Here is a 56,630-nt window from a genome sequence, read left to right as displayed (position 1 = left end):
TGCCCACGTTGATTCCGCCAGGATGTCGCAGGTGCTGGACAACCTGGTTTCCAACGCCATCAAATACTCGCCCGACGGGGGCGAAGTGGTGGTTTCGCTGGGGGCAGAGGGCAGCGACGTGGTGTGTCAGGTGCGCGACACAGGTATGGGGATGACGGCGAGGGACCAGGCCGACGCGTTCACAAAATTCTTCCGGTCCGACAACGTGCGGAACACCGCCATCCCGGGAGTCGGGCTGGGGCTCTCCATCAGCAAGGCGATTGTGGAGGCCTACGGAGGCGACATCCAGGTGCAGAGCGCGCTCGGCCAGGGAACCACCTTCACCTTCCGGCTGCCGGCTTAAGAGCCGGCCAAGGGTGGCGTAGGAGCTGATCCGTCACCGGTGCTCCTCGATCAGGCACTTGGCCATTCGCTGCGCCCGCTTGGACGCGTCCAGATCCCCTTCGGCGGCGGAAATAATGCAGCCCTTCATCAAAATGTGCCAGGATCGGGCAAAGTTCTCGGTGTCCCGCAGCCCCGCTTCCTCGGCGAGCTGCCTGACATGCCCGCGAATCTTGGCCAGGTAGTCGATGCTGGCGTGCCCCAGCCGATGCTTTGGACCCATTTCCAGCAGGATATTGATAAAGGAGCAGGCCTCAAAGTCGTCGCGGCGGAACCAATCGCCAAAGACGTCGAAGATGGCCAGCAACTGGTCGACCGGCGTCTCGCCACGTCGCCGCGCCTCTCCGACAACAAAGTCCACAGTCCACACCCGGTCGCGTTGTTCGAGGAAGGCCAGGACCAGCTCATCCTTCGAAGCGAAGTGCCGGTAGAACGTGGCTTTGGCTACGCCGGCCGCGGTTATGAGCTCATTTACGCCCACGTCCCTGATACCCCGGCGGGCGAACAATTCGTAGGCCGTATCAACAATCCGCTGCCTCGGGTCCGCAGCGCTGACGGCCAGCCCGTTCGGGGCTGGCCGGACGGCAAGGCGATCTGGCGGCGCAGTCATTAGACCACAAGTTTACTCCAAAGGGGAGACAGACCAGTCTGTCTGAGCTAAAATCGATTATTCGGGTCGTAATATTTCCCGGGCGCTTGTCGAGGGGAACGTGTTCCGCGGTTTCGGGTAATACCGGCCAGACGATTCCAAGGTGCATGCACATGCGCCACAGGAGGCTAAGCAGATGCCGCAGAATACGATGCTGGACGCATTCCCACACCAAGCTCAATCCATGCCCGGAAGTCCGGGCGCCCCTCCCCCTCAGGTCAATCTTGAGCCCATCCGCCGACAATCCAGGGACATCATCAATGCGATCCTGATGGGAACCGACCCGGAGAGCTCGTTGATCCGCGAGCAACTCCGGCGTTGCCTTTACAAGTACCGGGGCAATCCGGAGCGGGCCTTGCTGATGCACCTCATGTCAATGCCCGGGCGCGGCGCGCCACCAGTCATTGATTAAGTCGGGCCTGCCGCACCACTTCGCCCCAGGACTGTTGTGCCAGGTCCGCGACGGCTGCCAGGATTCCGGACGGCGGCAGGGACAAATCAAGCGGGAACTCCACCACGTCGATGTCGGTGTTAAGGATTCGGCGAAGCTTCATCTCCCCCGAACCTGCATACACCAGCCACGCCGTGGGAACCCTTAGCGCGGTGCAGAAGGCAAGCATTTGGAAGTGATCCGCGGACAATGACGCGCCCAGGTCAGAGGCCGCCCTGTACTTCGTGTCATAAACCACCACGGGGCGGCCGCCTAGAAGGTGCACGGCGTCCGGACGCACTGTGAGCCTGTCCGAGTCGCGGACAGCCTCGTTCAACAGGGCGTTGTACTGCAGGCGCGTCTCACCCGGATGGGCTGACATTGCCTCCCGGAGCGCGGTCCCCACGAAGTCCTCGAAGACCTGGGCCATGTCCACCACAAACGACGCCGTCTGCTGCTTGCCGTCGCCCGCTTCGGCGGAGGCGTTGCGGAGGATCACCTCGGACAGGCGGAGCACTGCGTGATACCGGATGTTCATCCGACTGGCCTGCCACGCGGGAATCGGCGCCCCCGGCCGGAGCCGCGTGACGGCGTCGAGCTTTCCTTTAAGCTGCCGAAGCCGGCTTTGCACTTCGGGGCGGACCCGCGGCACCTGGGCCATGCGTTCCAGTGCCGCCTTCAGAATGCGGTTCTCCGGGATGTCCTCGGTGAACTCGTCATACGAGACTTCCAGGGGCACCAGCATTCCGGGCCGCCGTGAGATCTGGTCGGATATGCGGATCCGGCCCTTGACCGTCCGCAGCGATTCGTCGACCGTGAGATATCCCTGCAAGACCCCCCGGCTCAGTGCCCGTTCGGCCAGCTGGGCCAGCGACTCGGCGAGGGCGCTCCAGAGGTCGGAATCCTCGACGGCAGCCACGGCATCGTCACGGAAGCCCTGGCTGCCTGCATAGCTCAGGAGGAAGAGCAGCCTCTTCAGCCCGAGGCGGCCCTTCGGGCGCACTTCGAGCTGAACCGTGGGGGTGCGGACGGACCCCACTTTGCCCACCGGCTCAATCCTGAACAGGCCCATGCCCATCGGCGATGCCTTCGCGAGGCCGCTGGCGTTCAGGAAAGCTGCGCTGGCGGCATCGAGCTTGTCCACCACTCCGCCGGACAACTCGTCCAGCACGATGTGGCGCAGTCCCTCCGGCTTGGACGGCCGCTTCCCCGTGGACGGGGCGCCCGGAAGCGTGCCCACAGCGCTAGCGGGACGCAAGCCGGCCCATCAGCTGCTCCAGCCCGAAGCGCTCCTGGAGCTGTGCCCGGTTGAGCTGCCCGTGGTAGTGCTCCTCCATCAGCGGCATCAGCTCATACTTCCAGATCCGGCGCAGGCCCTTCGGGGTCTGGGCGGACTTCTTCATAAAGTACGACGGGCCGATCATGAGATCACGGTCCCACTCGTCGATTGCGTCGTTGAGGGCGTCCAGGAGCAGGGCGGGGGTGGTGTCCAGCTGCCGCGCCTCGAGGAACCGCAGCAGCGAGCCCTTGACCGGCTCGGTTTTCGGGTGCAGTTCGATGAAGGAGAAGCGGCGGCGGATGGCGGCATCCATCATGGCGATGGAACGGTCCGCGGTGTTCATGGTGCCGATGATGTACAGGTTGTCCGGGAGCGTGAACGGCTCATTGGGGCTGTATTGGAGGTAGATCCGGTCATCCCGGTACTCCAGCAGGAAGTACAGCTCGCCGAAAACCTTGGCCAGGTTGGCCCGGTTCATCTCGTCGATGATCAGGAAGTACGGCTTCTTTTCGTTGCCGGGCTTGGCCGCTTCCTCGGCAAGCCTCCGCAAGGGTCCAGCCACCAGCTTGAAGGACACCTGGCCTTCATCGGTCTTGTCCGGCCGGAAACCTTCAAAGAAGTCCTCATAGGCATATGAGGGATGGAACTGCACCAGCTTCACGCGCTCGTCCGTGGCATCACCGGCCAGTTCCGCGGCGAGGTGCTTGGCAAGGTACGTCTTACCGGTTCCGGGCGGACCATAGAGCACCAGCTGCCGGTTCTCCTCCAACAGTTCGGCGATTTCCTGCAGTGGCTCCAGATCCATGTGCAGGGACTGCGCGAATTCCTCGGTCAGCGGCCGGAACCCCTCTGCAAGGGGTTCGACAGCGGCATCCGGCGTCGCGGCGTCGTCGGCCTCTGCCTCCGCTTCCGCCTCGGCGGGAAGCAGCGCCTGCAACGCCTGGGCTACGCGGGTGACATCCACGATGATCCCGGGAGTGGCCAGCTGGCGCTGGACATGGCGGGGAAGATCGGTGACGGGGTGGGCTTCGTCGAACCAGCGGACCTTGCGGCGCATCCTGCGGTTGTCCTCGTTGTGCTCCGGTTCCCCGAGCACCACTCCCAACCGGACGGCGCCCGAGTGCTGGTACAGCGCTAGATCGCCCGGTTTCATGACGGTCAGGAAGGCAAAGACGGCGGTTTTGGTGTCCTCGCGTTCCACGTAGCCGAGGTGCTTGTAGTCCTCATCCACGGCGTGCTGGACCAGCCCGGCGGTGACCCCGGGGTCCAAAAGGCGGAGATGTTCGACGGCGAGGGTCACCTTCTCCTGGTCGTGCCACGCGGCGAGCAGATCCGAGGCGTCCTGGTGGGTGCGCAACAGCCATGCCCGGCGGCCCGGATCCCCTACCTTGCGCCACTGGCTGACCAGTTGGCGGGCGTACCAGTCGATGCGCTGGCCCGCCTGCTGGTCCAGGTAGAGACGGATCCGGTGGATGTCGGCGGTGATTTCCTCGTCGCTGTCGCCCTTGGCGCCGCCCACCAGGGACGCGAACGCATCCCGGATTTCCTGCCGCTCCACGTCTGCCACCACTGGTTCGAAGTAGCCGGGCCAGACCAGGTACTCGACGCTGCGGCGGATGGCGGGCTGATCATCCGGGGTCCCCGCGGCGAGCTGGTGGAATGCCAGCGGGTCCTTCAGGGATTTGTTAAGGACGCTGGACGGCTGCTGATCCACGTGCTGCACAAAACGGCACAACCACTTCAGGTGGTCCCAGATGGTCCAGTTGAATTCCGCGGTCCGGTCCCGGATGACGCCGTGATCGGTCATGCCCTTATACAGTTCTTCCGGCAGTTCGAGCGGGGGCTCAAGCCAGGAGGCGGCCTCGGCGACGCGTGCGCGTTTGACCTTGAGCGATTTGACCTCATGCGCCAGCGGAAGGGACTGCAGGAAGAGAAGCTCCACAGCCAGCTGCTTGGCACCCCGGGAGGCGTCTTCGAGGTTCTGCCGCAGGTTGGTCATCATCGGCGCCTTGGAATCCGGGACACCACGTTCCAGGCGCTCCAGCAGCTCCCCCGCGACCTCGGCCGTCCATGTCAGCGTCCGTCCGTCCAAGGCCGAGGGCTTTCCCTGCAAGCCTGCCCCCAGTACAAACCAGGCCGCATCCTCAATCTCCTTGGAGATACCGGGGGCGCGGGTCATTGCGGGCTTTGTGGCTGGGGTCATACCTCAAATTTACAGGCTAAAGCTGAACGTCCCCACCATGGGCCCAGCCGCCGGCACGCGTTGTCGGCCGGTGTGGTTCACGGCAGGACCCAAGGCTTTTGGCCCTTGAATGCCGTCCTGCGGCGCACCTATGCTGACGACAGAAAGCCCACTACGGCATGGGAGACCTGCCATGAACAACCCAGATCTCACTAACAAGCTGTTCAGCGCCATCCGGAGCGCCGGGGTGACCCGCGGACCCGACCGTTGGATTGGCGGAGTATGCGGCGGCATCGCGGCAAAGCTCGGCGTGCCGCCCAACGCTGCCAGGATCGTCCTTCTGGTGCTCGCCCTCCTGCCGGGACCCGCCGTCGTGTTCTACCTGGCGGCGTGGATTCTCCTCCCGGACAGCGCCACGAACCGCATCCTCCTCGAGTCCTGGCTTAACAATCGCCCGCTCACCTGAGCCGGTCCGGACGCGCATACCTGAGGCGCCGGGCCGGTTTGGCGCGGGGCCCCCGGTGGGCCCTGGCTAGCTCACCCGGCCAACGGGCAGGTTCTTCCGACCGAACGCGAAATAACTGCCCGGCCCGATGAAGTTTATGAGTGTGACCATCCGCCACAGCGCCTTGCTGCCACGGATCTGCTCAGCCGGGCGGCGTGAAATATCGCGTTGGGCGGCGATCAGCAACGAAAGCTGGACAGCGGCGGCCATCACCGTGCCGAACCGCGCCATGGGAGAAAGCTCTTTCCAGGTCTTTTTCTTGTGGTGGTGCATGATCACAACTCCTAGCCTCGGCGTGGTTCATTGTAGTGACGGTTTCGAGCCCGGAAGTAGGGGCTTTTGGCTCAGGCGCTTCGGGCGCGGCTGTCTATTGCACGAATGGTGCCAGGCGCAGTTTCTGCTCGGGAGTCAGCCGCAGCACCCGGCCCGTCTCCTCGTCCACGAACGCTAGGTGCGTGCTCGCCTTCACGCAGTCCTCCCCGGTCACGGGATCCTGCACCAGATAGTGGATGTCGAAGCTGGCGCCCTTGACTGCCCCGATCCACAGCTGGACCACGGCAGGGATGTTGCGGTACTCCAGCGTCTTGACGTAGCGGATCCTGTGCTCCACCACCAAGGCCATGGTGCCCTCCTCAACATCGTTGAAGAGTGACACCTCAGGTTCGGCTCCGGGCAGCCCCGCTCCCCGCGGCGGCCCGAAGGCCCCGATGCGTGCCTCTTCCAGCATCCTGACGATTTGCACGTTGTTGACGTGACCGTAGGCGTCCATGTCGCCCCAGCGCATGGGCACCAGAACCTCAATACGCCGGTGCTCCCGCGCGCTCAACTGTGCACCGCCGTCGTGTCCCCAGCGAGCGGTTCTCCGGCGTTCTCGCCAGCGAACTGCGACATGTAAAGCCGGTGATAGGCGCCCTTGACCTCCAGCAGCTCCTGGTGGTTGCCTTGCTCCACAATGCGGCCGGCCTCCATCACCAGGATGGTATCGGCATCCCGGATGGTGGAAAGGCGGTGGGCAATCACAAAGCTGGTGCGGTCAGTGCGCAATGCAGCCATGGCCTTCTGGACCAGGACTTCGGTCCTGGTGTCCACCGAGCTGGTGGCTTCGTCCAGGATGAGCAGTGACGGGTTGGCTACAAACGCCCTCGCGATGGTGATGAGCTGCTTTTCACCGGCGCTGACGTTGTTTCCTTCCTCGTCAATGACCGTGCTGTAGCCCTCCGGCAGCGCGCGGACGAAGCGGTCCACGAAGGTGGCCTTCGCCGCCTCCATGATCTGCCCCTCCGTGGCGCCCAGGTTCCCGTACTTGATGTTGTCGTAGATGGTTCCGCCGAACAGCCACGCGTCCTGGAGCACCATGCCCACTTTGGACCGCAATTCCGAACGGCCCAGGTGGGTGATGTCCACCCCGTCCAGGGTGATGCTGCCGGAATTGAGCTCGTAGAACCGCATGACGAGATTCACGAGGGTGGTTTTCCCTGCGCCAGTGGGGCCCACGATCGCCACGGTGTGCCCTGGCTCGGCGGTGAAGGAGAGGTCTTCGATGAGTGGCTTGTCGGGCGAGTAGCTGAAAGTGACGTGCTTGAACTCGACGTGGCCATCCGTCTTCGCCGGCAGGTGCTCCGTGGCGGTCTCGGCGTCCTGCTCTTCGGCGTCCAGGAATTCAAAGACGCGCTCCGCGGAGGCGATCCCGGACTGCAGCATGTTGGCCATGCCCGCCATCTGGCCCAGCGGCTGGGTGAACTCGCGGGAGTACTGGATGAACGCTGTGGCATCGCCCAGGCTCATGCCGCCCGAAGCGACGCGCAGTCCGCCGACCACAGCGATTCCCACGTAGCTGAGATAGGACACAAACTGCATCACGGGCATGATCATGCCGGACACGAACTGCGCCCCGAAGCTGGCCTGGTACAGGGCCTCGTTCCGCTCGTCAAAGCGGGCCAGCATGTCGGCGTCGCGGCCGAAGACGCGCACCAGATCGTGCCCGGAAAAAGACTCCTCAATCTGGCCATTGAGCTCGCCGGTGTTCTTCCATTGGGAGGCAAAGAGCTTCTGGCTGCGGGCTCCGATGATGCCCGCGGCCACCCCGGAGAGGGGCAGCGCGATGAGCGCGATCAGGGCCAACTGCCACGAGACGATGAACATCATGATCACGATGCCGAGAACCGTCAGGGCCGAGTTCACCAGCTGGGCGAACGCCTGTTGCAGCGCCTGTTGGATGTTGTCGACGTCGTTGGTGACACGCGACAGGATGTCGCCGCGCTGCCGCGTGTCGAAGTAGTTCAGCGGGAGCTTGTTGAGTTTCTTCTCGGTGTTGTCGCGCAGGGTGCGGACCACGCGCATGACGAGCACGTTCAGGACGTAGCCCTGCAGCCACAGGAAGATATTGGCTACGAAGTACATCACCAGCACCACGCTGATCAGGAACGCCAGCTTCTGGAAATCGATGCCCGTTCCCGGCACGAGGTCCATCCTGGCCAGCATGTCCGCGAAGTTGTCCTGGCCCTGTGAGCGAAGCCCGGCGATGAACTGGTCCTTGGTGGCCCCGGCCGGGAGCTGTTTGCCCACCACCCCGCCGAAGATGACGTCCATTGCCTGGCCCAGGATCCGCGGGGCGATGACGTTGAGGACAACGGCCACGGTGACCATAGCGAGAACCAGGACAATTCCGGCGGACTCCGGCTTCAGCAGGCCCATGAGCCGCTTCGCCGAGGGCCAGAAATGCTGGGCCTTCTTGGCCGGTATCGCGCCGAACATGCCGCCATCGGCTTCCCCGGGAACGAACTCCTCCTCGTGGAAGTCGTCCCCGGTCGCCTCGGCCGGTGGTGTGGAGTTTTCGGGGACCTTCTGGTTCTGGCTCATGCGAGGGCCTCCGCGCTTAGCTGCGATTCAACAATTTCCTGGTAGGTGGGGGAGGTTTCCAGCAGTTCCTCGTGCGTGCCCCGATCCACGATCCGTCCGTTGTCCAGGACCAGGATCTGATCGGCGTCGGCAATGGTTGAGACGCGTTGACCGACGATAATCACTGTGGCGTCGGCCGTCGTGGCCTTGAGCGCCTTCCGCAGCCGGGCGTCGGTCGCCACGTCCAGTGCCGAGAAGGAATCATCAAACAGGAACACCTTGGGTTCGGTGACGAGGGCGCGGGCGATGCAGAGGCGCTGCCGCTGGCCGCCGGAGACGTTGGTGCCGCCCTGCGCGATCCGGGAACCGAGGCCGTCCTTCTTTTCGCGGACGAAGTCGGCGGCCTGCGCCACGGTGAGTGCGTCCCATAGTTCGGTGTCGGTGGCTTCGGGCTTGCCGAATCGGAGATTATGCTCGATGGTTCCGGAGAACAAGTAGGGGCGCTGCGGCACCATGGCCACCCGCTGGGTGATGCTGTCCCGGTCGAGGTTCGTGACCGGGACGCCGTCGAGCAGTACCTCCCCCGATTGGGCGTCGTAGAGCCGGGGCAGCAGCGAGAGCAGGCTGGTCTTGCCGGCGCCGGTGGACCCGATGATGGCAACCGTCTGGCCGGGCTCGGCCGTGAAACTGATTCCGGAGAGCACGGGGGCCTCGGCCCCGGGATAGGCGAAGGAGACGTTGCGGAACTCCACGCGGCCGGCCCTCGCTGCGGGGGCCACCGGGGCGAGGGGCTCGTGGATGGAGGGCTCGACGTCGAGCACCTCGCCAATGCGGTCAGCGCAGACCGAGGCCCGGGGAATCATCATGGCCATAAACGTTCCCATCATCACGGCCATCAGGATCTGGAGCAGGTATTGAAGGAAAGCCGTCAGCGAGCCGACCTGCATTTCCCCGGCGTCGACGCGCTGGCCGCCGAACCACAACACGGCTGCGGTGGAGACGTGCAGGATCATGCCGATGGCGGGGAACATCAGCACGAACAGTGCGCCGATCTTCAGCGAAACGTCGGTGAGTTCCTTGTTTGCGGCCCCGAACCGTTCCGCCTCGTGCGGCTCGCGAACGAAGGCGCGGACCACCCTGATGCCGATGATCTGTTCGCGCAGGATGGCATTGAGCCGGTCGATCTTCTTCTGCATGGAGCGGAAGAGCGGCATCAGCCGGACCACGAGGTAGCCCACCACAACCACCAGCAGGGGAACCGAAACCCACACCAGCCAGGACAGGTTCAGGTCCTCGCGCAAGGCCATGAAAATTCCGCCCACGCACATGATGGGCGTGGCCACCATAAAGTTCAGCGCCATCAGCATCAGCATCTGGACCTGCTGGACGTCGTTGGTTCCCCGCGTGATCAGGGTCGGCGCGCCAAAGACGTTGACGTCCTTGGCCGAGAAGCTGCTGACTTTACGGAAGACTCCCCTTCGCAGGTCGCGGCCGAACGCCATGGCCGCCTTGGAGCCGAAATAGACCCCGGCGATGGCCGTGACTACCTGGATCAGCGCTACGCCCAGCATCAGTGCCCCGGTTCGCCAGATGAAATCCGTATCGCCGCGGGACACGCCCTCGTCAATGATCCGGGCGTTCAGGCTGGGAAGGTAAAGCGCCGAGATGGTGGACGCCAGTTGGAAGGCGATGACGGCCGCAATGTACGGCAGATACGGTTTGGAATAGCGCCGTATGAGGGTGACGAGCATGCCCGGGAGTCCTTAGGAGAGAGCGCGAGGTGAGATGGGGACAGTTATACCCCTTGGGGCTGACAGTCCTCGCTTCCCCACTGTACGAAACAGCGTGCCCGCACGGAACAAGGCGCGGCGACATTTCCTCCGAATGGACTTTCCCCAGTGGGGATGGATGGACACAGCCGCGGTTCTGTGACGGCTGAAACCGGTGCTACTCGATGCCACCGCAGGAACGGCTGTGAAAAGCGGGTGCCAAGTCAGGTACTGAGCACTCGCGATTACTCCAGTGAGGAGCCATAGCGTGAAGTGGTCAGTTAGTGACAACTCTGCAGGAGAGCAGCAGGTGATCTGGGCACCTATGGAATACGGTCGGCCCCTCCACGGGGGCTCCCTCTTCCGCAGTCTGGTCAAGCGAAATGATCCGGATGGAGAATCCCATGAAAAGAATCCTTGCAACGGCCGGGGTCGCGGCCCTGGCGTTTGTCGGCGTAAGCGCTCCCGCAAACGCCGGCTCTACGGACAAGATCAGCCTGTGCCACGCCACAGGCTCCGAGTCGAACCCCTATGTGCACATCACCGTTAGCGACAATGCCGTCAACGGAGCCAACGGTCACGCCTCGCATGAAGGTGACATCATTCCGGCGCCCGCCTCTGGCTGTCCCGCAGCGGCACATGACGCGGCACACGGGGCGGCCGACGAATCGAAGAAGGTCACGATTTGCCATGCGACGGGCTCCGAGACGAACCCGTACGTCGTGATCACGGTCGCCGAACAAGCCTGGCTCAACGGCCACAAGGATGGACACAACGGCAAAGCGGACTTCCTCGCTACGGCAGGCGGTTGCGGCGAAAAGGACCACGAAAACCCCGGCGACGAGCCTTCTGACGTGACCCCTCCAGCCGTCACTCCCTCTGACGTGACCCCTCCAGCCGTCACTCCTCCGGGCGGGACGCCCCCGGCCGAGACACCGGTAGAAAATCCGGTGGAAAATCCTGCCGGTGCAGCCATTGGGGCGCCGGTGGGAGCAGCAGCAGTTCCGGTAATCAACCGCGGGTTCAATGCCCAGACGGCGGCAGGCAGCCCGGCCGGTGGCGGCATACCGGGGTGGTTCGGCGGGTTGGTGGCGCTTCTGGCCGCGACGGCGGCAGTTGCACTGAGGCGGAGGGCACGCACAAACGTGGCCGCCAACTCCCGCTAGACGCGGACCCGGCGGCGGGGACGGGCATGGGCTGTCGCGGCCGTGCCCGTCACCGCCGATCATCTCGGAGGAGTTCCCATGCCCTTCCCCCGCCCTCTTCGAGGCCGGAGCCTCACAAAGCGACAGGCACAAGGCCGGGCGCCCCTCAAGGGCCTGCGGCTCAACCGTGGCGACCTGCTGCTGTTGCTTTGCGGGGTCTTGGCATTTTTTGTGCTGACATTCATGCCCGGCATCCTGACCCCGGCAAATGTGCCCGCGGCATCGGGGACGCGCGCGTCTGCGGCTCCCCATCCAGGTTCCCCTGCACCCACGCAGCTGCCGGGCGCGCCAGCCGACACTTTTCCCTGGGGTGTCCGGCCGCCTGTCCCGACTGGGGCCCGAGGGTTGTCCACCTCCGCGCCACCGGCTGCAAAACCGCTGCCAACCTTGCCCGCCAATTTTCCGCCGGCCGCGGCCCCTACGCGCATCCTGTACCCGGGCGCCGGAATAGATGTCACGATCCATCCGCTCACTCCGAGCGCCGACCAACTCGAGTCCCAGGCAATCGTGCCGCCCATCACCGAGGACGGCTACTGGGTGGAGAACTTCGGCATGCCCGGCGTCGGGTCCACCAATACGACGTACATCCTCGGCCACAGTTGGGAGGACCGGGTGGCACCTTTCAACCGGCTCAGTTCGAGCGCCCCCGGCGACACCTTCGAAGCAATATCAACAGCGGGAACCATGCAATACAGGGTGGACTCAGTGGACACCTATGAGAAGGCGGCCCTGAAGGACAGCCCCATCTGGGCCGGCGTTCCCAACCGTATTGTCCTTATCAGCTGCTACACGGAGGATCTTTGGGGCAAGAACGTGGTGGTTGTGGCTTCGCCGGTCCTGGAACCCTGAGCCGCAGGATTACATTTCCGGACTACTCGCTCCGGTGCTTGCCATGGGTGGCAATGTAATCGGCCGCCGCGCGCTGCAGCTTCCGTTCCTTTGCGAGCCGGCGGCGCATTCCCGTAAGCTCGGCCGAAATCCTCGCCTGCTCCGCGGCAATGGCGCGCTGCACGTCAGTCTGTTCCTGGACGGCGCGAAGCGCCTCGGCAAGTCGGAGCTGCTGTTCGGCCAGCAATCGCTGGGTGTGCTGGAGCAGGGGCACGACGTCGGCGGCCGGGACGGCGCCGTAAGCCCCGCCGTCGGGGGTTCCCGGCTCCCCGCTCCGTGCGGCAGAGCGCGCCCGGGTTTCGGCCAGGAGGGTGCGTGCGCGTGCCGGCGGCTCATTCCTAGCTGCGTAGCTGCCATAACGGCCGGCCGCAAGGCGTTCGGCCTCCGTGGACCCGCCAGCGGACTGCCGACTCAGCACTTCCACAAATTCCCGGTCTATGTCCGAGTCCTGAAAATCGAAGGCACGTTGCGTCTCCCCCGCACTGTCCTCGGCCCCACCGTCCGCGGCAGCACCGCTCGCCGTCGCGGGCCCGATCGGAAGGGTGTTTGCCGTGACGTCCCCGGCGGAGTTACCCGGCCTGTCGGGCTGGATGTCCACCGTGCGTCGAAGCGGGCGTTCCTTGATGAACATGATGGCCACGAAGGCAACAACTCCGATAATCGCCGAAATCAGGAAAATCTGGGCGGTGGCATCACCGTAGGCCGCCCGCATGATCCCGCGGACGGGCTCCGGCAGATCCTTCAGGTCCATGCTGGCCGCGGCGGAATCTCCCTGGACCGGGATGTGCGCGGCCGAGAGGCCCTCCACGGCGAGATCCTTGACCCGGTTACCCAAGACCGCGCCAAGCACGGAGACGCCGATGGCGCCGCCGACGGAGCGGAAGAACGCCACGGAGGCGCTGGCGGTACCGATGTCGGCGGCCTTGACGGTGTTTTGCACGGCAAGGACGAGGTTTTGCATCAGCAGCCCAAGGCCAAGGCCAAGGATGGCGGTGTAGATGCCGGTGAGCCACAGCTCGGTGGTGTGGTCCATGGTTCCGGCCAGGCCCAGGCCGCCAATGAGCAGCACGGAGCCGGCAACCAGGTAGCGCTTCCACTTTCCGGTGCGGCTGATCAGCTGCCCTGAGAGGACGGAGCCGATCAGGTTGCCGGCGATCATGGGGAGGGTCAGGAGCCCGGCCTCGGTGGGCGTGGCGCCGCGGGCAACCTGGTAGTACTGGCCCAGGAAGGTGGATGAGCCGAACATGGCGACCCCCACGGCAACTGACGCGAGGATGGCCAGGGCCGTGGTGCGCTCGGAGATGATCCTGAGCGGGATGATGGGCTGGGCCACGCGGGTTTCAACCAGCACCAGCAGGGCCAGGAGCAGCACGCCGCCGCCCACCATGGCCGCGGTCTGCCAGGACCACCAGTCGTAGTAGTCGGGGTTGCCGGCGAAGGATACCCAGATCAGCAGGAGGCTGACGCCGGAGGTCAACAGGATGGAGCCGAGCCAGTCGATCTTGGCCGGGCGCTTGACGTGCTGGATTTTCAAGGTGATTTGAAGCAGGATGAGCGCCACGACGGCCAGCGGCACGCAGACGAAGAAGGTCCAGCGCCATCCGAGGGGGCTGTCCACGATGAAGCCGCCCAGCAACGGGCCGCCGGCGGTGCCCACGGCCATAACCCCACCCATGTACCCGGAGTATTTTCCGCGGTCGCGGGGTGGGATCATGGAGCCGATGATGGCCTGCGCCAGCGCAGTGAGGCCGCCCATGGCGATGCCTTGGATGACCCGGGCGGTCAGCAGCAGGGGGATGGTTTCGGACAGGCCTGCCATGACTGACCCGGCCACGAAGATCACGATGCTCAGCTGGACGAGGACCTTCTTGTTGAAGAGGTCAGCCAGCTTGCCCCAGATCGGCGTCGTCGCGGCATTGGCCAGCAGCGCGGCCGTGATCACCCAGGCGAAATCGGTCTGGGTGCCCTTGAGTTCGGACATGATGGTGGGCAACGCGTTTGCCACGATGGTGCTGCTGAGGATGGCGGTGAAGAATGCCGCGAGGAGGCCGGTGAGGGCCTCCATGATCTGGCGGTGGGTCATCGCCGCCTGCGGTGCGGGTGGCGGGGCGGGTTGCGATGATGGGGCCCGGGACGGACCGGTGGCTGCAGCGTGGCTTGCCATGTTCAGCTCCTAAACGGTGTGAGTGGTTTCGGTGGGTCCGGCCGTCTTTGCCCGGGCTGAATCCCTGAGGGATTCAGCGAGTCTTCTGAGGATCTTCGCCGTTTCTTTGGCGTCGTTCTGGCTCCAGTCCTTCAGGTAGCTCTGGAGGGTTGCTGTTCGTTGGAGCTCGATTTCGCGGAGTTTATCCACGCCGGCGGCCGATAGCGCCACGAGCTGGGCGCGTCCGTCCTCGGGGTCGGGGCGGCGCGTCACCAGTCCGAGCTCTTCGAGATCGGTGATGTGCCTGCTGAGCACGGGAGCACTAACGCCAAGGCGTGCTGCCAGTTGCGTCGCCCGGGTCTCCCCTTCTCCCACAAAGCGCAGAACGCCCTGCAGCGCGACGCCAGTTTCCTGTCCCCTGATGTTTGCGACCGTCACACATCGGAGGGCCCGTTGCAGGTCGAAGATCTGGTACACGAGTTCGGACGCGGTATCTGGTTCAACTGCCATGCTGGAAAAACCCCTTTTTTGTTTGCCCTAGGCAACTATACCTAAATATGATTGCTTTGGGAAACTAATAAGAGCGCGAACGGACATTTGAGGCCGCTTGGGAGGGGCCTCAAATGTCCGTTCGCGCTCTGTGGGGTGGGGTTAGGGGTGGGTTAGTGGTCCAGGTGGGTGGGGCCGAACATCTTGAGGAGGGTTTCGACGACGACGACGTTGGGGCCGTCCGCGGCAAAGCCGGCCTTCAGCGCGTCCCCGACGCCGTCCGGGGCCACCCGGACCGCCGGCACCCCGAAGGCCTCGGCCAGCTTGACGAAGTCGGGCCGGGCGAGTTCGGTTGCTGTGGCTTTTCCGAAGGCGCCCACCATGTATTCGCGCAGGATGCCATAGCCGCCGTCGTCCACAATCAGCCAGGTAACCGGGACATTGTGCTGCCTGGCCGTGGCCAGCTCGGCGATCGAGTACATTGCCGAACCGTCGCCGGAGACCGCAAGAACGCGGGCTGCCCGCCCCGATTTGCCAATCGTTTCAAGGCCCACGGCGCCGCCGATCGCGGCGGGAAACCCGAACCCGAGGCCGCCCGCGCCCTGCGCGGAGTGGAACTGGCCCTCGCGGGCATCCCAGCAGCTCCAGGCCCAATAGGCCGAAATCGTCATGTCCCAGAAGGTCTGCATGTCCGCGGGCACGGCCTCGCGGATGTCTGCCATGAACTTCAGTTCCTTGCCCAGATCCTGCGATTCCAGCCGGGCCTTGACCTTGGCCAAGGCTTCGCGGACCAGAGCTTCCGGGGACACGCCGTGCCAGTTGGCGCGTTCCCCATCCGGCTCCGTCAGGGCGGCGTCGAGGGCCGAGTCCAGGGCTGCGAGCGCCTGTCCGGCGTCGGCCCGGATACCCAGGCCGGGGCGGTTCGATTCGAGCACGCGGGGCTCGGCGTCGATCTGGATGATCCGTCCACGCGGCTCGAAGGTGAAGTAGTTGGACGTGACCTCACCCAGCGATGAGCCGATGACGATCAGGACGTCGGCGTCCTCCAGCAGCTCGGTCATGTACCGGTCTTCGATCCACGCCTGGAGGGAGAGCTCATGGTTCCACGGAAACGCGCCGTTGCCGCCGGGCGTGCAGATCACGGGCGCCCGCAGCTTCTCCGCGATGGAGAGCAGAGACTTCTCGGCCCGGCCCCGGCGCGTGCCGCCGCCGGCGATGATGGCGGGACGTTCCGCCGTCGAAAGCCATCTCACCGCCTCGCGGATCAGTTCCACCCGGGGCGGGTTGTCTGCGGCTTCGGCGAGGGCGTCCTCCACCGGCGGCACCATGATGGGGTCCAGCAGGACGTTCTGCGGGATTTCCAGCCACACCGGACCCTGCGGGGAGGAAATGGCCTCGGTCCACGCGTCCTGAATGGCCGAGGGGATCCCGGAGGCGTGCTGGATGAGCCGCTGGCTCTTGGTGACGTTCGCGGCTGATGCTTTTTGGTCATCAAGCTGGTGCAGCATGCCCTTGCGGCGCGCGCCGAGCCCGTCCAGCGGGATCTGGCTGGCCACCACCACCATGGGCACGCCGGTGGCGTAGGCCTCCTGCAGCCCGGCCAGTGATGTCAGGGCTCCCGGGCCGGTGGAGAGAAACAGCACGCCCACCTCGCCGGTGGCGCGGGAGTAGCCGTCCGCGGCGAAAGCCGAGTTGTTCTCCACCCGGGAGGACACGAAACGCAGGTTTCCGCGGCCCATCGCATCGAACAGGCCCAGGGCGTGCTGCCCGGGGATGCCGAACACGGTTTTGGCGCCAAGCGCTTCAAGGGTCTCGACGACGAGATCCCCTCCGTTGCGCACGCCCTTGGCCGGGCCGGCATCCGGAAGGACCGGCGCGATGCCCGGATCGGATTCGATCATTTGGAGTACTCCTCAACAACCGGCTCGCTGACGCCGGGCTGTGTGGATGCCGGGGCCGCGAATCCGGCCTGGCGCCGGCGCTCCTGCCCCAGGGCCTGGGCGGCGTACCCGTTTGCAGTTCCGAACCGGCTGCCCTCCTCCGCGGCGTCGGCCATGAGGGTGACAAGCTCGTAAGCGACGTGGCTGGCGGCTATGCCGGTGATCTCCGCGTGGTCATAAGCTGGGGCCACCTCCACCACGTCGGCGCCCACCAGGTTCATGCCGCGGAAGCCGCGGATGATTTCCAGCAGTTCGCGGCTGGTGATGCCCCCCGCCTCGGGGGTGCCGGTGCCCGGCGCGTGTGCCGGATCCAGGACGTCGATGTCGACGGAGATGTACAGCGGGCGGTTGCCGATTCGGTCCCGGACCTTGGCGACTGTTTCCAGGACGCCCTGATAGTACACATCGGCGGAGGTGACGATGCCGAAGCCGAACCGGTGGTCGTCGTCGAGATCCTTCTTGCCGTAGAGCGGCCCGCGGGTGCCGATGTGGCTGATGGCCTCGGTGTCCAGGATGCCTTCCTCGACGGCGCGGCGGAAGGGTGTGCCGTGGGTGTATTCGGCGCCGAAATAGGTGTCCCAGGTGTCCAGGTGGGCATCGAAATGCAGCATGGCCACGGGGCCGCCGGCCCGCTCCGCGGCGGCACGAAGCAGCGGCAGCGCGATGGTGTGGTCCCCGCCGAGAGTGAGCAGCTTGCTGCCGCCGGCCGTCAGGTCCAGGGCGTTCTGCTGGATGGTCTCGATCGCTTCGTTGATGTTGAACGGATTGACCGCCATGTCTCCGGCGTCGGCCACCTGGACGCTTTCGAAGGGGCTGATATCCCAGGCCGGGTTGTAAGGGCGCAGCAGGCGGCTGGCTTCGCGGACGTGGTTGGCGCCGAAGCGGGCGCCGGGTCGGTAGGAGACGCCCGAGTCGAACGGCACGCCCACCACCGTGATGTCCGCCTTCGGCACCTGGTCCAGCCGCGGCAGGCGGGCATAGGTGGCGGCTCCCGCATAGCGGGGAATACGGGATGAATCGACGGGGCCAAGGTTGCCGTTGGCCTCGATGCGCAGCTCTTCCAAAGGAAAGCCTCTCCTTCGAGGATGGATCAGTAGGTGTGACACCCATCATACACTTCAAGTTGCCCATTGTGCATCAGGTGTTTACTAAAGATCTATGCCCCGAAGGAGAGCGAATGACGTCTCCGGGGACCCCTGCGTTAGTCGATGGCGGACGGACCACGCTCCCCGGTCCGTACACGGACGGTGTCGGCGAGGGTAACGGCCCAGATCTTGCCGTCACCGAACCGGCCGGTGCTGGCTCCCGCTTCGATGGCGGCCACCACCCCGTCCATGGTGTCTTCCGTGACGAGGACCTCCACGCGGACCTTGGGCAGCAGGTCGGAGCTGTATTCGGCTCCGCGGTAGACCTCCACGTGGCCGCGCTGTTGACCGTACCCGCTCGCCGGGCTCACAGTCATGCCGTTGACACCGAATCCCTCCAGCGCTGCGCGGACGTTCTCGATCCTTTCGGGGCGAACGATCGCGGTCACGAGTTTCACGTGCGCACCTTGCCACGCTCCGGCATGCTTTCCTCGGTGACCACCGCAGCCACCTCCACGGCAACGGCGGACGGGTGCGGCTCTCCGGGGTTGAAGCTGCCGCCCACCATCAACAGCTCGTAGGCGGTTTCCGCGTGCTCGGTGACGTCGATGCCGTTCAGTTCATCAGCCTCGGAAACCCGCATGCCGATGGTCTTATGGATGGCGAACCCGATCAGTGTGGTCATCACGCAGCTCCAGACCGTGACGATGAGCGCGGTGAGCAACTGCGGCCAGAACTGGGTGAGACCTCCGCCGAAAAACAGGCCGCCCTGGGTCTTGGCGGAGGGCAGGGCAAAGAATCCCAGCGACAACGTTCCCCAGAGGCCGCCAACAAAGTGCACGGCCACCACATCAAGGGAGTCATCCAGGCCGATCTTGAACTTAAGGCCCACGGCCAGGGCACAGACCGCACCCGCCACCACCCCGATCGCGATCGCGCCGATAGGGTCCACGAATCCACAGGCGGGAGTCACGGCAACCAGTCCCGCCACCGCGCCTGAGGCTGCACCCAGCGAGGTGGCGTGACCGTCACGGATGCGCTCGATGAGGAGCCAGCCCAGGAGCGCGGCACTTGTGGCAAGCAGCGTGTTGGTCCAGGCCAGCCCCGCGGTGGCATCGGCTGCAAGTTCAGAGCCCGCATTGAACCCGAACCAGCCGAACCACAGCAGGCCCGCGCCCAGCATCACGAATGGAAGGTTGTGCGGGCGGATGTTCGGGTCCTTCATAAATCCGAGCCGCTTGCCAAGGACCACGGCCAGCATCAGCCCGGCGATACCGGCGTTCATATGGACCACCGTTCCGCCGGCGAAGTCCAAAGCGGAAATCTTGCTTCCCACGATGCCGGTGGCACCGAAGATGCCGCCGCCCCAGACCCAGTGGGCGATCGGGGCGTAGACCAGGGTCACCCACAGTGCGGCAAAAAGAAGCCAGGGGCCGAATCTGACGCGTTCGGCCACGGCCCCGCTGATGAGGGCGACGGTGATGATGGCAAAAGTGGCCTGGAAGCCAATGAACACCATGTCCGGAAGACCGGGGGCCTTGCCGCCAATGCTGCTGGTCAGGCCGCTGAGTCCAAGGTTGGCAAAGGGGTCACCAATGAAGCCGGACAGGGTGTCGGGCCCAAAAGCGAGGCCGTACCCCCAGAGCGCCCACACCACGGCAACCACACCCATGGCGCCGAAGCTCATCATCATGATGTTCAGGACGGACTTCATCCGGACGAGGCCACCGTAGAAGAATGCCAGGCCGGGGGTCATCAGCAGGACGAGCGCGGAGGCTGCAAGCATCCAGGCCGTGGCGCCGGGATCGAGCGCCAGCGGATCCACTTCCATTCCCACATTGAGTAGAGAGACGTTCATTTCGGGAGCCTTCCTCAAAGTTGTGGCGCTCCGGGCGCCGCTACGGCGAGACCATGCAAAACGACGAGAGTGTGGTGCGTTCCCCGGTTCCGACGCTACAAGGGGTGTGTTTCTGCCACCCGCACGCATTTTTTCCGGCGTGTTAAACCCGGGCCCCGGAGAATAAGTCGGTGTTTCCGACAGGTTTCCAGAATGTGACGTAAATCTCACCACGAGCCCGTGAGGGAAATTGGCAGCGGCCCTTGGCCGCGGGAGCATCCGTCCCGCGGCGCTCGCGGGGAAGCCCGGGTGGGCGCGGGTGGGCGCGGGTGGGGCCCGGTGTTGGGAGGGTCCTTAGCGGCTGGCGGCCGGGACCAACACCCAGAGCACTTCCACGGCCTGATCCGTGGGGTTGACCCATGTGTGGGGCTCCCGGCCCGGGAATGTCACGGTATCCCCGCTGTTGAGCTCAAACTCCTCGTTGGTCAGGATCAGGCGGATACTGCCCTTAACCACGTGCAGGACATCGACGTCGCAATCCACTGCATAGAGTTCGGACTCGCCCCGACCCCGGGGTTCGATCACGGCTTGGATGATCTGGACGCGACGCTCGGATCTGGCCGTGAGGAGCCGTTCCACGATTCCTTCGCCGCCCAGGGAGATCCGCGGGCCCTCGTCCTTCTTAGTCAGATGGGTCTCCGGCGCGGCAAACAAGTCGCCAATGGAGATGGAGAGCACCTGGCAGAGCGTCACGAGGGATGCCACCGACGGTGACGTCAGGTCACGTTCAACGCGGCTCAGGAATCCCTTGGTGAGGCCCGTGGCGTCGGCCACCTGCTCAATGGTGAGGCGCTGGGACTGGCGGGCGGCGCGTATGCGGGAGCCGATGGCAACCGGGATGTTGCTCGGTTCAACTGGTAGAGCCTTCATAAACGAACCTTTCACAGCCGGCCGCTCGGCCCCATCGTTGGAGCCATCCTAACCGGATACCCGCCCTGTGACGCGGGATCCACCGCCGGGCAGCACTGTGCCGTGGCGGTAACGGCCACCGTGGGTCCCCTGGGGGCGGCTCCGCCGCAGGGGACAGCGCAGCTCTGGACGCCCCGCACGACGGCGGCATCCCGCACGGCGCCGGGGCGCCGCCGTCGCGGTTTGACTGACTCAGGCACCGGCGGCCTCGCGGCCCGCTTAGTCCTCTTTCTCCGGCTCGCGGAATTCGTCCCCGTCCACGGGCACCACCGGTTGGTCCTCGCCCAGGAAATCGTCCTTGTCCAGTGGAACGATGCGTTCCGCCTCCTCAAGCAGTTCCTCATCCTCTGTCTCCGAATCAGCGACGGGCGCGTCCTCGGCGTAGTCGTAGGCGGGATCTGACTCAAGGGTGTTCCGGGACGGCGGCGCGGGGTGTGATCCGGTGGTGTTCATAGTGCCCTCCGTGACTAGGTGTGCGGCCGGGAACAGGCCAACACAAGCGCCTGCCCCGACCCTCATCAGAGCACCGGCACCCGCCGCGGTCAAGTGCCTCGGCAGCCGGCACGGGCCTCCGGTTTTGAGGCCCGCCTAAACCTCCCACTGAGGAATACCGGCCGAAAATCCGCGTAAATACGGGGTAGGCTGGAGGCTGCAATGGGGCGGAACCATGCCCTATCCAGCCCAGGAGTGTTCGTGTCTCAGCACGCTAAATCTGACCAAAACCTTTCGCATCCCGGCGTCGACCACACGGGAGGAAATCCCGAAATGACCGCCAGTCCCGCAGACATCAAACGCTGGCGCCAGTACCTGGCGGACGAACGCGCCGAGGCAGCCGTCTACCGTGATCTTGCCCAGAATCGGGAAGGCGAGGAGCGGGACATCCTGCTTGCCCTGGCCGAGGCCGAGGGACGCCACGAGGCTCACTGGCTCCAGCTCCTCGGGGGACACGCCGGAAAGCCCAGGCCGGCTTCGCTCCGGAGTCAGTTGCTGGGCTTCCTGGCCCGTCACTTCGGGTCCGTCTTCGTCCTGGCCCTGGCCCAGCGGGCAGAGGGCCGCTCCCCCTACGCGTCGGATCCCTCCGCCACCCCGGCCATGGTGGCGGATGAGCAGATCCATGAAGAAGTGGTCCGCGGCCTCGCCACCCGCGGGCGCAACCGGCTGGCCGGCACGTTCAGGGCCGCGGTTTTTGGCGCCAATGACGGACTCGTCAGCAACCTCTCCCTCGTTATGGGCATGGCGGCCTCCGGCGTCGGCAGCCACGTGGTCCTCCTCAGCGGTGTGGCGGGCCTCCTCGCCGGAGCCCTGTCCATGGGCGCCGGCGAATTCATCTCCGTCCGTTCACAGCGTGAACTCCTCGCCGCCACACAGCCCACGCAGATCACGCTCTCCGCCGCCCCGCTATTGGACATTGAACACAACGAACTCCTTCTGGTGTACCTGGCACGGGGGATGTCGCGGGTGGCCGCGGAGCACCGGGTGGCAGAGCGCATGGGCCTGTTAAGCTGCGACTGCGATCCGAGCCTGTCCCTGCGGCCGGAACTGCACGAGACCCACGACAAGCACGAGGCGGTGGGAACGGCTTGGGGCGCCGCGGCGTCGAGCTTCTGCTTCTTTGCATCCGGCGCCGTGGTGCCCATCCTGCCGTTCCTGATCGGAATGACCGGTGTGCTCGCGCTGACCGTATCCGCCGTCCTGGTGGGTCTGGCTCTGCTGGTGACTGGCGGAGTGGTGGGCCTGCTCTCCGGCACCTCCCCCACAACGCGCGGCTTCCGGCAGTTGGCCATCGGCATGACTGCCGCTGCGGTCACCTACCTTCTCGGCATGGCCTTCGGCGCGGTGGTCGGTTAGTGGATGGTCCCTCGGGGCGGAACCGTGGGCCACGGCATTCCGGTTCAACGGGGACAACGGCCAGGATCCTTCGCGCCCTCGCCGTCACGGTCGCTCTCGCCGTGGGCGCGTTCCTCGTGGCCGGGCTGTTTTACGGCGACCCCCGCTTTGGGGGGCTGTTCGAATTCCGCAAGGACACCGGCATGGCCGGTCAATCCCCTGGGCCGCAGCCGGGAACCCTGGCCGAAGGCCGACGCGCCGACGCCGGGGGTGGAAGAGTCCGACTCTCCGCTGGGGACGCCGCAGCCGCCGCCCTTTCCCAGCGATGCCTTCAAATTCCTCGCGACGAACGACGACGGCACACCCGTAGGATATTCGCCGTGCCGGCCACTGCACTACGTGGTGAACGCCAAGCTTGCACCGCCGGGCGCCGAACACCTTGTCGAGGACGCAATCGGCACCATGTCCCGGGCCACGGGAATCCGCTTTGTCAACGACGGAGCGACCTCTGAGGCTCCATCCGAGGAGCGGGCGCCATACCAGCCGGCCGCCTATGGTGAACGGTGGGCGCCCCTCCTCATCTCCTGGACCACGCCGGCGGAATCCCCCAAGCTGAAGGGGCCGGTCATCGGCACGGGCGGCAGCACGCACTACAGTTTCAACGACGGCCCAAAGAGCTTTGTCACCGGCAGCTTGGATCTGGACTCCCCGCAGATCACCTCCGAGCTCGCACAGCACGAAGGGTCCGCCTACGCCACGGCCGTGATCCTCCACGAATTGGCCCACGTCATGGGGCTCGAGCACGTGAACGACCCCGAGCAGCTGATGTATCCGGAAATCGGGGCTCCGGACGGTCTCGCCGCCGGCGACCTGAATGGCCTCTACCAGCTGGGCCACGCGAAATGCCGCAAGGACCTCTAAGACCTCCGCCCTAGCTGCCCTGCTGGGCGTCCAACACGGTCAGCGCCTCGGCCACCGTGTCCACCAGGAAGATCCGGTTTTCCATCCTCCGGCCCGAGGCGAGGCTTTGCAGGAGTGGCCATGCGGGGAACCGCCGCAGCCAGTGCTCCTCCCCCACCAGCACCATGGGCGTAATGGTCTCCGGCACGCCGTAGTAGTTCTCGCAGGCGTCCTGGAAGATCTCCTGCACTGTCCCGCCCGAGCCCGGCAGGAAGATGATGCCGCCGTTGCACAGCTCGAGCAGAATGGCCTCCCGGATGGCGTTGGCGAAGTACTTCGCCACATGCGTAGCAAAGAAGTTCGGCGGCTCATGACCGTAAAACCAGGTGGGTATCCCCAGCGACGGGGTGCCGTCCGGATGGCGTTCGACGACCTCGGCGGCCGCGCGCGCCCACTCGGACACCGAGGGCCGGAAGGCGGGGACGGCGGCAAGATCTTCAAGCGCACGCCGGAAATCAGAGTCCGGGGCCTCGCTGAGGTAGGCGCCCAGGTTGGCCGCCTCCATGGTTCCCGGGCCGCCTCCGGTGGCAACCACCCGGTTGTTCCGCGCCAGCAGCCGCCCCAGCAGGGCGGCCTCCTCGAAGCGCGCAGTGCCCCGGCGCGCAGCATGGGCGCCCATAACGCCCACCATGGTCCGGCCTGCGCAGATCCCGCTGCGCGTGAGCTCGTCGAGGGCGTCCCCGATTGAGTGGTCGTGCAGCGCCGCGGCGAGCGTGGCATCGAGGCGGTGGCGCTGGCCGGGACGGATGCTCCACTGGTACACCCTGGCGTCCAGGGTTTCTTCATACCGTGAGGTCTGGATTCCCGCGTACAGCTCCTTCGGGCTGTAAAGCTGCCCGCGGTAGGGGTTGAACGGCACGGCTTCGAGTTTGGGAAAGATGAGGGCGCCACGGCTGCGCAGCGAATCCTCCACGCCGTCATCAAAGGTGCAGCCGAGGAAGATCGCGCCTTGGACTTCCATGGCCTGCAGCGGCCCGCGGCGCCCCCGCAGGTCCAGTGATTGGGCATGCCAGCCTTGCATGCTCCGCGCTCCGGCCGCGACCAGCCGGTCGAATGCGGCAACACTCTCAACGTCAAAAGTGCGCGGGCTGGGGTGCAGGCTGCGGGCGGCGCTCATGAGGCCAGCCTAGACCGTGGCCGGGCCGCCTTCCCCCCGTTGCGCTATCACTTGTGGCGGCCATTAGAGAGGCAAAAGGCCCACAAGTGATAGCGCAAGGGTGGTGTGGGGGGAGGGGTCAGGAGACTTGGAGGCCGCCGTTGATGTCGTACGTGGCGGCGGTGATGTATCCGGAGTCCTCGCCGAGCAGGAAGGCGATCAATGCGGCCACTTCATCCCGGGTGCCGACCCGTCCCATCATGATGCCTTCGGACATCTGGGCCTTGCGCTCCTCGGACAGGGTCCCGCCCATGATGTCGGTGTCGATGGGGCCCGGGGCGATCGCATTGACGGTGACGCCGAACTCTCCCACCTCGCGGGCCAGGGCGCGGGTGAATCCAATGATCCCGGCCTTCGAGGCGCTGTAGGCGACCTTGGAGTAGGTGCCTCCCCCGCGCTGGGCGGAGATGGAGGAAATGCTCACGATGCGTCCGAGGTTGCGCTCGATCATGCCCTTGAGGACGCGCTGGGAAACAATGAAGGTTCCGCGCATGTTGATGGCGAACACCTTGTCCCATTCCTCGACGGTGGTCTCCATGAACGTCGTCGGGGAACTAATGCCCGCAAGGTTGGCCAAGGCGACGATCGGCGGCAGCGCTTCCTCGATCTCCGTGATGGCACGGTCCACGGAGGCTGAATCCGAGACGTCTGCGCCGACGCCGATTGCGTTCACGGCGCGGTTGGATCCGATCTCAGCGGCCGCGGCCTTGGCGTCCTCGGCATTGATGTCGAGGATGGCCACGGACCAGCCGTCGCGTGCCATGCGGTCAGCGGCGGCGCGTCCGATGCCTCGGGCCGATGCTGCGCCGGTCAGGACGACGGTGCGCTCGGCGGGGAAGGCGGTTACTTCAGTCATGGGGATTCTTCCTAGTGGGTCTTGGTCGGGGAAACGATGGCGGCTGCCGGAGCGGAGACGCCTTCCGGACGGTTGCGGGCGTAGAGGTAGGTGGCCACGCCGGTGACTGCCAGGCAGGCGGCCAGGAACACGAGGCCGCTCTGGCTGTTACCGGTGGCGTCCTTGAGCAGGCCAACAATGTAGGGGGCAACGAAGCCGCCGAGGTTACCGAGCGAGTTCACCATCGCCAGGCCGGCGGCGGCGGCCGCCCCGGTCAATGCAGCAGAGGGCATGGCAAGGAACGGCGCGATGGCCGAGTAGATGCCCATGGCCGCGAGGGTCAGGAAGACCATGGCCAGAACGGCGTTGACGGGCAGGAGGTAGCCGGCGCCGAGGAGGCCGACCGCGGCCAGGAACATGCTCATGCTGGCGTGCCAGGCGGGGTTGCCGCTACGGTCAGAGCGCTTGCTCCAGAAGTAGACGAAGACGGCGGCGATGGCGTACGGGATGAAGACGATGAAGCCGACTTCGGTGGTGTTGAACTTGCCGAGCGCCTTGACGATCGTGGGCAGCCACAGGCCGAGGCCGTAGATTCCGCAGACCAGGCCAAAGTACAGCGCCGAGTAGGCGATGGTGCGGGGGTCCTTCAGGCCGGCAAGGAAGTTGTGGTTGCCGGACCTCTGCTTGTCGGCCAGTTCGCGGTCCATGGTGGTGGTAAGCCATTCGCGCTCGTCCGGAGCGAGCCACTTCGCGTGGGACGGACGGTCGGTCATGACCAGCGGGGTGATGAGGCCCAGGATGATGGCGGGGATGCCCTCGAGGATGTACAACCACTGCCAGCCGTGCAGGCCTGCCACGCCTTCGAGGCCCAGCAGCATGCCGGAGACCGGGGCGCCGAGGGCGTTGGAGATCGGCTGGGCCAGGATGAAGATACCCAGCACGGTGACGCGCTGCGCGGCCGGGAACCACAGGGTGAGGTAGAAAAGGACGGCCGGGAAGAAGCCGGCCTCGGCGGCGCCGAGCAGGAACCGGACGATGTAGAAGGTTGCCTCGCCGTTGACCAGGAACATCGCGGTGGCGAAGATGCCCCAGGTGATCAGGATCCGGGCGATCCACTTGCGCGCACCGAACTTGTACATGCCGCCGTTGCTCGGGATCTCCAGCAGGGCGTAGCCAAGGAAGAAGATACCCGCGCCGAGGCCATATGCCGCCTCGGTGAGTCCGATGTCGCCCTGCATGCCAAGCTTGGCAAAGCCGACGTTGTTGCGGTCCAAGTAGGCAACGAAGTAGAGCAGGACGATCAGCGGCATGATACGGCGGCGGACCTTACGCAGCGTGCGGTCGCCAAGTTCGCCGAGGCCGGAGGCCTTGGGTGCTAATAGAGTCATCATCGACCTTCTTGGGGTTGTTCCCGTCCGGCGACCATGCCGGCGGGGAATGCGGTGGGTATTGGGGGACGTCCTGTTCGCGGAAGTGCCAGGATTCAGGATCAACGGTTGAGTCAGATGTCAGACATCTGACTCAGGAACTAGGCACGATCTTAGAACAGTGATCTGCGTTACGTCAAGACCCCGGGCTGGGCGTCAGGAGCGTGCGCCGCGGACATACCGTTCGTAGTCCTCGTTGGTCTGGTCCATATGCGCGTCCATGGCCTGGCGGGCGCGTTCGGGGTCCCCGCTCAGGATGCTGTCCATGACGCGCTGGTGGTAGTCAATGGCGTGCTGCTGGATCTCGTTGACGGCGGAGGTTTCACGTCGGGTCAGGTAGAGCAGCTGGCCCAACTGTCCGAACAGTGCCCGGACGAACGGATTGCCGGAGGCCCTGAGCACAGCGTCGTGGAAGGCGATGTCCGCTTCGACGAAACGGTCCAGGTCCCCTGCCGCATGGGAACTCTTCATGTCCGCAATGGACTCCCGCATCTGCTCTGCCTGCTCGGGCGTGTGGCGTTTGGCTGCGAGCGCCGCGGCCCCCGTTTCCACCATTCGCCGCATTTCAATGAGGCCCACCGAGACCTGCTCGGCCCCGTTGCCGTGGGACGCGGCTTTGATGATGGCGTCAAGGCCCGTCCAGTTCTCCGCAGGGTTGACGAACGTTCCCCTGCCGGCCTTGACGTACAGGATGTTCTGCGCCCGGAGGGCTTTGAGGGCCTCACGCACGGTCAGCCGGCTGACCTCATAGGCCTTCGCGATATCTGCTTCGCGGGGAATGGCGTCGTGGGCTTTCAGCTTTCCGTCAAGGATGTCGTCGAGGAGGCCGTCGACGAGGTCGTCAACGAGTGTCCTGCGGCCCATGGCGGTTCCCACCTTTAGTCTTTCCCAGCGCTCCCAACGCCTCCAACATTACCCAAGCCGCGGGAGCCGCCGGACACGTATGCGTCTAATTTCGCGAGGGTGGCCTCCAGGTTGGCGGGGTGGCGTCGGAGATATCCGGCCAGCCGGAGGAAGACCTTGCCGCGGACGGTCCGGGCGTCCCACTGTTCCGTCACCAGGGTGCCTGGATTTCCGGCGGCATCCTTGGATGGTTCCAGAATGTAGCGCCACACGTGGCCGTAAAAATGCCGCCAGGCGATCCGGCGCCCCTCGTCGAACTCGCAGACGGTGTTCAGGATCCGGTAATCGACCTTCATGTTCATGTCCATGCCGAACTTCGCACCCGGGCCCAGCCGTTGGGGACCGCTGGGCTGGGCACCTTTTACGGTAGCTGAGCCGTCAATCACGCTGTGCAGGGCGGGCGAGGCAAGCACCTCGAAAATCTCCTCCGGGGATGCCTCGATGAAACGCGCGCGGGACACAAGGTATCTGTTGTTCATTCGGCAAGCCTAACCGTTCCATCCTGTTGCAGAATGAGTCATGCGAACCCCGCCCCTCCCCCGCGCCGGGCGTCCCCGGGTAGGAATTCCAGTCCGCCTCAGCAGCTCCTCGGACCCCGATCCCCGGGTCGCGGAAGCCAACGAACTCTTCGAATACATCGTTTCGCTGCTGCGCGAGGGCGGCGCCGATCCCGTACTTTTGACGGACGCGCTGCTGGGCGGCCCTTCCGCGATCGGGATGGGAACGGACGACGGCGGCCGGCTGGCTGAGGTGCTCACCGGACTCGACGGCGTGGTCCTCCCCGGCGGAGGCGACCTGGATCCGCTTCTTTATGGACAGGAGCGGAGCGCGGCATGTTATGACGTCAACGGCGCCCAGGACGCCCTGGATCTGGCCGTGGCGCGCCGGGCCATCGACGCCGGAGTGCCGCTGCTGGGGATCTGCCGCGGGCACCAATTGCTCAATGTCCTGTACGGCGGCACCCTGGTCCAGGACCTGGCAACCGGGACCGTGACACACCACGAACCTGTCCCGGACTGCCAAACGGGTCCTTGGGCCTGGCACACCGTGGACCTTATGCCGGACTCCAAAGTGTCCGGTCTCTATGGAGTTGCCGGCGGCAGCCAGGACGCCGCCCTCACGGTGAAGATCGCCTCCGGCCACCATCAGGCCGTGGCCCTGGTGGCCGAAGGCCTGATGGTGACCGCAACGGCCGGAGACGGAACGGTGGAGGCCCTGGAGGACCCGGCCCGATGGGTGGCCTCGGTCCAATGGCACCCGGAGGCGCGTGAGCTGCCTGCAGCAGACAGGATCGCACCCTTCCGGGCATTTGTGGACGTCTGCCGCGGCCACCGCTGAGGACCACACGCAGGCAGAGGTCGGCGGCCCGCTAGCGGCTGACGGGGGCGCCCACCGTCACCGGCCGTCCCGTCTCCAGCGATGCCTGGGCCGCATCCGCCACCCGGGATGCCGCCACCGCGTCCTCAGGGGTGCAGGGGTTGAACCGTTGTCCGAGGATAAGCTCCGCAAAGGCTGCCATCTCGGAGCGGTAGGCCTGGTCGAAGCGCTCGGCGAAGGTCTTGTGCGGGTTTCCCGAGGGAAACGCCACGCCGGCCTCGGCGGAGGCCATGGCCGTGTTCTCGTCAAGACCCACCATCAGCGATGCCTTGGAGCCCTGGATTTCCAGCCGGACATCGTGCCCTGCCCCGTTGTACCGTGAGGCGCCCACGGAACCCAGCGTGCCGTCGTCGAACGTCACCACCGCCAGCGCGGTGTCAACATCCCCTACTGCCCCGATGGCCGGGTCTCCGTTGTTGGATCCCTTTGCGTATACCTCCACTATTTCGCGGCCGGTCAGCCAGCGCAGGATATCGAAGTCGTGCACTGAGCAGTCCCGGAACAGGCCGCCGGACGTGGCCAGGAATTCCACCGGCGGCGGTGTCATGTCGCAAGTTACGGCGCGCAGTGAATGAATCCAGCCCAGCTCGCCGGCGTCGAACGCGCGCTTAGCCTCGAGGTAGCCGGGATCGAAGCGGCGCTGGTGACCTATCTGGACCGTACCGCCCCGTGCCCGGACATAGTCCAGCACCGGAAGCGAATCAGCCACGTTCATGGCCACGGGCTTCTCGCAGAACACCGGGATCCCTGCGTCCACCCCTGCCTGGATCAGCGGCGGGTGCGTGCCGGTGCCCGTGGCTATGACCAGTCCGTCAAGTCCGGAGGCAAGGAGCGAGTCCACGGTGGGAAGGAACCCGGCGCCCAGCTCGGCGGCAATCGTTCGGGCGTGGTCCGCGGCGACGTCGGTCAGCCTGAGGCTGACGTTGATTCCCTGCGGGCGCAGGACGCTGTTCAGCGAGGCGATGTTGCGGGCGTGCATGACGCCGATGCGCCCCACGCCCACGAGTCCGAGCGTTATGTCTTTCATGGTGTTCCCTTACTGCCGGAGACGGCGGGATGATTTCGGAGGACGCCGGGAAACCCCGGGCGGAGACGCCGCCAGGGGTTTCCGTTACTGCCGCCCGCTACGAAAGCCGACCGGCCAGGCTCCCTGTCAGGCATGTCGTCAGGCCGGCAGCTGGCTGGACGTTTCGGCCACTTCGGCGTTCACTTCCTTGACGATCTCTCCGTGGCCCCCGAGTTGTTCGAGTTCGTGGGCGAGTTCGGCGAGTTCGGCGCCGCCGGCCATCTGGGCGGTGAGTTCGTCCAGGGTGATGTCCTTCTTGTCGTAGTAGCCGATCGACTTGCCGCGTTTGAGCAGCAGGAACCGGTCGCCGACGGGGAAGGCGTGGTGCGGGTTGTGGGTGATGAAGATGACCCCGAGACCGCGGTCGCGGGCCTGCAGGATGTAGCGCAGCACCACCCCGGACTGCTTCACGCCCAGGGCCGCGGTGGGCTCGTCCAGGATTAGGACCTTCGCGCCGAAGTACACGGCGCGGGCGATCGCGACGCACTGGCGCTCACCGCCGGAGAGCTGGCCGATGGGCTGCTCCACATCGCGCAGATCGATGCCCATCTCGGCGAGTTCCTTTTTGGTGATGTCCTTCATTTTCTGGACATCCATGTGCTTGAACGGGCCAAAGCCGGTGGTCAGTTCGGATCCGAGGAAAAAGTTCCGCCAGATCGGCATCAGCGGGACCACGGCCAGGTCCTGGTAGACGGTGGCGATCCCGACGTCCAGGGCATCGCGCGGGGAGTCGAATTTCCGCTCCGCGCCCATCACGTGCAGCACGCCCTCGTCGTGCTGGTGCAGGCCGGCGATGATCTTGATCAGCGTGGATTTGCCCGCGCCGTTATCACCCAGCACGCACGTGACGCGGCCGTTGTCCACCGCCATGGTGACGTCGGTCAGGGCCACGATGTTTCCGTAGTGCTTGCCCACCTTCTCCAGGGAGAGCAGGTGCACCGGGGTGTGGGTGAGCGGGTCCGTCTCGTCCTTGAGGAGTTGTTTCTGGTCAATCTGTTTCGCGTTCATGTCTGCAGTCCCTTTTACTTGAGTTCCGCGCGGCGTTTGACGATCAGGTTCACGATGGTGGCCAGCAGCAGCATCAGGCCCAGGAAGAACTTGAACCAGTCCGGGTTCCACTGGGCGTACACGATGCCCTTGTTGGCCATGCCGAAGATGAACGCCCCGATCGCACCGCCCACGGCCGAGCCGTAGCCGCCGGTCAACAGGCAGCCGCCGATCACCGCGGCGATGATGTAGAGGAACTCGTTGCCCACGCCTTCCCCGGACTGCACGGCGTCAAAGGCGAACAGGTTGTGCATGCCCAGGATCCAGCCGCAGAACCCCACGGCCATGAACAGGCCGATCTTGGTTGCCTTGACCGGCACACCCACGGCACGGGCCGCGTTCGAGTCCCCGCCCACCGCGAAAATCCAGTTGCCTACCTTGGTGCGCAACAGCACCCATGATGCGACCGCCACCAGGGCGATCCAGATAAAGACGGTGTTCTTCACATCCACACCACCGATGCTCACCGAGGAGGAGAAAACAGCCTGCGCGGACTTGAAACCGTCCATGGTGGAGATGGACGGGGAGGAGACCCCGCCGCCGATCATGCGGGTCAGGCCCAGGTTCAGGCCCGTGAGCATCAGGAACGTGGCCAGGGTGACGATGAAGCTGGGCAGCTTGGTCTTCATCAGGATCCAGCCGTTAATGAAGCCGATCGAGAGCGACATGAGCAATGCCAGGAACACACCCACCCAGACGTTCATGCTGAAGTACCAGCTGAACATCGACGCCGTCAGAGCCGAGCTGATCACGGCCACACCCGTGGAAAGGTCAAACTCCCCGCCGATCATCAGCAACGACACCCCCACAGCCATGATCCCGATCGTGGAACTGCCATACAGGACAGTGGCAAAAGCATTCGGCTGGATAAAGGTCTGCGAGACGGCGGCGAAAAAGATGAAGAGGACGATGGCGCCGACCAGGGCGCCCACCTCCGGCCGTCCCAGAAGTTGCTGGAGCGGATTGCGCTTGGCTACGCGCTCGTCGGCCGCTTTGAGCGGCACGGCTACTTGAGTCATGGTGTTTCTCCTACTCGGGGCGGGTTCCGGGGCCGTCAAGCCCCGGAACCCGGCTCAAGGAATCCTTAGCGGATGCCTTCCTTGGCGAATTTGAGGACGTCGGCGGCTGCCGCCTTGTCGACGATGGACGGGCCGGTCAGCACGGGCTGGCCGCCGCCGATCTTGAAACCGCCTCGCTTGACCTGCCACAACGCGTCAATTGAGCCGTAGCCCTGCAGCCAGGGCTGCTGGTCCACGGTAAATATGACGTCGCCGTCGGCAATTTTCTGGGCGAGGTCAGGGTTCATATCGAACGAGGCCACCTTGACCTTGCTGTTGGCGGACGTCACGGCCTTCAGTATGGTGAGGGTGTACGGGGCGCCGAGCCCGATGATGACATCGGCATCAGAAGTGGCCTGCAGCTTGGCCGTAACGGTCGAGGAAACCTGCGCCATGTCCGTCCCCGTGACATAGAGGATCTCCGTACCCGCGACCTTCTCCTTGACACCTGCACAGCGGGCTTCAAGACCGACGTGGCCTTGTTCCTGAATGACGCAGATGGGGTGCTTCAGCCCCATCGCACTGAGCTTTGACCCAACGGCCTCACCGGCGAGCTTCTCGTTTGACCCGAAGTGGGTGAAGGCGCCCAGCTGCGCGGAGACCGACTCGCCCGCATTCAGGCTGACTATCGGAATGCCGGCGTCGGCAGCCTTCTTGAGGACATCCTTCAACGCATCCGGCTTGGCCAGCGTTACGGCGATGCCATCGACCTTCTGGTCGATGGCCTGCTGGACCAATTGGGCCTGGCGTCCACCCTCGGGGTCCGAGGTGTAAAGAAGGTCAACGTTGTCCTTGGCGGCGGCCTCCTCGGCGCCTTTTCGGATGATGTCCCAGAACGTGTCGCCCGGTGCGGCATGAGTAATCAAGGCAATCTTCATCCGGGGGGTGGAGGCCGCCTGGCCTCCACCAGCTGCGTTGCCCGATTCAGCGGGCTTGCCGCCGGTGCTGGAACACGCGCTCAGCGCCAACATGGGTGCAACAGCGGCTACCAGGGCCGCCTTCCGCCACGAAAACTTGGTCACTATAAATCTCCTTTGATTCGGGCCACTCCGCACGCTTCATCGCGCCAGTCTGTGAGCCTTCTACACCGATCATGGTGACTCGCCTCACGGTTGTCAATGATTTGTCCTGACATTAATATGTTTGTACTTGGTCGAGCGGTGAATACGGGGAATTCGCCCGGGGACGCAGACTGCACTCCTAACGGGACTGCCCTTGGAGGAGCCAAATCATCCTGCTATTATCAAAAAAGGCAGTATGTCCTATCAAGCGAACATGGGCCTGACATACGCGGCCAGTCCGATAATCCTCGGGCCCCGCGGAGCACAAGGGAGCGCTCAGTGGCGAATCAACTTAATCTCAGCATCGACCGCTCTTCGCCGGTGCCGCTCTATCATCAGGTGGTGCAGGGCATTGAGGCCGCCATCCACACAGGACTCCTGCCGCCGGGCAGCCGCCTCGAGAACGAAATCGACCTTGCCGCCCAGCTAAATCTGTCCCGGCCCACCATGCGCAAGGCCATGGATGAGCTGGTCCGCTCCGGCCTTCTGGTCCGAAAGCGGGGAGTCGGCACCCAAGTGGTTTCAAGCCAGGTCCGGCGGCCGCTGGAACTGTCCAGCCTCTACGACGACCTGAGCAACAATGGCAGCAAGCCCACCACCGACGTTTTGAGCTTCGCCCACATCGAGGCCGACGCCGCCACACGGGACGCCCTCCAGTTGCCTGCCGGGGCCAAGGTGTATCACTTCACCAGGCTGCGCAAGGTGGGCGGCAAGCCCCTGGCGCTGATGGAAAACTGGGTCCGCGATGACATCACGCACCTCGATGAGGCCCAACTCGCCGCCCAGGGCCTCTATGGGATCCTGCGTGCCGCTGGAGTGAACTTCCGGCTGGCGTCCCAGCGGATCGGCGCCATGATCGCCAACGAGTACCAGGCGTCCCTGCTGGACGCACCCCCGGGTTCGGCCCTCGTGACAATGGAGCGTACTGCCGTGGATGACACCGGGCGGATGGTGGAAACGGGACATCACGTCTACCGGGCGGACTCCTACAGCTTCGAAATGACGCTGGTTCAACGCTGATCCTGCAGCACCGGAACATTGCACACCACAACCAAACTTCGCACCCTGCACATCTGACCGGTTCGATGCTGCGCGCCGCCGGACGCACCAAACGAAAGAGCAAAATCCATGGCCAACTGGGTATATCCGCTGGGTTCCGCCGCCGAAGGCAACTGGGACATTTCCTTGGGCACCGCCGACTCCACTACTGACGTGCCCGGATGGGCCCACACCGGCCTGAAGGTGGCAACGCTTGCCCCCGGCGGCTCCGTCGAGCTTCCGGCAGCAGGCGAGGAACGGATCGTGGTGCCGCTCAACGGGGCCTTCCTCGCCGTCGTGGACGGCGAGGACTACGCCCTGACCGGCCGCGCCAGCGTGTTCAGCGGGCCCAGCGACGTGCTCTACACCGGGACCGGCATGGCCCTGACCATCAGCTCGGCCGACGGCGGACGGGTGGCCATCGCCACCGCGCCGGCCAAGACCAACTACCCGACGCGCCTGGTCACCGCGGCCGAGACTCCGGTTGAGTTGCGGGGCGCGGGCAACTGCTCAAGGCAGGTCCACAATTTCGGCGCACCGGCCGTCCTGGAAGCGGACCGCTTCATCGTGTGCGAGGTCATCACTCCCGCCGGCAACTGGTCCTCTTATCCCCCGCACAAGCACGACGAGGAAAAGGACGGCGAGACCAGCCTCGAGGAGATCTACTACTTTGAAACCCGGGTGGCTCCCGGGTCGCCGGACCGTCCGGGCGCCGAAGACGACGCGATCGGCTACCAGCGCGTCTACGCCTCCGACGATCGGCCCATTGATGTCGCCGCCGAGGTCCGCACCGGGGACGTTGTGCTGGTTCCCTACGGCTGGCACGGCCCCGCGATGGCCGCCCCCGGCTATGACATGTACTACCTGAACGTCATGGCCGGCCCCGGGCCGGTCCGCGACTGGCTCATCAGCGACGACCCCCACCACGGCTGGATCCGCCAGACCTGGGAGGGCCAGGACATCGATCCGCGCCTGCCCTTCACCGCCTGAGCGGCCGCCGGGCCGGCTGGCGTTGAGCAGGCCTGCTTCAGCCATCTTCAGTCACTGGCCGCTAGTCAGACCGGCCGTTAGGCGCTCTGCAGCTCACTCTCCGCCTCGGTTTCGGAGCTGTCGACGCCGGCCGGCCGGGCGGCGTCGTGCTTCTTGGCGTGGGCCGCTGCGAACGCCATCACCGCCAGGCCGAGCACTGTGATCCCCGCGCCGGCCCAGATGGGCGACGTGTAGCCAAGCCCGGCGGTGATGGTCGCGCCACCCATCCAGGCGCCCAGGGCGTTGCCCACGTTGAAGGCGCCGATGTTCGCACCGGAGGCTAGCGTGGGGGCGCTCTTGGCATACTTCATGACGCGCATCTGCAAGCCCGGGACAGTGGCGAACCCGAAGCCGCCCAGCAGCACCATGGACGCGATGGTCATCGGCTGGTTGCTTGAGGTCAGGGCGAAGACGACGAGCACCACCACGAGGGCGGAGAGCACCACCAGCAGGGTCCGGTCCACATTCTTGTCCGCAGCCCTGCCGCCCACGGTGTTGCCGATGAAGAGGCCCACGCCGAAGAGGATCAGCAGCCAAGGCACCATGGCGGCGGAGAAGCCGGTGACGTCGGTGAGCGTGAAAGCGATATAGGTGAAGGCACCGAACATGCCTCCATAGCCCAGGATGGTGACAACAATGGAGAGCCACACCTGGCCGGAGCGGAACGCGCTGAGTTCGCCGCGGAGGCCGCCTGAGGCAGAGCGGGAGGCGTCCCCGGAACCGGTCTTGGGAACGAGGGCAAGGATGCCGGCAAGCGCCAGGACGCCGATGCCGGTGATGGCCCAGAAGGTGGACCGCCAGCCTGCGGCCTGGCCCAGCATTGTGCCGAACGGGACTCCCAGCACATTGGCCGCCGTGAGTCCGGTGAACATGATGGCAATGGCACCGGCTTTTTTGGTGGGAGCCACCATGCTGGCAGCCACGACGGCGCCTATTCCGAAGAAGGCCCCGTGCGCCAGGGCCGCGATGACGCGGCCGATCATCATGGTCCGGTAATCCGGCGAGATGGCTGAAACCAGGTTGCCGGCGATGAAGAGCACCATGAGCACGGCCAGCGCAGGCTTGCGCTCGAAGCGGGTCACCGCTGCGGTGAGGAGCAGGGCACCCACCACGACGGCCAGGGCGTAGCCGGAGATCAGCCAGCCGGCCGTGGCCTCCGTGACCCGGAAGTCCGCGGCCACCTCGGGCAGCAGCCCCATGATCACGAACTCGGTGAGTCCGATACCGAAACCGCCGAGGGCGAGTGCTATCAGGCCTATAGGCATGGTGATGCTCCTTTGAAACTGTACGGAAAGGGGTATAGCGCGTAAGCTAGTAGTTGCAGACGCGTTATTTATTGTTGCACAAAGAGATATAGCGCGCAAGCAACTAATTTATAGCCCCATCCACAGTGCCGGGGCAGCGACCCGAAGGGAAGAATAGATGGGCATCAAGGACGACGCCGTTGAGGTGCGGGCACAGGGCTGGCGGACTCTCGCCGCGCTGCACGGCCTGATCGAGTCAGAGTTGGAGCGGTCGCTTCAGGCCGAAGCCCGGCTCTCCGTTGTGGAGTACACCGTGCTGGATGCCCTGAGCCGGCAGGACGGCTGGCACATGCGCATGCAGCAGCTGGCCCGGGCCACGGCACTAAGCGCCAGTGCCACCACGCGCCTGGTCAACCGGCTGGAGGACCGTGGCCTGCTGACCCGCATCCTGTGCGCGGATGACCGCCGCGGCATCTACACGGAGCTCACCCCCAGCGGCATCAAACTCCTGGAGGAGGCGCGGCCCATCCATGACGCCACGCTGGAGCGTGCGTTGGCCGAAGCCCAGGAGGTCCCGGAACTGGCGCCCCTGGTGGCTGCACTTCCAAAGCTGCACGCGGAGGTTTAGCGTCCCGGCGGGAACGGCCGGAGATGCGGGAGCCCCGCGCTGCGTTGAAACGCGGGGCGGGGCTGCTTTGCTTCGGCTTTGCTTAGGCGGCTTACTTGGCCGCCAGTTGCTTGAAGAAATGTTCCAGGTCTTCGAGACTCTTGCCCCGCGTCTCCGGCACCACGCGCTTCACCCAGACAATGGCGGCGAGCTGGATCACCACGAAGATGAAGAACGTCGCCGAAACCCCGATCCAGGAAACCATTTGGCGGGAAGAAGAAGCCGATCAGGAAGTTGATCATCCACAGCACGAAGACGCAGATGCCCCTTGGGATTCGATGCTCCGCCGGCATTCCGGGCGGCTTCACGGACCGCGGAGCCAGCGGCGGGGCGGGGCGCTTCCGGAGCCGAGTGCGTGAGTGTTTTGTCGGCTGCCGTCATAGGCTCGCCTTCTCAACGCGCTGCTTCATCGTCTCCAACTGATACCGGGAAACTTCCGCGGCGTTGTCGTCCTCGGCGAAGACGCTGGAGACCATCACAGTGTCCTCACGGTCCAGGAAGCCGATTTCCTTGAGGCCACCAAAGAACTCGTCCCAGTTGACGTCGCCGTCGCCGATCTTCAGGTGCTGGTGGACCCGGACGGGGTTTCCGGGCGGGTTCGTGATGTACCGCAGGCCGTGCGAGGCATGGTGGTCCATGGTGTCCGCAACGTGGACCAGGCGGAGCTTATCCCCCGCCGCGCGCATGATCTCCAGCGGCGCGTTCTTCATGTGGAAGCTGTGCGACGCCACGTAGACCAGGCCCACGTTCTTGGAGTTCAGGCCCCGGATCACGCGGATGGCGGCCAGGCCTTCCTCCACGAAGTCGTCCGGATGGGGGTCGATCAACAGGTCGATGCCTTCGCGTTCGATGATGGGAAGAATCTGTTCCATGGAACGGTAGAAGGCACGCTCCGATTCCTCGGCCTTCTCCGGGCGGCCGCTGAACTCAGTGTTCATGGTGCTGACACCGAGATCCACGGTGATCTGGATGGCCCGTTTCCAGTACCGGACAGCAGCCTCGCGGGCATCCTCATCGGGTCCGGACCACCGCAGCACCGGCAGCACGGAGGCGATCTCGATGCCGGCATCCTTACACGCCTTGTCCAGCTGGCCCACCAGCTCGTCATCGGCCTTCGGGTGGTTGAAGAACGGAATGAAGTCCGGGTGCGGGGTCATCTGCATGTACTTGTAGCCGAGGTCCGCCACCACCCGGGGGAATTCCAGCAGGCTGTGCGAGTGGTGGAACGGTGTGGGGTCAAGCGCAATTTTCACGGGGGAACACTCCATTGGATTGATCAGGGAGGGGGACGGATCGAGCCGTCCCCCTCCCCTGGTCTATGGCCCTGGGACCTGTCTTTAGCTGTAGAGGGCAGGCTTGGCGTTCAGCTTGACGGCCACCTTTTCGCCATTCTTCTGCGCCTCGACGCCGGCCTCGCAGCAGGCAGCAGTGGCGTAGCCGTCCCAGGCGGTGGGGCCGCCGATCTCGCCGCGGCGGGCGGCGTCAACCCAGGACTGGATTTCGACGTCGTACGCGGCGCCGAAGCGTTCCTCGAATCCGGGGGTGACCTTCCCGCCCCAGCGGCCCGCGCTGCGGGTGTACGGGCCCTTGTCGCCGCCGATGCTGACGATGCCCTCTTCAAAGGAGGCCTGCGTGGCCACCTCGTAGCCGAATTTGGCGTTGACATAGATCTCGACGTCGGCCAGGACACCGGACTCCGTCTCGATCAGGACGTGCTGCGGGTCGTGCTGGCCGGCCGGGGCGTTCCGGGTGGCCTTGCCCAGGCGAACCTGGACGGAGGTGATTTCCTCACCGGTGAAGAAACGGATGGCGTCGAACTCGTGCACCACCGAGTCATTGATCAGCATCTCGTTCGTGAAACCGGCCGGTGTGGTGGGGTTGCGGTGCTGGTGGTGCAGCATCAGCAGTTCACCCAGCCCGTGGTCCCGGATGACCTGTCCCAGCGCCGCGTATTCAGCATCGAAGCGGCGCATGAAGCCCACCTGGATGCGCTTGTGGCCCAGCTTCTCCTCGGCCTGGACGATCTTCCAGGCCGATTCGGCATCAGGGGTGAGGGGCTTCTCGCACAGGATCGGGATGTCCTTCCCGAGGGCCTTCAGCAGGATGTCCTCGTGCAGGAAGCCCGGCGTGGCGATCAGCACGGCGTTGACGTCACCGTTGTTGAGGGCCTCTTCGGCATCGGCCAGGGCAACCGCGCCCGGGATGCCCTCGACGGCGGCCTGCGCACGGGCAAGGTCGACGTCGACGACGGCGGCGACTTCAGCGCCGTGGATGCGCTTGCTGAGGCGCTGGATGTGGTCCGCGCCCATGCGGCCTGCGCCGATGACAGCTACGCGAAGGGTTTCAGTCATTGTTCAATTCCTTTGGTGTCAGGGTGCTGGTTGGCTGCTGCCGGGTAAACGGCGACTAGCTGACGGCCGTGCGGGAGCCGCAGGAGAGCAGGTAGTTCCGGGTGCGCTTGGCGATCGGCATGGGAACATCGAAGGCCACCGGGTACATGTCCTGTTCCACGATGCCGAAGATGGGCCGGTTGAGGGCCTCGACGGCTTCGATGACGGCGCGCAGGTCGGGCAGGCCGTTCGGCGGCTCGGTCATCACACCGGCGAGGTTGGCCGCCGCCCACGTCATGTTCTCCTCGTTGACCTTTTTGAGGATGTCCGGGTTGATCTGCTTCAGGTGCAGATAGCCGATCCGGTCCGGGTAGTTCTTGATCAGATCAAGGCTGGACGCTCCGCAGTACTCGGCGTGGCCGGTATCCAGGCACAGGTTGAGGTACGTGGGGTCCGTGGCGGCGAGCAGGTGCTCGATGTCCTCCTGCGCGCCGACATGGGAGTCTGCGTGGGAGTGGAACTGCTGCTTGAGGCCGAAGTCTTCCAGGAGCGTCTTGCCAAGCCGGTTGTGGCCGGTGAAGAGGTCGCTCCAGGCCTTCTCGGTCAGCTCGCCGCTCTCCACAGCTTCGCCGGTAACGTCATCGCGCCACATGGCGGGGATGACCACCATGTGTTCGCCGCCCATGGCCGCAGTGAGCTCGGCCACCTTGCGCGCAGGTTCCCAGGCCGCTTCCCACTGGTCCAGGCCGCGGTGGAAAGCGGTGAAGACGGTGCCGGCGGTGATCTTCAGGTCGCGCTGTTTCAGTTCGTCCGCGAGCCGGGCGGGCTCCGTGGGGAGGTAGCCGTAGGGGCCCAGTTCGATCCATTTGTAGCCGGATTCGGCCACTTCGTCGAGGAACCGTTCCCACGGAGTCTGCTTGGGGTCATCTGGAAACCAGACGCCCCAGGAGTCCGGCGCGGTGCCGATGATCAGCTTGTTCTCTACATCAGTCATGACAGCGTTGTCTTTTCTCTTTCTGGTGGGCCCACGCCGCCAGGGTTCCCTGGCCGAGCTGGCGAGGCTTGGGAGGCGGGGGGAACTAGTTGGAGGGGAAGTTGTAGGAGGCGCCCGAGGCGTGGGTGGGTTCGGGCCAGCGTGAGGTGACGACCTTGCCGCGGGTGTAGAAGGAGACGCCTTCGGGGCCGTAGATGTGCTTGTCTCCGAACAGTGAGGCCTTCCAGCCGCCGAAGGAGTGGTAGGCCACCGGTACGGGCAGCGGCACGTTGATGCCGATCATGCCGACATCCACCGAGCGCTGGAATTTGCGGGCGCTGGCCCCCGAGGAGGTGAAGATGGCGGTGCCGTTGCCGTAGGGGTTGGAGTTGATCAGCTTGATGCCTGCGTCCAGGTCCTCCACGCGGACCACGACCAGGACCGGGCCGAAGATTTCCTCGGTGTAGGCGGTCATTTCGGTCTTGACGTGGTCCAGGACGGTGGGGCCGACCCAGAAGCCTTCCTCGTGGCCCGGAACCACCAGGTCGCGGCCGTCCACCACCATGGCGGCGCCTGCGGCTTCGGCTTCGGTGACGATCCGGACGATCCGTTCCTTGGACGCCGGGGTGATGACCGGTCCCATCTCGGCGTCGGGCTCGGTGCCGTTGTTGACCTTGACGGCGAGGGCACGCTCTTCGACCTTCTTGACCAGCAGCTCGGCGGCATCGCCGACCGCGACCGCGACGGAGATGGCCATGCAGCGTTCGCCTGCGGAGCCGAAGGCGGCGGCGGCGAGGTGGTCGGCGGCGTTGTCGAGATCGGCGTCGGGCATGATGATGGCGTGGTTTTTCGCGCCGCCGAGGGCCTGGACGCGCTTGCCGTGGGCGGTGGCGGTCTCGTGGACGTACTTGGCGATCGGGGTGGAGCCCACGAAGGAGATGCCGTCCACGTCCGGGTGCGTCAGGAGCCCCTCGACCGTTTCCTTGTCCCCGTGCAGGACCTGGAAGACGCCGTCGGGCAGGCCGGCCTGCTTCCACAGCTTGGCCAGGAGCATCGAGGCGGAGGGGTCGCGTTCGGAGGGCTTGAGGATGAAGGCGTTGCCCGTCGCGATGGCCATGGGAGCCATCCACAGCGGCACCATGACCGGGAAGTTGAACGGGGTGATGCCGGCCACGACGCCGAGGGGCTCGCGGAAGGAGAAAACGTCGATCCCGGTGGAGACCTGGTCCGAGTAGTCGCCCTTGAGCAGTGTGGGGATGCCGCAGGCGAACTCAATGACCTCCAGGCCGCGGCCGATCTCGCCCTTGGCGTCGGAGAGGACCTTGCCGTGCTCGGCGGTGATGAGTTCAGCGAGGTCATCAACGTGGGCCGCGACGAGCTCACGGAACTTGAACAGCACGGCGGTGCGCTTGGCCAGGGAGATATCGCCCCAGGAGTCGGCGGCGGCGCGGGCGGCGGCGACGGTGGCGTCCAGGTCCGCCCGGTTGGCCAGCCGCAGCTCCGCGGACACAGCCCCGGTGGCGGGGTTGTAAACGGCCTGGGTGCGGGTGCCAACGCCTGCGGTCTCGGCCCCGTTGATGAAGTGATTGATGGTGGTGGTGACGGTCGTCGTTGACATGGTGTGGAACTTCCTTGGTCTGAGGGAAGGGGGTCAGCCGAGCAGCTTGCGCTGGCGGTTCTTGTGGTCGGTGTAGGTCTTGTAGGCCTGCTGGGTGGAGTCGAGTTCGGAGACCTGGGAGACGGGAACGTCCCACCACGACTCGGAACTGGGGGCGTCCAGGAGCGGATCGGACTCAACGTGGATCAGGATGGGTCCGCCGCGCTCCGGGGCTGCCTTGGCGTCGCGGATGGCTTGTTCGAGTTCGGCGATGACCTTTTCGCCCGGTTCGATCCGGATCACCTTCACGCCAAGGCTTTCGGCGTTCAGGGCCAGGTCAACGGGGAGGGTTTCGCCTTCGTCGAAGCTGTGCTGCTCCTCGTCGAGTGCCCGGTACTGGGTGCCGAAACGCTGCGAGCCCAGCATCTCGGACAGGGAGCCGATGGAGGCGTAGCCGTGGTTCTGGATCAGGACCACGATCAGTTTGATCCGTTCGGCGACGGCGGTGACCAGTTCGGTGTGCATCATCAGGTAGGAGCCGTCCCCCACCATCACCACGACGTCGCGCTGGACACCGCCCGCGGCGGCTTCGGCCAGCGCTGCGCGCTTGACGCCGAGCCCGCCGGGGATTTCGTACCCCATGCAGGAGTAGGCATATTCCACGTGGTAACCGAAGGGGTCCCGTACCCGCCACATCTTGTGCAGGTCACCGGGCAGCGACCCGGCCGCGCAAATGACGACGTCCGCCGCGTCCATCGCGCGGCTGGTGGCGCCGATGATTTCGTTCTGGGCCGGCAGCGGCGTGAACCGGGTGTCGAACGCCTCGTCCACTGTGGCGTCCCACCGCTTCTTCTCAGCGGCGATCTGCTGTTCAAGGTCCGCGCCCACGCGGTAGCCGCCCAGGGCCTGGTTCAGCTTGACCAGGGCCTTGCGGGCATCGGCCACGATCGGAAGCGATGTGCCGTGCTTGTACGCATCGATCGGGGCGACGTTGATGTTGATGAACTTCACGGCCGGGTTCTGGAACGCGGTGCGGGAGGCGGTGGTGAAGTCCTCGTAGCGGGTGCCGATCCCGATGATCAGGTCCGCCTCGGCCGCGATGGCGTTGGCCGCCGTCGTGCCCGTGGAGCCGATCGCGCCGAGTGAAAACTGGTGGTCCCACGGCAGGACGCCCACGCCGGCCTGGGTGTTGCCCACCGGAATGCCGGTCAGTTCGACGAACTTGGCAAGCTCCTCGTTGGCGTAGGCGTAAAGCACACCGCCACCAGCGATGATCAGCGGGCGCTTGGCGGCACGGATCGCCTCGGCTGCGCGGCGGATGTCCTCATCGTCGGCGTCGGGGCGGCGGATCCGCCACTCGCGTTCGGCCAGGAACTCCCCGGGCACGTCGAAGGCCTCGGCCTGGACATCCTGGGGAAGCGAGATGGTGACGGCGCCGGTCTCGGCCGGATCGGTCAGGACGCGCAGGCCGTGGTGGAACGCGGAGAACAGCTGCTCGGGCCGGGAGACACGGTCAAAGAACTTCGACAGCGGCCGGAAGGCGTCATTGACCGTGAGGTCGTAGGCGTAGGGCTGCTCAAGCTGCTGCAGCACCGGGTCCGCGGCGCGGGTGGCAAAGGTGTCGCTGGGGAGCAGCAGCACCGGCAGCCGGTTGGTGGTGGCCAGCGCCGCACCGGTGAGCAGGTTGGACGAGCCCGGCCCGATCGAGGTGCTGATGGCGAAGGTTTGGCGGCGCCGGGTGTGGCGGGCGTAGCCCACGGCCTGGTGCACCTGGGCCTGCTCATTGCGGCCCTGGTAGTACGGCATGATGCTGGAGTCGGCGGCCTGATACTGCTTCAGGGCCTGGCCCACGCCGGCAACGTTGCCGTGCCCGAAGATGCCGAACGTGCCGGGGATCAGGCGGTCGCGGTAGTCCAGCCCGCCAACAGAATCAACGGTGTACTGCTTGGACAAGTACTCGACGACGGCCTGGGCCACCGTCATGCGGCGGGTTCCTGCTGTTCCCATGGGAGGTTACTCCGATACTTCTGCGGTGTGGTTAAGGAGGGAGGCGGCGGTGGCCACGGCACCGGCAACGTCGCCGTCCTGTGGGTACAGGAGCGTCCGGCCGACGGTAAGGCCCTGCACGCCGGGAAGGGCCAGGGCGGCTTCCCAGGTGGCGAACACCTCGTCCTGGGTACCTTCCGGGTCTCCACCCAACAGCACGGTGGGCATGGTGGTGGCGGCCATAACGCGTTCCATCCCGGCCACCACCGGCAGCTTCATCCAGGTATACGCGCTCGTCGATCCGAGGCCCTCGGCGATGGCGATGGACTTGATCACGGCGTTGGTGGAAAGGTCGTTGCGGACCTTGCCGTTTTCACGGACGGACAGGAAGGGCTCCACCATGGCGATCAGCTTGCGCTCGGCCAGGGAGTCGATGGCCTTGGCCGTCGCTTCCAGCAGGGACACAGTGTCCGGGTCGCCCAGGCAGATGCGCGTCAGCATCTTGCCGCCGTCGGCTCCGAGTGCTTCCAGTGCGGCGGCGGTGTGGCCGGTGAAGCGGTCGTCAAATTCGTTGACCAGGCCGGAGAGGCCGCCGCGGTTCATCGAACCGAACACCAGCTTTCCGTCAAGGGCTCCGAGCAGGAGCAGGTCGTCCATGATGTCCGGGGAGGCCAGCACACCATCCACGAGCGGGTTGGCGAGGGCGATCCGGAGCCGGTCCAGGAGCTGGCGACGGTCCGCCATGGCCACCGGATCGCTCCCGACGGCGAGGGCGCCGCGCGCGGGGTGGTCGGCGGCCACGATGAAGTTCTGCCGGCCGTGCTTGAGGCCGGGGTGCCGGCGGCGCGCCTTGGCTGCCCGTGCCACGGCGTCCGGATCCTCGAGGCGGATGATGCTCAGGTGCTCATAACGGCGGGGATCGTCGTCCGCGGTTGACGGCACGGCGTGCGGTGCGACGGAGTTCAGGCTCACAGTGCTGCTCCTTCGGTGGAAAATTGACCGGGGATCAGCCGGCCGCGATCGGCCAGCAGCGAGGTGACTTCTTCCGGCGTGGGCATGGCGTCGGCGCAGGAAAGGCGCGACGCCACAATGGCGCCGGCTGCGTTGGCGTAGTCCAGGACCTGGGCAAGCGGCCAGCCGGACAGCAGTCCGTGGCAGAAGGCGCCGCCGAAGGAATCGCCTGCCCCGAGGCCGTTGACAGTCTCCACGGGGACGGGAGCCGACACAACGCGCTCGGTGCGGGTCTTCGCCATGACGCCTTCGGGACCAAGCTTGACGACGGCGATTTCCACCCCCGCTGCCAGGAGCCGGTCCGCCTGTTCGTCCGGAGTACCCTCCCCGACGGCCACGGCGCACTCCTGGTCGTTGCCGATCGCGACAGTCACGTGGGGAAGGACCTTCGCCACCTGGGCGCGGGCCTCTTCTTCGGACTCCCAGAACATGGGGCGGTAGTCGAGGTCCAGGATGGTGTACTGGCCTTCCGCCAGGCCATTCCGGTCCCGGGCCTCGTGGGCCAACAGGTGCGCCGTGCGGCTGGGCTCCTGGCAGAGACCGGTCACGGTTGACCAGAAAATCCCAGCGTCCCGGATTGCGTCCAGGTCCAGTTCCTCTGCCTTGATCTGCAGGTCCGGGGCGGTGGGGAACCGGCCGTAAAAATACAGCGGAAAATCGTGCGGCGGCTTGATCGCACAGAACGTCACCGCGGTGGGGTACTCCTTGACCGGTGTGACGAAGGAATCGTCCACATTGAACTTGCGCAGTTCCCGGTGGAGGTACCTGCCGAAAGCATCATCGCCGGTGCGGGTGATCACGCCCGTCCGTCGTCCGTGCCGGGCGGCGGCCACGGCAACATTGGACGGGGATCCACCGAGGTACTTTCCAAAGGACGTAACATCCTCCAGATCCACCCCGATGTCGTTCGGGTAAATATCAACGCTGATGCGCCCGATCGTGAGAAGTTCGTGGGTCACGGTTATCGCGGACCTTTCTGGTTTGAACTCTGTACCTCTAACAGCTGGAGCTCCGGTGTTTAGGGCCCCCGTGAGCGGGGCCACATCCACTACTTTGCCCTAGAATTAATGTCCTGTCAAAGGTTTGTACTGACATATTTACAACATGGCATAGCATCGGGAAAAGTGCTCCTCCGACCCCCCACGGAGAGCGTTCGGGGCCCCTATTTTCGGGGGACCGCGAGCTCGCCAGTCACATACTGGGCGCGCCCAAAGCCGAAGGACCAGTCACCTGCACCGTTTTCCACGTACCCAATGAACACGTCCTCGCCAGCCACCCCCACCTGCGCCAGTTTCTCCGCGATAGCGGCGAACAGTGCCTGCTTGGCCTCCTGGGCCCTGCCCCCCTGGGTGAAGATCTGGATCATCACCACATCCGAAGTCCGATCGAACCCGAGCCCGGCATCCTGGGCGAAGATCTGGCCCGCAGGGTGTTCGGTCACCACATGGAAACAAGCGCGCTCCGGAATGCCGTACTCAGAGAGGATGGCATCATGGATCGCCGCGCTCAGCCGGCGAAGATCCCCGGGACTGCGGCCCTGGTTTACGTCAATGCGCACGAGTGGCACTCGCATGTCTTTTGTCCTGACATACTAACAAACTCACTGAAACAAGACCTCATCCGGACTCACTGGGCGCGGCCAGAGCGGCATCGCCATCCCGAACCTTTGAATTAGCTGCGCTCCCCGGGGCCGGTGAGCATCGAGTTCAGAAGGTTAAATCCGGTATGGAGGCAGGACTCCCGAAGGGTATGAGCACCTCGAGGAGCTCCTCAGCGGCGTGAAGATCTAGCGCTTCAGGCTTAAAAACGACGGCGCCCGCCCACCTTCACGGGAAGGTGGGCGGGCGCCGTCGTGCATCCAGACAGATAACCGGCTAAACAGGCAACTGTTCGGTTAAACAGACAACGCGGGGTCACTAGGTGACCCCGCGTTGCTTTGCTCTACGTGTTAGAGGGTTGCGAAGACCTCGCGCAGGAGCTTTGCGGTCTCGGACGGCGTCTTGCCGACCTTCACGCCGGCAGCCTCGAGGGCTTCCTTCTTGGCCTGTGCGGTGCCCGCGGAGCCGGAAACGATGGCGCCTGCGTGGCCCATGGTCTTGCCTTCCGGAGCGGTGAAGCCAGCCACATAGCCGATAACCGGCTTCGTGACGTGGGCCTTGATGTAATCAGCAGCACGCTCTTCAGCATCGCCACCGATTTCACCGATCATGACGATCGCCTTCGTTTCCGGGTCAGCTTCGAAAGCTTCCAGGGCGTCGATGTGGGTGGTGCCAATGACCGGGTCGCCGCCGATGCCGATGGCGGTGGAGAAGCCCAGGTCGCGCAGTTCGTACATCATCTGGTAGGTCAGGGTGCCCGACTTGGAGACCAGGCCGATGGGGCCCTTGCCCGTGATGTTTGCCGGGGTGATGCCAACGAGGGCCTCGCCCGGGGTGATGATGCCGGGGCAGTTCGGTCCGATGATGCGGGTGACCTGCTTGCCGTCGGCGTCCACCTTGGACTGGGCCAGTGCCCAGAATTCGGCGGAGTCCTGGACGGGCACGCCTTCGGTGATGACCACTACCAGGCCGATGCCGGCCTCGATGGCTTCCACGACGGCGTCCTTGGTGAAGGCCGGGGGCACGAAGACGATGGAGACGTCAGCGCCGGTCTCGGCCATGGCTTCCTTGACGGTGCCGAAAACGGTGATTTCGTTGTCACCGTGCAGCACCGTGGTGCCGGCCTTGCGGGCGTTCACGCCGCCGACAATGTTGGTGCCGGCCTTGAGCATCAGGGCGGTGTGCTTGGTGCCTTCGCCGCCGGTGATGCCCTGGACGATGACCTTGGAGTCCTTGTTCAGATAAATAGACATAGTGAGGTCCCTTACTTAGCTGCGTTGGCGAGCTCGGCAGCCTTGTCGGCGCCCTCGTCCATGGTGGCGGCCAGGGTAACCAGCGGGTGGTTGGCCTCGGCCAAGATGCGGCGGCCTTCTTCGACGTTGTTGCCGTCGAGGCGGACCACCAGCGGCTTGTTCGCGGAGTGGCCCAGCTCGGCCAGTGCGCCAACGATGCCCTTGGCCACTGCGTCACAGGCAGTGATACCGCCAAAGACGTTGACGAAGACGGACTTGACCTGCTCGTCGCCGAGGATGACGTCGAGGCCGGCAGCCATGACCTCTGCGGAAGCTCCACCGCCGATGTCCAGGAAGTTGGCGGGCTTGACGTTGCCGTGCTTCTCGCCTGCGTAAGCCACAACATCCAGGGTGGACATGACCAGGCCGGCGCCATTGCCGATGATGCCGACGGAGCCGTCCAGCTTGACGTAGTTGAGGTCCTGCGCCTTGGCCTTGGCCTCGAGCGGGTCAGCGGCGTCCTTGTCTTCAAGGAACGCGTGCTTGGGGTGGCGGAAACCAGCGTTCTCGTCCAGGGAGACCTTGCCGTCAAGGGCAACGATGTCACCGGCACCGGTCTTGACCAGCGGGTTGACCTCAACGAGAGTGGCGTCTTCCTTCTTGAAAACGTCCCACAGCTTCAGGATGACGTCGGCGACTTTGCCGCGCAGTTCCTCAGCGAAGCCGGCTGCGGCGACGATTTCGTCGGCTTTGGCCTGGTTGATGCCGACGGCGGGGTCGATCGCAATCTTGGCGAGCGCCTCGGGGCGTTCGACGGCGAGCTGCTCGATTTCCATGCCGCCTTCGACCGAGCACATGGCCAGGTAGTTGCGGTTGGCCCGGTCCAGGAGGACGGAGAAGTAGTATTCCTCGGCAATATCCGCACCCTGGGCGATCATTACCTTGTTAACGGTGTGGCCCTTGATGTCCATGCCCAGGATGTTGGTGGAGTGCTCAAGCGCCTCATCGGCGGTCTTGGCAACCTTGACGCCGCCGGCCTTGCCGCGGCCTCCGGCCTTAACCTGCGCCTTGACGACGGTTACGCCGCCGATCTTCTCGGCAGCTGCCTTTGCTTCTTCAGGGGTGTGCGCCACGATGCCAGCAAGCACGGGTACACCGTGCGCCTCGAACATATCGCGCGCCTGATATTCAAACAGGTCCACGGGTTAGTGTCCTTCTACGTCGAAGTAGTTTCTGTACAGCCGGACCCCACGTACTCGTGGTTACCGGGCTGCGGAATAAACGCACCCTGCGACAGCTTCGGAAAACGAGCCACACGGCGCAATGCTCCTCTGTCGAACTCTAGTCCTTTATGCGGACCGGCCCGTTCCAGAGTACCCCTTATGTGAGTAAGGACACTATTCTATGGAGCGTAGAAAAACCGCTAGATTACGGGCTTTTTGGCGCCGCGCCGGGCGTCTCGCCGGCCCTTTTGCCGCCATGGGAATTAGTTCGTAACGGTCCGTCGACACCTGGATGGCAACGCCTGCGGAGGCATTTCCGCAGGGCGACGCCACGGTTGTACGCGGCACAGCCTGGCCAGCGGCGGGTTCCCAGCGGCTGCTTCGCTCAGGCGTCCAGCTTGGTCAGGCGTCCAGCTTGGTCAGCGGGGCGTAGCGCAACAGCAGCCGTTTCTCGCCCACGCCGAACTTCACCTTGGCCACGGTCTTGTCCCCGGCGCCTTCAACGGCCAGCACCGTGCCGTTGCCAAAGCTCGTGTGGTTGACCCTGTCCCCGACGCTGACCGCCACCACTTCCTTCTGCGGCTGCACCCGGTTTTTGGCCACTGCGGCCGGAACGTCCGCGTTGAACCCGGCGGATGAGTCCGCCGCCGCTCCGCGGGCGGTTCCGGCGCCCCAGAACGATCCCCCGTACCGGCTGGAATTGATTGATGAACCGCCCCCCCAGCCCCCCTGCCGGCTGCTACCTTCCCGCCGCCATTCCACCAGTTCGGCCGGGATTTCCTCGATGAACTGGCTGGCCGGGTTGTACTGGCTCTGGCCCCACATGCTGCGGACTTCCGAGCGGGTCACATAGAGCCGTTTACGGGCGCGCGTCAGTCCCACATAAGCCAGCCGGCGCTCCTCAGCCAATTCCTTCGGATCCGTGGCTGAGCGCTGATGCGGGAACAACCCGTGCTCCATGCCGGTAAGGAACACCACCGGGAACTCGAGGCCCTTGGCCGTGTGGAGGGTCATCAGCGTCACCACGCCGAGCCGTTTGGCTTCGGCCACGGCTGCGTCGATGTCGGCGCCCGGGGCGTCCGGGATCTGGTCCGCGTCCGCCACGAGGGACACCTGTTCCAGGAAGGCACCCAGGGAACCTTCGGGGTTTTCCTGTTCGTATTCGCGGACGACGGCCACGAGCTCGGCGAGGTTCTCCACCCGGGACTCGTCCTGCGGGTCGGTGCTGGACCGCAGCCCGGCCAGGTAACCGGTCTGTTCCAGGACCGCTTCCAGGGCAGCGGCCGCACCGGAGCCGCTGGCCACCTCGGCGAGGTCATCCAGGAGCTTCACGAAGCCCAGCACCGCGTTGACCGAGCGGGTGGCCATGCCGGGTGCCTGCTCTGCCCGGCGGGCGGCGGCCATGAATGAAGTCCGTTCGCGTTCAGCCAGGGCTGCCACGGCGCCCTCAGCGCGGTCGCCGATGCCGCGCTTGGGCTCGTTGAGCACCCGCCGGAGGTTGACGTCGTCGTCGGGGTTGACCAGGACGCGCAGGTACGCGAGGGCGTCCTTGATTTCCTTGCGCTCGTAGAAGCGGGTGCCCCCCACAACCTTGTACGGCAGGCCCACACGTACCAGGACGTCCTCAATCGAACGGGACTGGGCGTTGGTGCGGTAGAAGATGGCGACGTCGCCGGGACGGAGGTTGTCCTCGTCCTGGAGCCTATCGATTTCCTTGGCGATGAACTGGGCTTCGTCGTGTTCGTTTTCGCCCACGTAGCCGATAATTTTGTGGCCATCGCCCTCGGCGGTCCAGAGCCGCTTCTCCGGCCGGTTGGGGTTGCGGGAGATCACCGAGTTGGCGGCCGTGAGGATGTTCTGGGTGGAGCGGTAGTTCTGTTCCAGCTTGATGGTGCGGGCGTTCGGGTAGTCCTTTTCGAACTCGACAATGTTGCGGATGTCCGCCCCGCGGAACGCGTAGATGGACTGGTCCGAGTCGCCCACCACGGTAAGTTCGGAGGCGTTGGGACCCTCGCCCACAATTTCACGGACCAGCGCGTACTGGGCGTGGTTGGTGTCCTGGTATTCGTCCACGAGGACGTGCCGGAAACGCCGCCGGTAGGATTCGGCGAGCGCCGGGAAGGCGCGGAACATGTAGACGGTTTCGGCGATGAGGTCGTCAAAGTCCATGGCGTTGGCCTGGCGCAGCCGCTGGGTGTAGCCCTTGAAGACGTCGGCCACGGCTGATTCGAAGGGATCGTTGTGGTTGGCAGACAAGGCGTAGGAATCGGCGTCGATCAGTTCGTTCTTGAGCGCCGAGATCTTGTGCTGGATGGCCTTGGGTGCGAATTTCTTGGGGTCCAGGTCCAGGCTCTTGGACACCTGGGTAACGAGGCGGAGCGAATCCGCGGAGTCGTAGATGGAGAAGTTGGACTTCAGCCCCACGTTGGGCGCCTCGCGGCGGAGGATGCGGACGCAGGACGAGTGGAACGTGGAGATCCACATGTTCTTGGCCCGGGCGCCCACCAGCGCTTCAATGCGTTCCCGCATCTCTGCTGCGGCTTTGTTCGTGAAGGTGATGGCCAGGATCTCGCCGTGGTGTGCACGGCCTGTTGCCATCAGGTACGCGATCCGGTTACTGAGTACGCGGGTCTTGCCGGAGCCGGCGCCAGCCACGATCAGGAGGGCGCTGCCGGCGTGCTTGACCGCCTCCTCCTGCTGGGGATTCAGGCCGCGCAGGAGTTCGGCCGCCTCGGGCAGCCCGGGGCGCGTCCCCTCCCCTGCTGTTTGCCCCCCGTTTGGACCTCCGCCAGCGCCGAATTCGGCCGGGGAACCTCCGGGCCCCGGCCAAGGTTCTGCGCGCGACTTGGTGAGTGCGGCCGCTTTCGGGGCAGCTTTGAAGGGACCGTCAGCATACGGGTCAAACAACATATCCATGGTTCTCTAAGTCTAGGCGGTGGGGCCGACGCTCACTTCCGCTCCCCGCCCTCCCCCCCTCGGGACATGCCCTCCCCTGCCCGCACACAGCGGACATAACACCCCTATGCCCACTCCCCGCGGCGAAGAATGAGCATGTCCCACTGGCTCATCCGCAGGTTACCCGCGAAGAATGAGCATGTCCCACTGGCTCATCCGCAGGTTACCCGCGAAGAATGAGCATGTCCCACTGATTCATCCGAAGGTTACCCGCGAAGAATGAGCATGTCCCACGGCTGCACCGGAGCTCAAGCACCAAGGATGAGCATGTCCCGTGCAGGCCGGGCGTCCGTTAGCGGTCCTGCTCCGGACTTACTCCACCGAACCGGACTCAAGGGCTGCACGGAGCTCCCGCACCGCCGTCGTTCCTCCCGCGATGAACCACTCCAGTCCGTTGACCCGCACGACGTCGGCGGCGCCGCCGGCGGAGAGCACAATGGCTTTGCCGGGGAGCCAATCCCACTCCGGGCAGCTGTGCTGAAACCAGCAGTCGAGCTCGCCGTCGGCCACCCGGCCCAGGTCACAGGAACCCGATCCGAACATCCGCAGCGCCGCGGCCGACGTCGCGGCAGCGTGCCAGGGCATGGCGCACAGCGGATCCGCCAGCCAGGAGGGGTGGATGTACGTGGCGGCGCCCAACTGGGCCACGGGGGTCATGCCACGCGCGGCTCCGTCCCTTTGAAAGGACGTGATCCGTTCGCCATTGAGGGTGGCGGGCCGGGCCTTGCCGCCTAACCAGAGCTTGTCCTCTTCGGGCTGGAATATGGCGCCAAGAATTTCGCCGGAGGCATCTTTGAGGGCGATGGCGGAGCACCAGTACGTGGACCCATGGAGGAAGTTGTAGGTGCCGTCGACGGGGTCGATCACCCAGGTCCGGCCGCTGTTCCCGGCAACGGAGGCACCTTCTTCGCCGAGGATCCCGTCGTCCGGGCGGCAGCGGCGCAGTTGCTCCAGCACGTACGCTTCGGCTGCGTGGTCCGCTGCGGTCACGACGTCCGATATCGACGTCTTTTGCTGCCCCTCGAGGCCGCCCTGCCGCATCATGAGGGCGAGCATCCCGGCTTCACGGACCAACGCTTCAGCGAGCTGGTAGTCGTCGAACGCGGCACTGAGTTCCGCGGCGCTGTGCCTGCCTAGTTTGTGTCTTCCAAGTTCTGTCACGCGTCCCAGCCTAGCTGCGGCCCGCACACCGTGAATAGCAGACGCTGCACACATGCGGCTGAACAGAGGCGGGGCCGGCACGGGCGATAATGAAGCCATGGCCAAGACACCAGCACAGCGGATCAAGAAGCACGGCGCAAAGGCAGCCGTCCCACAGCATCATCTGCCGCCGGTGATCAACCCCACCACCAGGCGCACGCCGGCCAAGGCCCAAAACAACAGCAACCTGATCCTCATTGCCGGCGTTGTGGCCAGCCTTTTCCTGTTCTGGTATCTGCATGTGCTCACGCTGAACCAGCTCACCCAGCTCTCCGGCGGACTGCCCATGCCCGACTCCCTGGTCGGCGGTTTCGACCAGGGGTTCGTGGACCGGTTGAGGGCCGCAACCGACGATGCCGCCCGCGGCCAGCTCAATTACCTCCACAAGACCGCCGGCACGTTGTTTCCGCTGATCTTCGGTTTCACCTGGCTGCTGCTGATCGGCACCAACGTGGCCCGGAAGCAGCTCCGTTGGGCGCTCTGGGCGGTGCCTCTCCTCTTCGCGGCCGTCCGGTTGTGGGGGAACATGGCCATTGATTCCATGATGTCCGCTGGAACGGTCGACGCCGGCCAGGTGGCGCTTGCTTCCGGCCTCACCGTGGCAGGCTGGGTGCTTTTTGTGCTGAGCCTTCTGGTGGGCGGCGCCGCCGTGTTGCTGGGTCGCCAGAGAAGAGCGCAGCCTCAGCCCACAGCACAGCCCTAGCCCATGAGCCCTGCGGGCAACCGCCACGCCTAACCAGCGGCACCCTGCGCCGCCCGTACGCGTGCCGCCTTCCGCGCCCTCCGCTCCTGATGGACCCGCTGCGCTATCACCAGGCCCGCGGTGGCCAGGCCAACCGTGATGGGGTAGCCCATGAACCGTTCCAGTGTCCCGGGCTCCGGTACTTTCATATGGGTCACGCCTCCCGTGATCAGGGCGCCGAGCGACACTGTTCCGCAGGCAAGGAGGAACCAGCTCAGCGGTGTCTGCGTGAGCCACAGACGGCCCAAGACCAGCAATGCCATGGCACCGGACGCGAAATACATGACCGCTCCAACGAAGTGCCATATCAATCCGCGGTCCTCAGGCACCAGCCCCACGATGATGGTCCCTGTGCCGGCGGCAAAGGTGAGCACTCGCGTGGCCAGGGCGCTGAACCACGGGCTCCGGTAGCCGGGGCCGACCGCAAGCCGGACGCCGGGCCGGGCTGCGATGCACAGCACCGCTGAGCTGAGCAGGATCGCGCCAATGAGCATGCCCAGGCCTTGGATCACAAACGAGGCATTCATCACGGCGTGCAGCGGCGAGCATACGGTTCGGTTCTCATAGACCCCGCAATGAAGGGCGCCCAGATCACTGATGTAGCCGAACCGGCGATCGTAGGGCGCCGGCCCCGACCAGGCCCCAATCACCGCCGATTCCGCCACGAAATACTGCAGCACGCTCAGTTTGGCCCACGCGCCGATGTACTGGCGCGATGTACCGACATCCGGCAGGAAACCCGCCCGGAAGGAAGTTGCTGGAGTGGCTGCAGTCATGCCAAGAGCGTAGTACGCGCCAGCACCTTGTATGCTTGTAACCATGCCCGAACGGCTCGGCCTCGTGCCGGCCGCTTGGGACGCCTGCCCTCGTAGCTCAGTGGATAGAGCACGGCTCTCCTAAAGCCGGTGTCGTTGGTTCGATTCCAATCGAGGGCACTTGAACTCCCAGACCCCGGGCGCCGGCCCGGACTTCAACCTGCGGGCCTACCTGATGGGCTCCTGGGCCGTTGACCGCACGCTTCTGGACCGGGCATCAGGCACCAGCGGAACCTTCACCGGCGTCGTTCTCTTTTCCCCAACGGGGCACGACGGCGGCCTGAACTTCCACGAACATGGCACCGTCCGGTGGACTGCTTTTGACGGTGCGCCTTTTAGCGGCCCGGCCACCCGCGATTATGTCCTGCGGCCCACCGGCGCGCCCGATGCCATGGACGTGTATTTCCCGGATGGACGGCCCTTCCACCGGATGAGCTTCTCGGACCATGCCGTCCAGGACCAGCACTGGTGCGATCCCGACACCTACACGGTGCGGTACACGATGAGGGGACCGGACTCCTTCAGCTACAGCTGGGACGTGAGCGGTCCGGCCAAGGACCTGCTGCTCGATTCGACGCTTAAGCGGCTGGACGCGGCACCCGCCAACCCTCCGGCGGGCCCAACAGCGGCCGGCCCAACAGGCTAGGCTTGCAGACGTGAGAGCCCGGATTATTGTTTCGGCCGTCTGCGTTTTTGATGAGGCCGGCCGCCTCCTCACCGTACGCAAGCGCGGCACGGACAAGTTCATGCATCCCGGCGGCAAGCCCGAGCGCGGTGAGACGGCCGCCCAGGCCGCTTCCCGCGAACTGCTCGAGGAGGTGGGGATCGAGGTGGGGCCGGATGAGCTTCAGCTGATGGGCGTCTGGCTCGCGGATGCGGCCAACGAGGCCGCCACGGACATCGAGGCCACCGTCTTCACGGCGCCCGGGGTCTGGCACGCCCATCCTTCCGCGGAGATCGCCGAGATCCGCTGGCTGGACCTCCTGGCCGAACAGCCGGACGATCTGGCGCCCCTGCTCACGGACCACATCCTTCCGGCACTGGCCACGCACCGGCCCTAGCGCGCGGGCCGCCCGGCCTGGCAGCCCAGGCCGGGCGCCACCGCCGGCTATCCCTCGGGGACGGCTTCGAGTTCAGGCACGGAGTCCTCCACCACGGCGGTTGCCTCGGCGAATTGCGTACGGTACAGCTCCGAGTACCGGCCCTCGGCGGCCAGCAACTCCGTGTGCGTGCCACGCTCCACGATGGTGCCGTCCTCAACCACCAGGATCATGTCCGCGGCGCGGACGGTGGAGAGCCGGTGCGCAATCACCACTGCGGTGCGCCCTTCGAGCGCGGCCCCCAGCGCCGCCTGAACCGCGGCTTCATTCGTTGAGTCCAGGGCAGCGGTGGCCTCGTCCAGGATCACCACGCGGGGCTGGGCAATAAGCAGCCGCGCGATAGTGAGGCGCTGGCGCTCGCCCCCGGAAAGCCGGTAGCCGCGCTCCCCCACCACAGTGTCCAGGCCGTCCGGCAGGGAGCGGATCATGTACTCAAGCCGCGCCCGGCGGAGCACATCCCACATTTCGTCCTCGGTGGCGTCCGGCCGGGCGAGGCGCAGGTTGGAGGCGATGGACTCGTGGAAGAGATGGCCGTCCTGGGTCACCATTCCCAGCGTTGCCCGAATTGAGTCGAATGTGGCGTC

Annotated in this window: 53 protein-coding genes and 1 tRNA gene (2 of these 54 running past the window's edge); 14 read left to right on the top strand and 40 right to left on the bottom strand. The window is 65.3% G+C overall.

Features of this window, described 5'->3' with window-relative positions:
• A protein-coding gene (locus ACP4XC_RS04735; RefSeq protein ID WP_427173711.1) for a sensor histidine kinase crosses the window boundary here: on the top strand, window positions 1–343 show its 3' end. 1,325 nt of this gene lie to the left of the window's left edge; 343 of the gene's 1,668 nt are visible here — the last part of the coding sequence; its start codon lies beyond the left edge, outside the window; its stop codon occupies window positions 341–343.
• A gap of 33 nt (window positions 344–376) precedes the next feature.
• On the opposite strand, the gene ACP4XC_RS04730 is transcribed toward ACP4XC_RS04735, so the two are convergent.
• The 3 genes from ACP4XC_RS04730 to ACP4XC_RS04720 all read right to left on the bottom strand — a co-directional run bounded on the left by ACP4XC_RS04730 (window position 377) and on the right by ACP4XC_RS04720 (window position 4,942).
• A complete protein-coding gene (locus ACP4XC_RS04730) occupies window positions 377–991 on the bottom strand; it encodes a TetR/AcrR family transcriptional regulator (RefSeq protein ID WP_427173710.1) in 615 nt (204 codons plus the stop codon).
• A gap of 440 nt (window positions 992–1,431) precedes the next feature.
• On the bottom strand, window positions 1,432–2,628 hold the full coding sequence (locus ACP4XC_RS04725) for an McrC family protein (RefSeq protein ID WP_427175018.1): 1,197 nt from the start codon (window positions 2,626–2,628) through the stop codon (window positions 1,432–1,434).
• 76 nt (window positions 2,629–2,704) lie between these two features.
• Window positions 2,705–4,942 carry an McrB family protein gene (locus ACP4XC_RS04720; protein WP_427173709.1) on the bottom strand — a complete coding sequence of 746 codons (2,238 nt, stop codon included), beginning with the start codon at window positions 4,940–4,942 and terminating at the stop codon, window positions 2,705–2,707.
• 172 nt (window positions 4,943–5,114) lie between these two features.
• On the opposite strand from ACP4XC_RS04720, the gene ACP4XC_RS04715 reads away from it, so the two are divergent.
• The gene (locus ACP4XC_RS04715; RefSeq protein ID WP_427173708.1) at window positions 5,115–5,387 is read left to right on the top strand and encodes a PspC domain-containing protein; all 273 of its coding nucleotides are present in this window, start codon (window positions 5,115–5,117) and stop codon (window positions 5,385–5,387) included.
• A 66-nt stretch (window positions 5,388–5,453) separates the two neighbouring features.
• Here ACP4XC_RS04715 and ACP4XC_RS04710 read toward each other — a convergent pair whose 3' ends face one another.
• The 4 genes from ACP4XC_RS04710 to ACP4XC_RS04695 all read right to left on the bottom strand — a co-directional run bounded on the left by ACP4XC_RS04710 (window position 5,454) and on the right by ACP4XC_RS04695 (window position 10,015).
• A complete protein-coding gene (locus ACP4XC_RS04710) occupies window positions 5,454–5,699 on the bottom strand; it encodes a PLDc N-terminal domain-containing protein (RefSeq protein ID WP_427173707.1) in 246 nt (81 codons plus the stop codon).
• Between the two features lie 94 nt (window positions 5,700–5,793).
• Window positions 5,794–6,210 (bottom strand): acyl-CoA thioesterase, encoded by a 417-nt coding sequence (locus tag ACP4XC_RS04705; protein WP_427175017.1) that lies wholly within the window; start codon window positions 6,208–6,210, stop codon window positions 5,794–5,796.
• Window positions 6,211–6,248: 38 nt separating this feature from the next.
• Complete coding sequence (locus tag ACP4XC_RS04700) at window positions 6,249–8,285, bottom strand: ABC transporter ATP-binding protein (protein WP_427173706.1); 2,037 nt, start codon at window positions 8,283–8,285, stop codon at window positions 6,249–6,251.
• On the bottom strand, window positions 8,282–10,015 hold the full coding sequence (locus tag ACP4XC_RS04695; RefSeq protein ID WP_427173705.1) for an ABC transporter ATP-binding protein: 1,734 nt from the start codon (window positions 10,013–10,015) through the stop codon (window positions 8,282–8,284). Before ACP4XC_RS04695 ends, ACP4XC_RS04700 begins: the two co-directional genes overlap by 4 nt.
• Window positions 10,016–10,437: 422 nt before the next feature.
• On the opposite strand from ACP4XC_RS04695, the gene ACP4XC_RS04690 reads away from it, so the two are divergent.
• Entirely contained in the window at window positions 10,438–11,199 is a 762-nt protein-coding gene (locus tag ACP4XC_RS04690) for a hypothetical protein (protein ID WP_427173704.1), read from the top strand.
• Between the two features lie 426 nt (window positions 11,200–11,625).
• A complete protein-coding gene (locus ACP4XC_RS04685) occupies window positions 11,626–12,087 on the top strand; it encodes a class F sortase (RefSeq protein ID WP_427173703.1) in 462 nt (153 codons plus the stop codon).
• Window positions 12,088–12,109: 22 nt separating this feature from the next.
• On the opposite strand, the gene ACP4XC_RS04680 is transcribed toward ACP4XC_RS04685, so the two are convergent.
• From ACP4XC_RS04680 to ACP4XC_RS04645, 8 genes are all read right to left on the bottom strand, one after another.
• Entirely contained in the window at window positions 12,110–14,209 is a 2,100-nt protein-coding gene (locus tag ACP4XC_RS04680) for an MDR family MFS transporter (protein WP_427175016.1), read from the bottom strand.
• 90 nt (window positions 14,210–14,299) lie between these two features.
• The gene (locus ACP4XC_RS04675) at window positions 14,300–14,779 is read right to left on the bottom strand and encodes a MarR family winged helix-turn-helix transcriptional regulator (protein ID WP_427173702.1); all 480 of its coding nucleotides are present in this window, start codon (window positions 14,777–14,779) and stop codon (window positions 14,300–14,302) included.
• A gap of 152 nt (window positions 14,780–14,931) precedes the next feature.
• A complete protein-coding gene (locus ACP4XC_RS04670) occupies window positions 14,932–16,659 on the bottom strand; it encodes a thiamine pyrophosphate-binding protein (protein WP_427173701.1) in 1,728 nt (575 codons plus the stop codon).
• Window positions 16,656–17,762: an agmatinase gene (gene speB / locus ACP4XC_RS04665; RefSeq protein ID WP_427173700.1), complete on the bottom strand. Its 1,107-nt coding sequence runs from the start codon at window positions 17,760–17,762 to the stop codon at window positions 16,656–16,658. Before speB ends, ACP4XC_RS04670 begins: the two co-directional genes overlap by 4 nt.
• 137 nt (window positions 17,763–17,899) lie before the next feature.
• The gene (locus ACP4XC_RS04660; RefSeq protein WP_427173699.1) at window positions 17,900–18,241 is read right to left on the bottom strand and encodes a P-II family nitrogen regulator; all 342 of its coding nucleotides are present in this window, start codon (window positions 18,239–18,241) and stop codon (window positions 17,900–17,902) included.
• On the bottom strand, window positions 18,238–19,641 hold the full coding sequence (locus ACP4XC_RS04655; RefSeq protein WP_427173698.1) for an ammonium transporter: 1,404 nt from the start codon (window positions 19,639–19,641) through the stop codon (window positions 18,238–18,240). The genes ACP4XC_RS04660 and ACP4XC_RS04655 overlap by 4 nt, the downstream gene beginning before the upstream one ends.
• 333 nt (window positions 19,642–19,974) lie before the next feature.
• Window positions 19,975–20,550 carry a helix-turn-helix domain-containing protein gene (locus ACP4XC_RS04650; RefSeq protein WP_427173697.1) on the bottom strand — a complete coding sequence of 192 codons (576 nt, stop codon included), beginning with the start codon at window positions 20,548–20,550 and terminating at the stop codon, window positions 19,975–19,977.
• A gap of 258 nt (window positions 20,551–20,808) precedes the next feature.
• The gene (locus tag ACP4XC_RS04645) at window positions 20,809–21,042 is read right to left on the bottom strand and encodes a hypothetical protein (RefSeq protein WP_427173696.1); all 234 of its coding nucleotides are present in this window, start codon (window positions 21,040–21,042) and stop codon (window positions 20,809–20,811) included.
• Between the two features lie 312 nt (window positions 21,043–21,354).
• Between ACP4XC_RS04645 and ACP4XC_RS04640 the strand changes: the two genes are divergently transcribed.
• The gene (locus ACP4XC_RS04640; protein ID WP_427173695.1) at window positions 21,355–22,437 is read left to right on the top strand and encodes a VIT1/CCC1 transporter family protein; all 1,083 of its coding nucleotides are present in this window, start codon (window positions 21,355–21,357) and stop codon (window positions 22,435–22,437) included.
• A gap of 249 nt (window positions 22,438–22,686) precedes the next feature.
• Complete coding sequence (locus ACP4XC_RS04635) at window positions 22,687–23,337, top strand: matrixin family metalloprotease (RefSeq protein ID WP_427173694.1); 651 nt, start codon at window positions 22,687–22,689, stop codon at window positions 23,335–23,337.
• A 10-nt stretch (window positions 23,338–23,347) separates the two neighbouring features.
• Here the strand turns inward: ACP4XC_RS04635 and ACP4XC_RS04630 are convergent, their stop codons facing one another.
• From ACP4XC_RS04630 to ACP4XC_RS04610, 5 genes are all read right to left on the bottom strand, one after another.
• Complete coding sequence (locus ACP4XC_RS04630) at window positions 23,348–24,493, bottom strand: LOG family protein (protein ID WP_427173693.1); 1,146 nt, start codon at window positions 24,491–24,493, stop codon at window positions 23,348–23,350.
• A 118-nt stretch (window positions 24,494–24,611) separates the two neighbouring features.
• Entirely contained in the window at window positions 24,612–25,388 is a 777-nt protein-coding gene (locus ACP4XC_RS04625) for an SDR family NAD(P)-dependent oxidoreductase (RefSeq protein WP_427173692.1), read from the bottom strand.
• Window positions 25,389–25,399: 11 nt separating this feature from the next.
• Complete coding sequence (locus tag ACP4XC_RS04620) at window positions 25,400–26,758, bottom strand: MFS transporter (protein ID WP_427173691.1); 1,359 nt, start codon at window positions 26,756–26,758, stop codon at window positions 25,400–25,402.
• Window positions 26,759–26,950: 192 nt separating this feature from the next.
• Window positions 26,951–27,658: a FadR/GntR family transcriptional regulator gene (locus tag ACP4XC_RS04615; protein WP_427173690.1), complete on the bottom strand. Its 708-nt coding sequence runs from the start codon at window positions 27,656–27,658 to the stop codon at window positions 26,951–26,953.
• 14 nt (window positions 27,659–27,672) lie between these two features.
• Window positions 27,673–28,176: a polyketide cyclase / dehydrase and lipid transport gene (locus ACP4XC_RS04610; RefSeq protein ID WP_427173689.1), complete on the bottom strand. Its 504-nt coding sequence runs from the start codon at window positions 28,174–28,176 to the stop codon at window positions 27,673–27,675.
• Window positions 28,177–28,216: 40 nt separating this feature from the next.
• Between ACP4XC_RS04610 and ACP4XC_RS04605 the strand changes: the two genes are divergently transcribed.
• Window positions 28,217–29,035, top strand: a complete 819-nt coding sequence (locus ACP4XC_RS04605; RefSeq protein ID WP_427173688.1) for a gamma-glutamyl-gamma-aminobutyrate hydrolase family protein — start codon at window positions 28,217–28,219, stop codon at window positions 29,033–29,035.
• A 31-nt stretch (window positions 29,036–29,066) separates the two neighbouring features.
• Here ACP4XC_RS04605 and ACP4XC_RS04600 read toward each other — a convergent pair whose 3' ends face one another.
• The 4 genes from ACP4XC_RS04600 to ACP4XC_RS04585 all read right to left on the bottom strand — a co-directional run bounded on the left by ACP4XC_RS04600 (window position 29,067) and on the right by ACP4XC_RS04585 (window position 33,267).
• Window positions 29,067–30,101: a Gfo/Idh/MocA family oxidoreductase gene (locus ACP4XC_RS04600; protein ID WP_427173687.1), complete on the bottom strand. Its 1,035-nt coding sequence runs from the start codon at window positions 30,099–30,101 to the stop codon at window positions 29,067–29,069.
• 138 nt (window positions 30,102–30,239) lie between these two features.
• Window positions 30,240–31,148, bottom strand: coding sequence for an ATP-binding cassette domain-containing protein (locus tag ACP4XC_RS04595; protein WP_427173686.1), 909 nt, complete (start codon window positions 31,146–31,148; stop codon window positions 30,240–30,242).
• A gap of 14 nt (window positions 31,149–31,162) precedes the next feature.
• Entirely contained in the window at window positions 31,163–32,206 is a 1,044-nt protein-coding gene (locus ACP4XC_RS04590; protein WP_427173685.1) for an ABC transporter permease, read from the bottom strand.
• A 65-nt stretch (window positions 32,207–32,271) separates the two neighbouring features.
• Window positions 32,272–33,267 (bottom strand): substrate-binding domain-containing protein, encoded by a 996-nt coding sequence (locus ACP4XC_RS04585; protein ID WP_427173684.1) that lies wholly within the window; start codon window positions 33,265–33,267, stop codon window positions 32,272–32,274.
• A 318-nt stretch (window positions 33,268–33,585) separates the two neighbouring features.
• Here ACP4XC_RS04585 and ACP4XC_RS04580 point away from each other — a divergent pair, with 318 nt between their 5' ends.
• Window positions 33,586–34,326, top strand: a complete 741-nt coding sequence (locus ACP4XC_RS04580; RefSeq protein WP_427173683.1) for a GntR family transcriptional regulator — start codon at window positions 33,586–33,588, stop codon at window positions 34,324–34,326.
• 108 nt (window positions 34,327–34,434) lie between these two features.
• Window positions 34,435–35,334 (top strand): 5-deoxy-glucuronate isomerase, encoded by a 900-nt coding sequence (iolB, locus tag ACP4XC_RS04575; RefSeq protein WP_427173682.1) that lies wholly within the window; start codon window positions 34,435–34,437, stop codon window positions 35,332–35,334.
• A gap of 77 nt (window positions 35,335–35,411) precedes the next feature.
• Here iolB and ACP4XC_RS04570 read toward each other — a convergent pair whose 3' ends face one another.
• Window positions 35,412–36,638, bottom strand: a complete 1,227-nt coding sequence (locus tag ACP4XC_RS04570) for an MFS transporter (protein WP_427173681.1) — start codon at window positions 36,636–36,638, stop codon at window positions 35,412–35,414.
• A 157-nt stretch (window positions 36,639–36,795) separates the two neighbouring features.
• Here ACP4XC_RS04570 and ACP4XC_RS04565 point away from each other — a divergent pair, with 157 nt between their 5' ends.
• The gene (locus ACP4XC_RS04565; RefSeq protein ID WP_427173680.1) at window positions 36,796–37,245 is read left to right on the top strand and encodes a MarR family winged helix-turn-helix transcriptional regulator; all 450 of its coding nucleotides are present in this window, start codon (window positions 36,796–36,798) and stop codon (window positions 37,243–37,245) included.
• A 91-nt stretch (window positions 37,246–37,336) separates the two neighbouring features.
• On the opposite strand, the gene ACP4XC_RS04560 is transcribed toward ACP4XC_RS04565, so the two are convergent.
• From ACP4XC_RS04560 to ACP4XC_RS04500, 13 genes are all read right to left on the bottom strand, one after another.
• Entirely contained in the window at window positions 37,337–37,489 is a 153-nt protein-coding gene (locus ACP4XC_RS04560) for a hypothetical protein (RefSeq protein ID WP_427173679.1), read from the bottom strand.
• Window positions 37,490–37,661: 172 nt separating this feature from the next.
• Window positions 37,662–38,537 carry a sugar phosphate isomerase/epimerase family protein gene (locus ACP4XC_RS04555; protein WP_427173678.1) on the bottom strand — a complete coding sequence of 292 codons (876 nt, stop codon included), beginning with the start codon at window positions 38,535–38,537 and terminating at the stop codon, window positions 37,662–37,664.
• Window positions 38,538–38,621: 84 nt separating this feature from the next.
• A complete protein-coding gene (locus ACP4XC_RS04550) occupies window positions 38,622–39,635 on the bottom strand; it encodes a Gfo/Idh/MocA family protein (protein WP_427173677.1) in 1,014 nt (337 codons plus the stop codon).
• Window positions 39,636–39,690: 55 nt separating this feature from the next.
• A complete protein-coding gene (locus ACP4XC_RS04545) occupies window positions 39,691–40,608 on the bottom strand; it encodes a sugar phosphate isomerase/epimerase family protein (protein ID WP_427173676.1) in 918 nt (305 codons plus the stop codon).
• Window positions 40,609–40,693: 85 nt separating this feature from the next.
• Window positions 40,694–42,205 (bottom strand): CoA-acylating methylmalonate-semialdehyde dehydrogenase, encoded by a 1,512-nt coding sequence (locus ACP4XC_RS04540; RefSeq protein ID WP_427173675.1) that lies wholly within the window; start codon window positions 42,203–42,205, stop codon window positions 40,694–40,696.
• 33 nt (window positions 42,206–42,238) lie between these two features.
• Window positions 42,239–44,191, bottom strand: coding sequence for a 3D-(3,5/4)-trihydroxycyclohexane-1,2-dione acylhydrolase (decyclizing) (gene iolD / locus ACP4XC_RS04535; protein ID WP_427173674.1), 1,953 nt, complete (start codon window positions 44,189–44,191; stop codon window positions 42,239–42,241).
• Between the two features lie 6 nt (window positions 44,192–44,197).
• Window positions 44,198–45,136, bottom strand: a complete 939-nt coding sequence (locus tag ACP4XC_RS04530) for a Cgl0159 family (beta/alpha)8-fold protein (RefSeq protein ID WP_427175015.1) — start codon at window positions 45,134–45,136, stop codon at window positions 44,198–44,200.
• A gap of 2 nt (window positions 45,137–45,138) precedes the next feature.
• Entirely contained in the window at window positions 45,139–46,140 is a 1,002-nt protein-coding gene (iolC, locus tag ACP4XC_RS04525; protein WP_427173673.1) for a 5-dehydro-2-deoxygluconokinase, read from the bottom strand.
• A 203-nt stretch (window positions 46,141–46,343) separates the two neighbouring features.
• Complete coding sequence (locus ACP4XC_RS04520) at window positions 46,344–46,748, bottom strand: tautomerase family protein (RefSeq protein ID WP_427175014.1); 405 nt, start codon at window positions 46,746–46,748, stop codon at window positions 46,344–46,346.
• A gap of 381 nt (window positions 46,749–47,129) precedes the next feature.
• Entirely contained in the window at window positions 47,130–48,032 is a 903-nt protein-coding gene (gene sucD / locus ACP4XC_RS04515) for a succinate--CoA ligase subunit alpha (protein WP_427173672.1), read from the bottom strand.
• Between the two features lie 11 nt (window positions 48,033–48,043).
• The gene (gene sucC, locus ACP4XC_RS04510) at window positions 48,044–49,213 is read right to left on the bottom strand and encodes an ADP-forming succinate--CoA ligase subunit beta (protein WP_427173671.1); all 1,170 of its coding nucleotides are present in this window, start codon (window positions 49,211–49,213) and stop codon (window positions 48,044–48,046) included.
• Between the two features lie 423 nt (window positions 49,214–49,636).
• A complete protein-coding gene (gene pcrA, locus ACP4XC_RS04505; protein WP_427173670.1) occupies window positions 49,637–52,150 on the bottom strand; it encodes a DNA helicase PcrA in 2,514 nt (837 codons plus the stop codon).
• A gap of 351 nt (window positions 52,151–52,501) precedes the next feature.
• Window positions 52,502–53,350: an inositol monophosphatase family protein gene (locus ACP4XC_RS04500; RefSeq protein ID WP_427173669.1), complete on the bottom strand. Its 849-nt coding sequence runs from the start codon at window positions 53,348–53,350 to the stop codon at window positions 52,502–52,504.
• A 97-nt stretch (window positions 53,351–53,447) separates the two neighbouring features.
• Here ACP4XC_RS04500 and ACP4XC_RS04495 point away from each other — a divergent pair, with 97 nt between their 5' ends.
• Window positions 53,448–54,092 (top strand): hypothetical protein, encoded by a 645-nt coding sequence (locus ACP4XC_RS04495; protein WP_427173668.1) that lies wholly within the window; start codon window positions 53,448–53,450, stop codon window positions 54,090–54,092.
• 29 nt (window positions 54,093–54,121) lie between these two features.
• Here ACP4XC_RS04495 and ACP4XC_RS04490 read toward each other — a convergent pair whose 3' ends face one another.
• On the bottom strand, window positions 54,122–54,907 hold the full coding sequence (locus ACP4XC_RS04490; RefSeq protein WP_427173667.1) for a hypothetical protein: 786 nt from the start codon (window positions 54,905–54,907) through the stop codon (window positions 54,122–54,124).
• 86 nt (window positions 54,908–54,993) lie between these two features.
• Here ACP4XC_RS04490 and ACP4XC_RS04485 point away from each other — a divergent pair.
• From ACP4XC_RS04485 to ACP4XC_RS04475, 3 genes are all read left to right on the top strand, one after another.
• A tRNA-Arg gene (locus ACP4XC_RS04485) sits at window positions 54,994–55,066 on the top strand.
• A gap of 55 nt (window positions 55,067–55,121) precedes the next feature.
• Complete coding sequence (locus tag ACP4XC_RS04480) at window positions 55,122–55,592, top strand: DUF6314 family protein (RefSeq protein WP_427175013.1); 471 nt, start codon at window positions 55,122–55,124, stop codon at window positions 55,590–55,592.
• Window positions 55,593–55,602: 10 nt separating this feature from the next.
• Window positions 55,603–56,007 (top strand): NUDIX hydrolase, encoded by a 405-nt coding sequence (locus ACP4XC_RS04475; RefSeq protein WP_427173666.1) that lies wholly within the window; start codon window positions 55,603–55,605, stop codon window positions 56,005–56,007.
• 47 nt (window positions 56,008–56,054) lie between these two features.
• On the opposite strand, the gene ACP4XC_RS04470 is transcribed toward ACP4XC_RS04475, so the two are convergent.
• Window positions 56,055–56,630, bottom strand: the 3' end of a protein-coding gene (locus tag ACP4XC_RS04470) for an ABC transporter ATP-binding protein (RefSeq protein ID WP_427173665.1). It continues 1,356 nt past the right edge of the window; 576 of the gene's 1,932 nt are visible here — the last part of the coding sequence; its start codon lies beyond the right edge, outside the window; its stop codon occupies window positions 56,055–56,057.

This window comes from Arthrobacter sp. 92 (assembly GCF_050260325.1).
Taxonomy (GTDB): Bacteria; Actinomycetota; Actinomycetes; order Actinomycetales; family Micrococcaceae; genus Arthrobacter.
The sequence above is the reverse complement of the archived record's forward strand: the minus strand, read 5'-3'. Positions and strand labels throughout refer to the sequence as shown.

Bases quoted from the DNA above. Each gene is read 5' to 3' on its own strand.
- ACP4XC_RS04730 (WP_427173710.1), bottom strand. From the start codon at position 991: ATGACTGCGCCGCCAGATCGCCTTGCCGTCCGGCCAGCCCCGAACGGG.
- ACP4XC_RS04720 (WP_427173709.1), bottom strand. From the start codon at position 4,942: ATGACCCCAGCCACAAAGCCCGCAATGACCCGCGCCCCCGGTATCTCC.
- ACP4XC_RS04715 (WP_427173708.1), top strand. From the start codon at position 5,115: ATGAACAACCCAGATCTCACTAACAAGCTGTTCAGCGCCATCCGGAGC.
- ACP4XC_RS04710 (WP_427173707.1), bottom strand. From the start codon at position 5,699: ATGCACCACCACAAGAAAAAGACCTGGAAAGAGCTTTCTCCCATGGCG.
- ACP4XC_RS04705 (WP_427175017.1), bottom strand. From the start codon at position 6,210: ATGCGCTGGGGCGACATGGACGCCTACGGTCACGTCAACAACGTGCAA.
- ACP4XC_RS04700 (WP_427173706.1), bottom strand. From the start codon at position 8,285: ATGAGCCAGAACCAGAAGGTCCCCGAAAACTCCACACCACCGGCCGAG.
- ACP4XC_RS04695 (WP_427173705.1), bottom strand. From the start codon at position 10,015: ATGCTCGTCACCCTCATACGGCGCTATTCCAAACCGTATCTGCCGTAC.
- ACP4XC_RS04690 (WP_427173704.1), top strand. From the start codon at position 10,438: ATGAAAAGAATCCTTGCAACGGCCGGGGTCGCGGCCCTGGCGTTTGTC.
- ACP4XC_RS04680 (WP_427175016.1), bottom strand. From the start codon at position 14,209: ATGACCCACCGCCAGATCATGGAGGCCCTCACCGGCCTCCTCGCGGCA.
- ACP4XC_RS04675 (WP_427173702.1), bottom strand. From the start codon at position 14,779: ATGGCAGTTGAACCAGATACCGCGTCCGAACTCGTGTACCAGATCTTC.
- ACP4XC_RS04670 (WP_427173701.1), bottom strand. From the start codon at position 16,659: ATGATCGAATCCGATCCGGGCATCGCGCCGGTCCTTCCGGATGCCGGC.
- ACP4XC_RS04655 (WP_427173698.1), bottom strand. From the start codon at position 19,641: ATGAACGTCTCTCTACTCAATGTGGGAATGGAAGTGGATCCGCTGGCG.
- ACP4XC_RS04650 (WP_427173697.1), bottom strand. From the start codon at position 20,550: ATGAAGGCTCTACCAGTTGAACCGAGCAACATCCCGGTTGCCATCGGC.
- ACP4XC_RS04645 (WP_427173696.1), bottom strand. From the start codon at position 21,042: ATGAACACCACCGGATCACACCCCGCGCCGCCGTCCCGGAACACCCTT.
- ACP4XC_RS04640 (WP_427173695.1), top strand. From the start codon at position 21,355: ATGACCGCCAGTCCCGCAGACATCAAACGCTGGCGCCAGTACCTGGCG.
- ACP4XC_RS04630 (WP_427173693.1), bottom strand. From the start codon at position 24,493: ATGAGCGCCGCCCGCAGCCTGCACCCCAGCCCGCGCACTTTTGACGTT.
- ACP4XC_RS04625 (WP_427173692.1), bottom strand. From the start codon at position 25,388: ATGACTGAAGTAACCGCCTTCCCCGCCGAGCGCACCGTCGTCCTGACC.
- ACP4XC_RS04620 (WP_427173691.1), bottom strand. From the start codon at position 26,758: ATGATGACTCTATTAGCACCCAAGGCCTCCGGCCTCGGCGAACTTGGC.
- ACP4XC_RS04615 (WP_427173690.1), bottom strand. From the start codon at position 27,658: ATGGGCCGCAGGACACTCGTTGACGACCTCGTCGACGGCCTCCTCGAC.
- ACP4XC_RS04610 (WP_427173689.1), bottom strand. From the start codon at position 28,176: ATGAACAACAGATACCTTGTGTCCCGCGCGCGTTTCATCGAGGCATCC.
- ACP4XC_RS04605 (WP_427173688.1), top strand. From the start codon at position 28,217: ATGCGAACCCCGCCCCTCCCCCGCGCCGGGCGTCCCCGGGTAGGAATT.
- ACP4XC_RS04600 (WP_427173687.1), bottom strand. From the start codon at position 30,101: ATGAAAGACATAACGCTCGGACTCGTGGGCGTGGGGCGCATCGGCGTC.
- ACP4XC_RS04595 (WP_427173686.1), bottom strand. From the start codon at position 31,148: ATGAACGCGAAACAGATTGACCAGAAACAACTCCTCAAGGACGAGACG.
- ACP4XC_RS04590 (WP_427173685.1), bottom strand. From the start codon at position 32,206: ATGACTCAAGTAGCCGTGCCGCTCAAAGCGGCCGACGAGCGCGTAGCC.
- iolB (WP_427173682.1), top strand. From the start codon at position 34,435: ATGGCCAACTGGGTATATCCGCTGGGTTCCGCCGCCGAAGGCAACTGG.
- ACP4XC_RS04570 (WP_427173681.1), bottom strand. From the start codon at position 36,638: ATGCCTATAGGCCTGATAGCACTCGCCCTCGGCGGTTTCGGTATCGGA.
- ACP4XC_RS04565 (WP_427173680.1), top strand. From the start codon at position 36,796: ATGGGCATCAAGGACGACGCCGTTGAGGTGCGGGCACAGGGCTGGCGG.
- ACP4XC_RS04560 (WP_427173679.1), bottom strand. From the start codon at position 37,489: ATGGTTTCCTGGATCGGGGTTTCGGCGACGTTCTTCATCTTCGTGGTG.
- ACP4XC_RS04550 (WP_427173677.1), bottom strand. From the start codon at position 39,635: ATGACTGAAACCCTTCGCGTAGCTGTCATCGGCGCAGGCCGCATGGGC.
- ACP4XC_RS04545 (WP_427173676.1), bottom strand. From the start codon at position 40,608: ATGACTGATGTAGAGAACAAGCTGATCATCGGCACCGCGCCGGACTCC.
- ACP4XC_RS04540 (WP_427173675.1), bottom strand. From the start codon at position 42,205: ATGTCAACGACGACCGTCACCACCACCATCAATCACTTCATCAACGGG.
- iolD (WP_427173674.1), bottom strand. From the start codon at position 44,191: ATGGGAACAGCAGGAACCCGCCGCATGACGGTGGCCCAGGCCGTCGTC.
- sucD (WP_427173672.1), bottom strand. From the start codon at position 48,032: ATGTCTATTTATCTGAACAAGGACTCCAAGGTCATCGTCCAGGGCATC.
- pcrA (WP_427173670.1), bottom strand. From the start codon at position 52,150: ATGGATATGTTGTTTGACCCGTATGCTGACGGTCCCTTCAAAGCTGCC.
- ACP4XC_RS04495 (WP_427173668.1), top strand. From the start codon at position 53,448: ATGGCCAAGACACCAGCACAGCGGATCAAGAAGCACGGCGCAAAGGCA.
- ACP4XC_RS04490 (WP_427173667.1), bottom strand. From the start codon at position 54,907: ATGACTGCAGCCACTCCAGCAACTTCCTTCCGGGCGGGTTTCCTGCCG.
- ACP4XC_RS04480 (WP_427175013.1), top strand. From the start codon at position 55,122: ATGGGCTCCTGGGCCGTTGACCGCACGCTTCTGGACCGGGCATCAGGC.